The sequence below is a fragment of the Nocardia sp. NPDC003183 genome (assembly GCF_053590715.1).
Window position 1 is genome coordinate 111925 of sequence record NZ_JBSFTG010000010.1, and the last position, 57671, is coordinate 169595.

The following is a 57671-nucleotide window of genomic DNA, read 5'->3' on the forward strand; positions in this document are numbered from 1 at the left end:
ACCGCGGCCGCCGTCGTCACCCCGGCCGTCGTGGCCCGCATCGGCCGGTCGGCAGCGTTGATCACCGCCCACTTCACGATCGCGATCGGACTGTCGTTGCTGTTGCCGACCAGCACCGGCAGCGGGGTCGGCTGGTATATCGCCGCGACGGCGGTTGCCGGCATCGGCTACGGCATCTCGTTCAGCGTGGTCGCCGAGATCGCCGTCGCCGCGGTGCCGGCCGAACGGGCGGGCGCGGCGGCCGCGCTGGCCGAGACCGGCAACGAACTCGGCAACGCGCTCGGTATCGCCCTGTTCGGTTCGCTGGCCGCCGTCTTGTTCCGCGTCCACGGTCCGGACCTAGCCCCGACCCTCGGCGAGACTCTGCACCTGCCCGGCCTCGCCCCCGCCGTGCTCGACGACGCCCGCAGCGCCTTCGTCAGTGGACTGCACGTCGTCGCCGCCACCGCGGCCGTCCTGCACGGGGTCCTCGGCTCGGTGGCCCTCCGCGTTCTCCGTGGCGGGGCGCTCACCGCGGCGGATGCGGCGCCGACCGGATCGGCATCTCGTCGACGACGCCCGGCGGACAGCCGAAGCTGACGGATCTACGCTGTCGTCAGCCGAGGTGGGTCATGCCCGCCGCGACCACCTGGGCGACGTTCAGCAGGTCGTCGGCAGTCGGGACGGGTAGGTCGTCGAGGGCGTGGAGGCGGTCGGTGCTGGCGATCGCGAACATGGCGGACACCCAGGCAGCGGCGCAGGCGTGGAGGGTGCCGGGGCGGACGGGGACGGGGGTGCTGGCTTGCAGGACCCTGGTGGTGACATCGAGGAGCTGATCGCGCAGGGCGCGGAGTTTGCGGCGCACGTCGGGGTGGGTGTCGGCTTCGCGCCACATGATCACCCGCAGGACCGAGGAGTGATGGTCGCGCAGGTTGATCGCGGTGTCGAGATTGATCAGGCTGGCGGCCGGATCGCCGGGGGTCACCACGGCGGCGAGGTCGTCGATCGGGTGTTCGGGGACGCGTTCGCGCATGAGCGCGGACAGGATCGCGTTCTTGGTGGGGAAGTAGTAGAAGACCAGTCCTTTCGGCACATCGGCGGCCGCGGCGACGGCCGCGGTCGGCGTCGCGTCGAATCCCTGTGCGGCGAACAGGGTCTCGGCGGCATCCAGGATGAGTTGCCGGGCGTCGCCATCGCGTTTCGCGTTGCGGCGCCCGACTCGTCGGCCCGGCATCAGTGATGTGGAGCCATGTTGTGCAGGCGCTGGTTCATGGCAGGCAGCGCGGCGACCGCCACCACCGCCGTCACCACTCCGACCACCCATGCGGTCCAGGACGCGCCGCTGAACGCGGTGAAGTCCATGGCCCACGGCGAGATGAACAGCAGCACGCCGAACACGCCCATCGCGTAGTCCGCGACCGTCAGATCGTCCCTGACCATCTGGATCAGACCGGTCGCGGCGATGAGTACGCCGAGCACGATCAGGGTCCAGCGGGCGTTGTCGTTGGTGTCGAGCCACAGGGGCGACAGTGCGGTGAATGCGCCGAGCACAACGGCCAGAAAGTCCTGTGCGCGACTGTTGGTGAACATGGGAAATGCCTCCTCGTTGAGACGAAAATACCTCTGACCTCGGTCTACTCCTGATTGACCGCCCGGTCGACATCGGAAGCGGCACGGTTGTGTTGCGACGTGGGTGTCACAGGTGACCCGGCGCACTGGTACAAACATCTGGGGGCCGTAGTGGTCCGCGACACAGCAGAAACATGGCACGAGCGGTCAGCGACCGCGCATGCCGAGAGGACACAATATGAGCGCGCCCATCGTGATCGTCGGAGCGGGTCTGGCAGGCCTGCGCACGGCCGAGGAACTGCGCCGGGCCGGATACGAGGGCGGTGTGCTGCTGCTCGGCGACGAGACGCGCGCGCCGTACGACCGCCCGCCGCTGTCGAAGCAGTTCGTGCGCGGCGAGACCGACGACACCACCCTTCGCCCGCCGGAGTTCTTCGCGGACAAGAACATCGAGCTGCGCCTCGGTACCGCCGTCACCGGTGTCGACACCGCCGCGCGCGCCGTCACCCTGGCCGACGGCGCCACCATCGCCTACGACCAGCTGATCATCGCGACCGGTCTGCGCCCGCGCAGGCTCCCCGGTCTTCCCCAGGTCGGGGGCGTACATGTGCTGCGTGCCCATGAGGACGCCGAATCCCTGCGCGCCGAACTGGACGGTGCGAACCGGGCATTGATCATCGGCGCCGGTTTCATCGGCTGCGAACTCGCCGCCAGCTTCCGCGCCGCCGGAGTCGAGGTCAGCCTCGTCGAACCCCAGCCGACCCCGCTGGCCTCGGTCCTGGGCGAGCAGATCGGTGGCCTGGTGGCGCGCCTGCATCGCGACGAAGGCGTCGACCTGCGCTGCGGTGTCGGCGTCGACACCCTGCGCGCCGACGATTCCGGCCGGGTGTGTGGCGCGGTCCTCACCGACGGCACCGACCTCGACACCGACCTGGTCGTGGTCGGCGTGGGCTCGGTCCCCGTCACCGACTGGCTGGCCGACTCCGGTATCGAGCTGGCCGACAGGTCCGCGGGCGGTGGCGTGCTCGCCGACGAGGTCGGCCGTACCTCCGCCGACGCCGTCTGGGCGGTCGGTGATGTCGCCGCCTGGCAGCACGACTCCGGCGTCCGCAAGCGGGTCGAACACTGGACGAGCGCGGGTGAGCAGGCGAAATTGCTGGTCACCGCCCTCCTCGGCGGTACTCCGCCCACCATGGCCCGCGTCCCGTACTTCTGGAGCGACCAGTACGACATCAAGATCCAGGCCCTCGGCACCCCCTCGGCCGGCGACGACGTCACCGTGGTCACCGACGACGGCCGCAAGTTCCTCGCCTACTACTCCCGCGACGGCATCCTCACGGCCGTGCTCGGTGCGGGCCTGACCAGCCAGGTGATGAAACTGCGCGCCAAACTGGCCACCCCCACGCCGGTGGCGGACCTCCTCGCCGCCGCAGGCTGAGCCCGCCCGGGCCGGTGCGTATGGTCGCGATCGGCCGGGCTCGCCGCTGTAATACGGTGTAGCGGTGATCGTCGCGCTCATCGATTCCGGCCTCGGCCTGTTGCCTACGGCTTCGTGGTTGCGCAAGCTGCGGCCCGACGTCGACTTGCTGCTGCTGCTCGACCCCGATGGTGCGCCCTGGGGGCCCAAGCCGGAGCAGTGGGTGGTCGAGCGGGTCGTCGGCACGGCACGGCAGGCGATCGAGGCGGGGGCCGAGGTGATCGTGCTGCCGTGCAATACCGCCAGCGTCACCGCGTTGGCGCATGTGCGGGCGGAGGTGGGGGATTCGGTGCCGGTGATCGGCACGGTTCCCGCGATCAAACCTGCTGCCGCACAGTGCAATTCGGTGGCCGTGTGGGCGACGGCGGCGACCACTGCCAGCCGCTACCAGGCCGATCTGATCGCCAGGTTCGGCGGTGACGCGAAGGTCGTCGGAGTCGCCTGCCACGGCCTGGCCGATGCGATCGACCGCGGTGACATCGTGGCGATCCGTGAGTCGATCGCCGACTCGGCCGCGCGCACCCCGGCCGACGTCGAGGGCGTTGTCCTCGGCTGCACCCACTACCCGCTGGTCATCGACGCCATCATCGCCGCACTGCCCGACGGAGTGCGCCTGTTCGACAGCGCCCAAGCTGTCGCCGCCCAGACCGTGCGCAAGATGGACGAACTCGGCCGCCCCACCACCGGCTCCGGCACCGTCACCGTCCGCACGAGCGGTCGGCCGGGCGAGTTGCCCTCCGGTGCGGCGACATTCGAGTCGGGCCGCCTCCTCGGCGCACTACCGGCCTGATCGGACGGCGGGGAGCCTGCTCCGGCATGTCACCGCACCGGTGTTGAATGCGGAGGGAATCCGCCGACCCGGAGGTGCGTGTGTCCGAGCTTCCCACCGCTGCACAGGTGCGTAAGGCCCTCGCCGACCTGGCGAACCCCACTGACGCGCATCACCTGCAACGCTTCTTCAAGACCGGCCCCGGCGAATACGGCGAGGGCGACATCTTTCTCGGCATCCGAGTCCCCGTCACCAGAAAAGTGGCGAAACAGTTCCCCGCACTGCCGCTTTCGCAGATCGACGAACTCCTCGACAGTCCCCTCCACGAGGAACGCCTGGCTGCCCTGTTCATCCTCAACGCCCGCTTCGCGGCGGCATCGAAACCGCGTGCCCTCGACGACACGGCCCGCAAGGAGATGGTCGATCTCTACCTGGCGGCCGTCCGGCGCGGCCGGGTCAACAACTGGGATCTGGTCGACGCCTCCGCCGAGAACATCATCGGCCCCTGGCTACTCGACAAAGACCGCACGCTGCTGTTCGAACTGGCCGAACAGGATTCGCTGTGGGAGCGCCGGGTCGCGCTGTTGTCGACGTTCGCGTTCATCAAGGCGGGCGATCCGAGCACCACCTTGGAGCTCGCCGAAATCCTTCGGACGGACCGCCGAGATCTGATCCAGAAGGCGCTGGGGTGGATGTTGCGCGAAATCGGCAAGCGCGTCGACCAGACCGCACTCACCGATTTCCTGAACCGGAACGCACCCGAGCTGGGCCGCACCGCGTTGAGCTACGCGACCGAACACCTCGACCCCGAGCAACGCGCCGCCTACCGCGCCATGCGTTAGAACTGGATCCGCAGGCGATCGGTCACCGGCCGCGCCTGGCAGCCGAGGATGTACCCGTTCTCGATGTCCTCGGGATCGAGGATCTCCGAATTGGCCATCTCCACTTTGCCTTCCAGCACGGTGCAGGCACACGACCCGCACTCGCCCTCCTGGCAGGAGTAGGGCACGTCGAGGCCCTTGTCGAGCATGATGTCGACCAGCGTCTGCTTGCGGGGCCACGACATCTCGTGCACCTGGCCGTCGAGTTCCACCTCGACCGTCGCCGCGTCGGCCGCTTCGGCCTCGGACACCTCGGCGGGCGCGTGGTCGGCGAACGGATCTCCGGCGAGGGAGTTGAACACCTCGGCGTGGGTGCGGTTGCGCGGGACCTCGAGCGAGGCCAGCGCGTCGTGCACCAGGTCCATGAACGGCTTGGGCCCGCACATGAACGCCTCGTAGGCGGTGTAGGGCCGGACCAGGGTGGCCAGCATGTCGGCGGTCGGCAGACCGAGCAGCGGTTCGAGCCAGTGGATGACGGTGAGTCGCTGGGGATGCTTACCGACGAGATCGCGGAGTTCGTCCGCGAAGATCACCGAGGTCGCGTCGCGATTGGCGTAAACCAGCACGACCTTGCCCGAACCCTGCGACAGCGCCGACTTCAGGATCGACATCACCGGCGTGATTCCGCTGCCCGCGCCGAACAGCAGCATGTCCTCGTCGAGATCCTTGGGCGTGAACACACCTGACGGCGGCAGCACCTCGACCTCGTCGCCCGCGGCGATGTTGTCGCACAGCCAGTTCGAGCCGTATCCGTCCACGGTGCGCTTGACGGTCACCTTCGGCAGGTCATCGGTGAACGGCGAACTGGCCAGCGAATAGCAGCGGGCGACCGAACCGGTCTGCTCGCTCGGGATGCGCAGCGTCAGGAACTGGCCGGGGGAGTAGGCGAAGCGCTCGCGGAGTTCGGCGGGTACCTCGAAGACCACGGAGTGGGTGTCGGCCGTTTCGGCGATCACCGCGGCTACTCGCAGCACCACCGAGCGCGAGCCGTGCGGAACCTCGACTGTGGTCATGTCGTCCTCTCGGGCAAAACTAGAACGTGTTTCAGTTTCATGCTAGGCCGGGACGCGCCTGCAGGGCAAGCTGCGCCTCGAGTCCGGCGACCAGCACCTCCATCCCGAAGTCGTAGGAGTACTTGCCGCGCAGGTCGGACATGTACTTCGTGGCTCGGGCCACTGCCTCGGGCAGCAGCACGTCGGCGGGCGCGGAACGGTCGCGCGGGTTCACTCTGCTGCGGCCGAACAGGTAGGTGTGGATGGTCGCGTAGGCGGCCAGCACGTTGCGGTCGCTGAAGCCCGCGTCGAACAGGATCTCCATCACGGCGTCGATCAGGTCGAGCTGCTTGCCGAGCATCTGCTCGAGCAAGATGTCGCCCAGGCCGGGATGCGTGCGCAGTTTATCGTCTATCTGATCGATCAGATCGCGCAGGCGCACCTGCCACGGACCGGACTCGCGCGGCGGCTTGCGCACCCCGACCAGGGCCGCGCTGGCAACCAGATCGAGTAGCTCGCGCTTGTCGGCCACGTAGTAGTACGGCGCCATCGGTGACACCCCGAGCTCGCGCGAGAGCCGCCGCATCGACAGCTTCTCGACCCCGTCCTCGCGCACCACTTTCAGTGCCGCGTCGACGATCTCTGCCTCCGACAGTGTCGAACCAGCACCCGCCCCGCCATGGTTACGCAAGCCTCTGCCTCACCTCTGCTGCCACCGGGCCATCAGCCCTTTCCCGTCCCTGCCTCCGGAAGTCTAGAGGGGTTCGCAGCCGAGGGGGGCGGGGTGTGCTCAGAGAAAGATTTTCCGATTCCGCCCTTTATGGCAGTCACTGACGTTAAGGTGCGAGGTGACCGGCAACACAATGGAGGTAGTCATGCCTGAGAACACCACGCCTGCGACCGTCGAATCCGACGAGGACCTGGTCACCGAGACGCTGATCGAAGAGGTCAGCATCGACGGCATGTGCGGCGTGTACTGACCATGCTGGACCTCGACACCCGTTGGACGCTGCACCCTCGGGTCTCGTTGCGCCCGGAATCCTTCGGCGCGCTGCTGTACCACTTCGGCACCCGCAAGCTCTCGTTCCTCAAGAGCCGCGATCTCGTCGATGTGGTCCGGTCGCTGCCCGCGCACCCCTCCGTGCGCGACGCACTGCGTGCCAAGGGCATAGACGCCTCCGACGCGCACGTCAAAGCGCTCGCGCAGCTGGCCGACACCGACATGATCGTGGCATCGCCCGGACCGGTCACCGCCGCACCGACAGCCCTGGCGGCGGGTGACGCCACCCAGGGCGGCAGGTTGATCGACCGTTTCGAATCGGGCCTCGCCGCACCGATCTGCCTGACCTGGGAACTCACCTACGCCTGCAACCTGTCGTGCGTGCACTGCCTGTCCTCGTCGGGTCGCCGCGACCCGAACGAACTGAGCACCGAGCAGTGCAAGGCGCTGATCGACGAGTTCGAGCGCATGCAGATCTTCTACGTCAACATCGGCGGCGGTGAACCGACTGTGCGCCCCGACTTCTGGGAACTGGTCGACTACGCCACCGCGCACAATGTGGGGGTCAAGTTCTCCACCAACGGCGTTCGCATCAACGAAGAGGTCGCCGCGCGTTTGGCGGCCAGCGACTACGTCGACGTGCAGATCTCCCTCGACGGCGCCGATGCCGCGGTGAACGACGCCGTGCGCGGTCCCGGCTCCTACGACACCGCGATCAAGGCGCTGTCGAACCTCGCCGCGGCGGGTTTCAAGGACGCCAAGCTCTCGGTGGTCGCCACCCGGCACAACATCTCCCAGCTCGACGAGTTCAAGGCCATCGCCGACAAGTACGGCGCCACCTTGCGACTCACCCGCCTTCGTCCCTCGGGTCGAGGCGCGGACGTGTGGGACGAGCTGCACCCGCTGCCCGAACAGCAGCGCGAGCTCTACGACTGGCTCGTCCGCAACGGCGAGGGCGTTCTCACCGGCGACTCGTTCTTCCACCTGTCCGCATTCGGCTCGGCGCTACCGGGTTTGAACATGTGCGGTGCGGGCCGGGTGGTCTGTCTGGTCGATCCGGTCGGTGATGTCTACGCCTGTCCGTTCGCCATCCATGACCGCTTCAAGGCCGGAAACATCGTCGCCGACGGTGGTTTCGAGGCGGTCTGGACCGATTCGGAACTCTTCGCCGAACTGCGCGAGCCGGTCGACGGTGGCGCGTGCACGAAGTGCTCGCACTACGACTCGTGCCGTGGTGGTTGCATGGCCGCGAAGTTCTTCACCGGCCTGCCCGCCAACGGACCGGACCCGGAATGCGTTCAGGGCTACGGCGAAGCGGCGCTGTCGGCGCCGGGACGCACCATTCCGCGCCCCGCCGTCGACCACTCGCGCCCGGTTCGCAGCCGAACCAGGGTGTCGCTGCCACTGACCGTGAAGCGGCCACCGGCCAAGGCGTGCAACGAGAGTCCGCTCGGCTGAGCCCATCCCGGTTGCCGGAAGTGCGCTGCCGATCTTGTTGACGCGTCCGGCAACCGGTCACAGCCGTATTTCGGACAGACTTTGGTCCTTTTTTGTGGGGTGATGATGTCTGCGGGGCCAACTGCGAATAGCATGCGAGGAATGCGCCATGATCGTCTGCCCGACGGCTTCGGGGTACGGATCGATCCACGGGTACGCGCATTTTCCGGGGGTCGGATCCTGATCGGAGGATCGCCCGCACGGATGCTGCGCTTGGCCCCGGAGGCCGCCGAGTTGATCGGCGACGGATACCTGGAGGTGACCGACACCAAGTCCGCGATCGTCGCGCGCCGACTGCTCGATTCCGGCGTGGCCAACCCGCGCCCGCGGCTCGAACCATCCCTCGACGACGTCACCGTGGTCATCCCGCTCTACAACAACGCCGACGGGCTGTTACGGCTGCTGGCAGTGCTGCGTGGGCACAATGTGATCGTCGTCGACGACGGCTCCGACGAGCCGGTCCGCATCCCACCACGGCCGGGCCGCGGTCAGGTGACGGTGCTGCGGCACGAGAGCCCGCTCGGCCCCGCCGCCGCCCGTAATGCCGGATTGCAGGCGGCGACAACGGGCTTCGTGGCGTTCCTGGACTCCGATGTGGTGCCGCGCAGCGGATGGCTCGAGGTCATGCTCGGACATTTCAGCGATCCGCAGGTCGCGCTGGTCGCGCCGCGCATCGTGGCCCTGGATTCCGAATCCAACGCGCTCGCTCGCTACGAACACACTCGCTCCTCACTCGACCTCGGCCGGCGCGAATCGGCGGTGCACGCTCGCGGCATCGTGTCGTACGTGCCCAGCGCGGCGCTGCTGGCCAGGCGCGCGGCGCTGCTCGGCGAGGGTGGATTCGACGAATCGATGCAGGTGGCCGAAGACGTCGACCTGTGCTGGCGCCTCGAACGCGCGGGCTGGCGGTTGCGCTACGAGCCCGCCGCGCACGTCGCCCACGATCACCGGGTCGCCTTCCGCGCCTGGTTCGGGCGAAAGCTGTTCTACGGCACGGGCGCGGCACCGCTCGGGAAACGGCACTCGGGCTTGGTCTCGCCGCTGTCGGTGCCGACCTGGACCGTGCTGGCCAGTCTGCTGTTCGCGACACTGTCGAAATGGGGTCTGCTCGGCGGACTCGTCACTCTGGCGACGGCCCTGGTCCGCCTGCGCCGGGTCTTCACCGAACTGGACAACCCGACCCGGATCGCGGCGGTCTACCTCGCGCGCGGTTACTTCGCCGGGATGTGGCGACTGGCTTCGGCGATGTGCCGGGACTATTGGCCGGTGACGCTCCTGGCGGTGATCGCGTCGAGCCGGATCCGCAAGATCGCCATCACGATGGCACTCGCCGACGGTCTCGCCGACTGGTTCACCCATCGCGACTCGGGCGGGCTCGACCCGGTCCGCTATGTGGCCTACAAGCGTCTCGACGACGTGGCCTACGGCACGGGCCTGTGGCTCGGCGTCATCCGGGCGCGCAGTTTCGAAGCGCTCAAGCCGAGCGTGCCGCCCCGCTGAAGCCGACTGCGTGACGAGCACTCTCATCGTCGGAGCCGGGTCGGCGGGTTGCGTGCTCGCCGCGCGGCTCAGCGCCGATCCTGCGCGTTCGGTGCGCGTCATCGAAGCCGGACCGGTTTTCCCGGCGCTGGGGGAGCTGCCCGTCGAACTGCTCGACCCAGGTCATCTCCCGGTCGGCCCCGAGTCTCGACTGGTGTGGCGGTATCCGGGAAATCTGGTGCGAGGCAAGCTGATCGGTGGTTCCGGTGCGATCAACGGCAGCTACTTCATCCGCCCACCTGCCGACGACTTCGCCGCCTGGAGCGTGGTGGCGGGCCCGCGCTGGTCGTTCGAATCGGTCCTTCCGGTGTTCTGTGCTCTGGAAGACGATGCGGAATTCGGCGCTGTGCCCGGTCACGGAATCGGCGGCCCGATCCCGATTTCACGAACCAGCGACCCCACCGAGTTCAGCGTCGAATTCGCGCAACAGTGCGTGGCAGCGGGATTCACCGAAATCCCCGATCTCAACGCACCGTCCGCGGATACCGGTGCGGGATTCGGGCGCGTGCCGTTGGCGATATCGCGAGGCCGCCGCGCCGGGCCCGCGATCACCCATCTCTTTCCCGCACTCCACCGAAGCAATCTGATCCTCACCGGCGAAACAATGGTGACCCGGTTATTACTGCGTGGCACCCGGGTAATCGGTGTGGAGTGGGCCCGCGGGCGAGAACGTGGGACGACGTATGCCGACGAGGTGGTGTTGTGCGCGGGTGCGGTGGAGTCGGCCGCGCTGCTGATCAGATCCGGGATCGGCCCCGAACCGCTGCTGCGCTCGCTCGGTGTTCCGGTGCTGCGACCCGCTCCGGTGGGCGCGTGGTGCACCGATCATCCGGAGATCGGCATCGAATTCGCCGGTGCGCAACCCGCGTGGTCGACCGTCGCGCTCGAATACGTCCTCGAAATGGACGACCTGGAACTACGTCCGTACACCGCGATGTTCACGCCGGGTCTTCGCCGGGTGGGGGTCGCCCTGATGCGTCCCGAGTCGACCGGCGAGCTGACCCTGGTTTCGACTGATCCGGCTGTCGCAGCCCGCGTCGACCACCGTTATCTCCGCGCCGAGCGGGACCGAGCCCGGTTGCGCGAGGCAGTGGCACTCACGGCGGATCTCCTGGGTCGGCGAATCGGACCCGTCGACGACTCCTGGCTGCGCGCCAACCTCGGCACGTCTCAACATCTTTCCGGTACCTGTCGCATGGGCCCCGCGGGGGACGAGCGCGCGGTGGTCGACGAACAGGGGCGTGTGCACGGCATCGAGGCACTGACGGTGGCCGATCTGTCGGTCGTCCCGGTCCCGCTGCGGCGCGGTCCACAGGCCACCACAGTGATGCTCGCCGCGTCCATAGCGGACCACATGGTCGTGTGACGAAGTGACGATTGATACCACGATGTGACCTGCGGGACAAACCCTGACTTCTGGCGGTTGGCCTGATATCTGCCCGGTACAGTTTGTAGCGGGAAAGAAAGGCAAATGGTCAGCAATCTTGCAGGTGGGAGGCCCCCACGGCAGGCATCGGAGTCGGGCGCACAGCTCGGTGCTCTGGAAGCCTATGCCGCACAGGCCCATGGATTTCTCAGTGCCGGTGGTGAACAGCTTACCCAGCTGGCCGGTCTTCTACGTCCGCTCGTTCTCGAATCATGGCTGCGCAGTGTGCGCGGCGGTGTCGACCCGACGGACGTCCTCGACGGTCGCGGGCTGCGCGGCGCCGATCTGGAGCGTTATCGCGACGCCCACCCTATCGCCGCTCTCATGCCGCTGATCGACAAACTGCTGGTCCAGGACGCGTCGCACGCAGGATTGATCGTGACCGTGGCCGACCAGTTCGGTCGGGTGCTGTCGGTGCACGGTCATCCGGAGCAGGTCGCCGCCGCCGCCGAGATCGGCGTGCGCGAGGGCGACGATCTCAGCGAGCGCCGGATCGGCACCAATGCCGTCGGCCTCGTCGTGCGCACCGGCCGCGCCACCTGGATCCACGGACCCGAACATTTCCTGCATCGCATGCACCAGATCACCGGCGCCGCGGCGCCCGTGCACGAGCCGGACGGCCGACTGATCGGCGTTCTGATGATTGCCGGCGGGATGCGGGTGGCCAAGCCCGAAATTCTCGCGTTGGTCAAAGCCGCCGCGACCGCGGCCGAGATGGATCTGGTGCTGCGAGCCATGCGCGCGAGCCACGGGATCAAGGCGCCGGCTGCGGCGAACCGCGACGGCACCGGACAGGCCAGGCTCGGCCTGGACGTCTTGGGTCTGGGTCAACCTCAGTTGAGCATCGCGGGGGAGCGGGTGCCGCTCTCGCAGCGCCACGCCGAGATCCTGCTCTTGCTCACCGAACATCCCGAAGGTCTCGGCGCCGATCACCTGGCGCTGCTGCTGGACGACACCGATCTGGACAACGGCACGATCCGCGCGGCGATGTCGCGGCTGCGGTCGGTGATCGGCGCCTCGGTGGTCGGTTCGCGCCCATACCGTCTGCGCGTGCATGTCGCAACCGATGTGGAGGAGCTCCGGGCCGCACTCGACTCCGGTGATACCGCATCCGCATTGAACTTGTACGCGGGTCCGGTGCTGCCGCGCTCCTCGGCTCCCGGCATTTGCGATATCCGCGACGAGCTGCGAGTCCGGTTGCGGACCGCCGTGCTCGCCGCCCCCGACGCCGCCGTACTGCGCCGATGGACCTCGTGTCCGGAAGGCCGCGACGATGCTGCCGCGTGGGCCGCCTACCGGTCGACCGTCGATCGCGATTCGCCGCTGTATGCGCAGATAGAAGCCAAGATCCGGGTACTCGACCGGCGCATCGGCGCCGATGCAACGCAGATGCAACGTTTCGGCTCATAGTGTCCCGGTCTGAAGGTGTGGTGGCTCACATATGGATGGCCGATGTGTTGGAGCCCACACTCATGCCCTGGTCGTGGGTACCCGCCGGTACGGACTGGACGTCTGACCGATTTTTTTAGCGGAAAAAGTTTCTTTTTATTAACTGAGGGCCTACTGTCGGCACTGCATGGACAGGCGCCCATGTGATGTAACTGACAAAGCCGTTGGAGGAACGATCAACAGCTAGGCACCCGCGACGGACCCAGCGTCCGTTGCCTCGGCGACCCCTCGGTCGTCGATCTCGTCCACATGATCTGTCGGGGATCTTGCGCGAGTGTGGCGGCACGCCCACCGCGTTCATATCGAATCTTTCGCTGCGCGAGGTGTATTCGTGCTGCCCGAAAACATTCGATCTGCTGTTCTTTCGCGATACGAGGAGGCTCTGGTGCACGGTACGGAGTTGGGTGGGTTCAGTGCGCGACCACAGGAAGCGCGGGTCGTCGGTCTGCCGTTTCCGCTGACCCCGGCCCAGCTGGGTGTCTGGTACGCACAGCTGCTCGACCCCGATGTCCCGATCACCATCGCCCAGTACGTCGATATCGACGGCGAGCTCGATGCCGCTGTGCTGCAGCAGGTTACGGCCGAGGCCGCGCACGCCTACGGTTCACCGCTGGTGCGCATCGGCGAGTTCGACGGTGTCCCGCACCAGTACGTCGACCACACCATCGCGGTCGAGCAGGAGCTGCCGCTGATCGACCTGCGCCACCACGACGACCCCGTGGCCGCCGCGCACGAATGGATGCGCGCGGAATTCGGCGCCCCCATCGACCTGCTCACCGACCGGCTGGTGGCGGGCGCGGTGCTGCGCGTCGGCGAGACCCGCTGGTTCTGGTACCTGCGCGGCCACCACATCGTGCTCGACGGGTACGGCGCGTTCACCAACTCTCAGCGCATCGCCGAGCTGTACACCGCGCGGATGCTCGACACCCCGGCGCGCGAGGTGGTGCCGGGTGAGCTGTCGGCGCTGGTCGAGGGCGAACAGCGCTACCGCGAGAGCACCCGTTTCGTCGGCGATCGTGAGCACTGGGCTCAGCGGATCGCGGGCCTGGACAGCCCCACCGCGCTCGACGGCCGCACCGCGCCGCGTTCGGCGATCAACCTGGTGACCGGCGGGCGCCTGTCGGAAAAGCTGGTCGACCGCCTGGAAACCATTGCCGCCAGCGATGATTCGACCATCTCCGCGGTACTGCTGGCCGCCTTCGCCGCCTACCTGGGCCGCCTCACCGACCGGCCGGACGCGGTACTGAGCCTGCCCGTCACCGCTCGCACCACCGCGGTCATGCGCCGCTCGGCGGGGATGCTGTCCAACATCGTGCCGCTGCGACTGCCCACGGGTGCGGCGGGCTCACCCGCCACCTGGGGTGAACTGCTGCGCGCGGCCCGGGTCGAGGTGGCGGGTGCGCTGCGTCATCAGCGCTACCGGGCCGAGGACATCCGCCGCGACGCCGAGGACGACGGCCGCCCCGCCCGGCGCGCGTTGTTCGGCCCACTCGCCAACTTCATGCTCTTCCGCAGTGACCTCACCCTCGGCACCACCACCGGCCGCTACCGGGTGCTGTCCACCGGCCCGATCGAAGACTTGAGTCTCAACGTCTACTACGGCGACCGCGACCGGGTGCACGTCGATTTCGAGGCCAACCCGCATCTCTACGACGCCGACACCCTGGCCAGGCACCACGCCCGCTTCCTCGGCTTCCTCGAGCGGCTGGCCGCTACCGACCTCGACACCGCGCTCGGCGCGATCGAGGTCGCGACTGAGCTGGAGCTGCAGGTCAGCACCCGGATCTGGAACTCCACCCGATTCGACATCGACGCCGCGCTGGCCGAGCGTTCGGTGCCGGTCGCGACTCTGCCCGCCGTGTTCGAGGCCCAGGTCGCGCGCACCCCCGATGACGTGGCCGTGCGGATGGCGACGTCCTCGCGCACCGACGCTGGTCGGGACAACGCCGTCGTGTCTTCGGCGGACGCGACCCTCACCTATCGTGAGCTGGCGCAGCGGGCCAACCGGCTGGCCCGGCGGCTGCGCGCGGACGGCATCGGGCCGGAATCGCTGGTGGCGCTGAGTATTCGGCGCTCGCCCGAACTGGTGGTGGCGATGTACGCGGTGCTCGCCGCCGGCGCGGCCTACGTGCCGATCGACCCGGATCATCCGGCTGAGCGCATCGCCCACATCCTCGCCACCGCCGCACCGGCGGCCGTGCTCACGACCATCCGCGATAGTGCACCTGTCGACGGACGGCCGGTGCTGGCCGTCGACGCCCTCGATCTGAGCGACTACGACGACGCCCCGCTGACCGATGCCGATCGCACCGCGCCGCTGCGCCCCGGCCATCCCGCCTACGTCATCTTCACCTCCGGCTCCACCGGTCTGCCCAAGGGCGTCGCGGTCGAGCACGCCGCGATCGTGAACCGCCTCGTCTGGATGCAGCACACCTACCGCCTGCACGGGGTCGACGTGGTGTTGCAGAAGACGCCGATGACCTTCGACGTCTCGGTGTGGGAGTTCTTCTGGCCCTTGCAGATCGGTGCGACGCTGCTGCTCGCCGAGCCGGACGGCCACCGGGACCCCGGCTATCTGCGCCGCGTGATCAGCGAATACGGCGTCACTGTCGCACATTTCGTGCCCTCGATGCTCGAAGTGTTCCTGGCCCAACAGGAAATCGCCGAGCGCACCTCGCTGCGGCTGGTCTTCGCCTCCGGCGAGGCATTGCCCGCCGCGCCTGCCCAGCGGCTGCGGCTGCTGACGGGCGCTCGCCTGCACAATCTCTACGGCCCGACCGAGGCCGCCGTCGACGTCACCTTCCACGAGGTGAACGACAGCGACCGGGTCACGGTGCCGATCGGCGCGCCGGTGTTCAACACCCGGCTCCATGTTCTCGACTCACGGCTGCGGCCCGTTCCGGTCGGGGCTCCGGGTGAGCTGTATCTGTCGGGGGTACAGCTCGCCCGGGGTTATGTCGGACGTCCCGAGCTCACCGCCGGACGTTTCGTCGCCGCGCCCGCGGTGGTCGCCGCCGACTCCGGGCGTGTGCTGCCCGACGGTGGTTCCGGCAGCACTGCCACCCATCCACTGCCGGGTGAGCGGATGTACCGCACCGGTGACCTGGTCCGCTGGACCACCAACGGCGAGCTGGAATACCTGGGGCGCACCGACTTCCAGGTGAAGCTGCGCGGGCTGCGCATCGAGCTCGGCGAGATCGAGTCCGTGTTGGAGAGCGTGGACGCCGCGGCGCGCGCGGTAGTGCTGGTCCGGGACGACGCGGGCGTCGGCGAGCAGTTGGTCGCCTATGTCGTGGAGGCCGAGCCGGGCTCGGTGTCGATCGACGATCTGCGCGAGACCGCACTGCGCGCGCTGCCCGCCTACATGGTGCCCGCGGCGTTCGTGCTGCTCGAGGCCCTTCCGGTGAACGCGTCGGGCAAACTGGACCGCAAGGCCCTGCCCGCTCCCACCCGCGCGGTCGTCACCTACGCCGAACCGGTCGGCCCGGTGGAGCAGACGGTGGCCAGGGTGTTCGGCGAGGTCCTCGGCCTCGACCGCATCGGCCGCGACGACGACTTCTTCGCCCTCGGCGGCAACAGCCTGGTCGCCACCCAGGTCGCGGCCCGCCTCGGCGCCGACCTCGGCTGCCGCCTCGGCGTGCGCGATCTGTTCGGCGCGACCACCGTGGCCCGCCTCGCCGCCGCCATCGCCGATCGCGACGACACCGGCGTCTCGGCCCAGCTCCCGGTGCTCACCGCGGGCCCCCGCCCGGCGCTGATCCCGCTGTCGCCCGCACAGCAACGGATCTGGTTCCTCAACCGCTTCGATCCCTCGGCGCCCGGCTACAACATGCCGTTCGTCATCCGCCTGCGCGGCACCGCCGATCTCCCCGCCCTGGTCGCGGCCCTGCACGCGGTGGTCGACCGCCACGAGGCGCTGCGGACCGTGTTCCCCGCGGTCGGCACTCCCGGTGGTGAGGTGGCCGAGCAGGTCGTCCGCGATGCCGGGCTGGTCCGTCTCGGTGACCCCGTCGAAGTGCAAGCCGCCGACCTCGACGCGGAGCTGACCCGCTTCGCGCGTACCGGGTTCGACCTCGAACGTGAAGCACCGGTGCGTGCGGGCATCTTCGTTGTTCCGGCCCCCGACACAACTGTGGACAACTCGGCACCACGGCCACCGAGCGTCGCGGCGCAGGAGTGTGTCCTCGCTGTCGTGCTGCATCATATTGCGGCAGACGGTGTTTCGCTGCAGGTGCTCGTCCGCGATGTGCTCACCGCGTACCGCGCCGCCACCGACGGCGTCGCGCCCGGCTGGTCGCCGCTGAGTGTGCAGTACGCCGACTACGCCCTCTGGCAGCGCGAGCTCCTCGGTGCCGAAACCGATCCGCAGTCGCTGGCCTCCCGCGAAATCGCTTTCTGGGAACGGACTCTGGCTGGTCTGCCCGACCAGCTCGAGCTGCCCTCGCGTCGCCGGCGGCCGATCGAGCCGAGCATGCGCGGCGCCCGCACCGCCTTCACCATCGACGCCGATCTGCACCGTCAGCTCGCCGGGCTGGCCCAGCGGGCAGGCGCCTCGCTGTTCATGGTTGTGCACACCGCGTTGTCGGTGCTCCTCGCCCGTCTGTCCGGCACCACCGACATCGCCATCGGCACCGGCGTCGCGGGCCGCGGCGACCGGGCCATCGACGACCTGATCGGCATGTTCGTCAACACCCTGGTGTTGCGCACCGAGGTCGACCCCGCCGCGAGCTTCGTCGCCGCGCTCGAGCACACCCGCGAAACCGACCTGGCCGCCTTCGCGCATGCCACCGTTCCCTTCGATCGCCTGGTCGACGTGGTCAACCCGGCCCGCTCGCAGTCCCGGCACCCGCTGTTCCAGGTGGCGCTGAACTTCCAGGCCGTCCTCGACACCACCTTCGACCTGGCGGGCTCGCCGGTGACGGTGCGCGAGATCGAGCTCGACATCACCAAGTTCGACCTACAGCTCACCCTCGCCGAACGACGCGGTGCCGCAGGCGAACCCGCAGGCATCGACGCCGTCACCCTGTACGCCGCCGACCTGTTCGACGCGTCCGAGATGCACACCTTCGGTGCGCGTTTCGTGCGGCTACTCGCCGCGGCCGTCGCCGCGCCGGACACCGCGGTCGGCGACCTACCGCTGCTGTCGGCGCCCGAACACTCCCAGCTCACCGGCATGCGCGGCGCACCGGTCACCGCCACCGGTCTGCTACCCGACCTCCTGGCCGGCGCGGTCGCCGCCGACCCGGATCGCGATGCCGTCACCGACGGCGACCGCACCCTCACCTACCGCGAACTCGACCGGGCGTCGTCACGCCTGGCCAGGGTCCTCATCGACAGCGGCGCCGGCCCCGACGACGTGATCGCCGTCGGCATCCCCCGCTCCATCGAGTCGGTGCTCGCGGTGTGGGCGATCGCCAAGTCCGGTGCCGCCTGGTTGCCCGTCGACCCGAGCTACCCGCTCGATCGGATCACCCATATGGTGACCGATTCCGGGGCCCGACTAGGTCTTACAGTGTCCGAGTCGCTGTCCGCGCTGCCCGGCCCGCTCGATTGGCTGGTCCTCGACGAGCTGAAGCTGATGGCCGAATGCGCCGGGCGTTCCAGCGATCCCGTCACCGACTTCGACCGCGTGCGACCCCTGCGCGCCCAGCACCTCGCCTATGTCATCTACACCTCCGGCTCGACCGGCCTGCCCAAGGGCGTGCTCGTTACCCAGGCGGGTATCGCCGGTTTCGCCGCCGAGGAAACCGCGCGCATGTTCGGCACCGCCGACGCCCGCGTCCTCCAGGTCGGCTCCCCGTCCTTCGACATCTCGGTGATGGAATTGCTGCTCGCGGTGAATTCCGCCGCGACGCTGGTGATCGCCCCGCCCGGGCGGCACGTGGGAGCTGAACTGGCCCAGCTGCTTTCGGAACAGCGCGTCACGCACGCCCTGATGACCCCGTCCGGTCTGTCCGTGCTCGACCCCACCCCGCTCGACGCCCTTCGCATGGTGATGGTCGGCGGCGAAGCCTGCCCGCCCGACCTGATCGCCCGCTGGACCGCCGGACCCGTTCCCCGCGCGTTCGTGAACGCCTACGGCCCGTCCGAGACCACGGTCGCCACCAACATCAGCGCCCCGCTCACCGCCGATTCCCCGCTGACCCTCGGCACGCCGCTGCGCGGCATCACCCAGTGGGTCCTCGACTCCCGGCTGCGGCCGGTCCCTGTCGGCGTCGCGGGCGAGCTGTACGTCGCGGGTGCCCAGCTCGCGCGCGGCTATCGCTCCCGCGCCGCACTCACCGCGACCCGCTTCGTCGCCTGCCCGTGGGCGTCGTCGGAGCGCATGTACCGCACCGGAGACCTGGTCCGCTGGACTCCGGAGGGCACCCTCGACTACCTGGGCCGCAACGACGACCAGGTCAAACTCCGGGGTTTCCGCATCGAACTCGGGGAAGTCGAATCCGCCCTGCTCGCCCAGCCCTCGGTTCGCCAGGCCGCGGTGCTGGTGCGCGCCGACCCGCACCGAGGCGATCAGCTCATCGCTTATGTCGTGCCCGCCGTCGAGACCGACGAGCTGATCGATGCGCTCGCCGCCGCCCTGCGCGGCGCCCTCGCCGCGCATATGGTGCCGTCCGCGTTCGTGGTGATCGATGCCCTGCCGCTCACCCCCAACGGCAAGCTCGACCGCAAGGCCCTGCCGGAGCCGGTGTTCGCCGCGCGTTCGTTCCGCGCGCCCGCCGCAGGCACCGAGTCCGTGGTGGCCCAGGTCTTCGCCGAGGTGCTCGGTGCCGCGCCGATCGGCGCCGACGACGACTTCTTCGCCCTCGGCGGCAACTCGCTCGTCGCCACCCAGGTGGTGTCGCGGCTGGGCACCGCGCTCGGCCGCACGGTCTCGCTGAAGTCGCTGTTCGAGGCGCCGACCGTCACCGCGCTCGCCGCCCTGCTCGGCACCGCGGACGCGGTCGCGCCGAGGCCCGCGCTGGTGGCAGGCGAACGGCCGCAACGGATTCCGCTGTCCTACGCGCAGCAGCGCATGTGGTTCCTGAACCAGTTCGACGCCGAATCGGTCGCCGACAATATCGCCGCCGCCATCCGCCTCACCGGCGTCATCGACTACGCCGCGATGAACGCGGCCGTCGCCGCGGTCTTCGCCAGACACGAGGCGCTGCGGACCCGCTACCCCGCCGTCGACGGCATCCCGTTCCAGCAGGTGCTCGACGCCGACCAGCTGACGATCACCCTCGAACCGCGCGCGATCGCCCCGGTCGACCTCGGCAACCGGATCCGCGCGCTGGCCGCCGTCCCGTTCGCGGTGGACTCCGAACCCCCGGTCCGCCTGCACCTGCTGCACACCGGCACCGACGAGCACGTCCTCGTCCTCGTGCTGCACCACATCGCCGCCGACGGCTGGTCGGTCGCGCCGCTGACCCGCGATGTGATGGTCGCCTACGCCGCCCACCTGGCCGCCGCAGCACCCCAGTGGACGCCGCTTCCGGTGCAGTACGCCGACTTCGCCCTCTGGCAGCGCGATGCGCTCGGCGCCGAGGACGACGCCGAATCCGCACTGTCACAACAGCTCACGTTCTGGACGACGGAACTGGCCGACCTGCCCGACCTGCTCTCGCTGCCGAGTGATCGACCGCGCCCGGCCGTGGCCTCGGGACGCGGTGCGCGCCAAGCGTTCACGGTGCCCGCCGAGATCGTCGACCGACTGCGCGGCATCGGTGCGCGAGCCAATGCCTCGCTGTTCATGGTGCTGCACACCGCCTTCGCCACCACCCTCGCCGAACTGTCGGGTCAGCAGGACATCTCGATCGGCACCCCGGTCGCCGGTCGCGGCGACCAGGCGCTCGACGACCTGGTCGGCATGTTCGTCAACACGCTCGTGCTGCGCACCCGGATCCGCCCCGACGCCACCTTCGCCGAACTGCTCGGCACCGTCCGCGACAGCGACCTGCGCGCCCTCGCCAACGCCGACGTCACCTTCGACCGGCTCGTGGAGATGCTCAACCCCGAGCGATCGACCGCCCGGCACCCGCTGTTCCAGGTGATGCTCGACTTCCAGAACAACTCCCGAACCGAACTCGAACTCGCGGGCCTGACCGCCACGGAGCTCGAGATCGATACCCACACAGCCAAATTCGACCTGCACCTCACGCTGCGCGAGACCACCGACGGCCTGCTCGCCCGCTTCGAGTACGCGACCGACCTCTTCGACGCGCAGACCATCACAGATTTCGGCACCCGCTTCCTGCGGACGCTGGATACGGTGACCGCCGATCCCGACGTGGTGATCGGCGACATCGACCTCCTCGACGCCGACGAGCGTATTAGCGTGCTCGGCGCCTGGAACGCCACCGAGTACCCGGTCGACGAACGCATGACGCTGGCCTCGCTGTTCGCGGCGCAGGCCGAGCGCACCCCGAACGCGACCGCGGTGACCCTCGAGGACGAGTCGCTGAGCTATTCCGGGTTCGCGGACGCGGTGAATCGCCTGGCCCGCCTGCTGATCTCGATCGGCGTCCGCCCCGACCGCACCGTGGCAATCGGCATGCGCCGTTCGATCGACTCGGTCGTCGCCATGTACGCCGTCATCACCGCCGGTGGCGCCTACGTGCCCCTCGATCCGGATCACCCCGCCGAGCGCATCGCCCAGGTGATCGCTGCCGCCGACCCGGTCTGTGTACTGACCCGCCGCAGCGACGACCTCGACCTCACCGGGGTGGAGGCGGCGGGCGATCACTGCGCGGTTCTCGATCTCGAGCAGGTCGACACCACCGACTACTCGGCCGAGCCGATCACCGACGCCGACCGCCTGGCCACGCTTACCCGGGACAACGCCGCCTACCTGATCTTCACCTCGGGCTCCACCGGCACGCCCAAGGGCGTCGTCGTCTCCCATGCCGCGATCGTCAACCGTCTGGTGTGGATGCAGGACGCCTACCGGCTCACCCCCGACGACGCCGTGCTGCAGAAGACCCCGGCCACCTTCGACGTGTCGGTCTGGGAGTTCTTCTGGCCCTTGCAGATCGGCGCCCGGCTCGTGCTCGCCCGCCCGGACGGTCACCGCGACCCCGCCTATCTGATCCGGCTGATCACTGACGAGCGGATCACCGTCGCCCACTTCGTCCCGTCGATGCTGTCGGTCTTCGTCGCGGTGCTCGACAGTGCGCACGCCGACGAGGCGACCACGCGGACCGCCGGGGACTGCGCATCGCTGCGTCTGGTGTTCGCCTCCGGCGAGGCGCTGGCGCCCGCGCCCGCCCAGCTGTTGCGCGGGCTCACGGGGACGGCTGTGCACAACCTGTACGGCCCCACCGAGGCGGCGGTGGACGTGACCTTCCACGAGGTGATCGACGCCGATACCGTCACCGTGCCGATCGGTGCGCCGGTGCACAACACCCAGGTCTACGTCCTCGACGGCCGCCTGCGCCCGGTCCCCGTCGGCGTGCCCGGCGAGCTGTATCTGGCGGGCGCCCAGCTCGCTCGCGGCTACGCGGGCCGCGCCGACCTCACCGCCGACCGCTTCGTCGCCAACCCGTTCACCACCGCCGAGCGCATGTATCGCACCGGTGACCTCGTCACCTGGACGTCGGCCGGCGAGCTGGAGTATCTGGGCCGCACCGACTTCCAGGTGAAGCTGCGTGGTCTGCGCATCGAACTCGGCGAGATCGAAGCCGTGCTCTCCGGGGTTCCCGAGATCACCCAGGCCGCGGTGATCGTGCGCGACGAGACTCTGATCGCGTATCTCGTTGCCGCACAGCATGTCGACGTGGATGCGGTGAAGTCCACGCTCAGCCGCACCCTGCCCGCCTACATGGTCCCCGCGGCCTTCGTCGTTCTCGACGAGTTCCCGCTCAACTCGTCGGGCAAGCTCGATCGAAAGGCGCTGCCCGCACCGAGTTTCGAGGCGGCCGTCTTCCGCGCGCCGTCCACCGAGGTCGCGCGCATCGTCGCGGCCACCTTCGCCACGGTGCTCGGCTTCCCCGCCGACCGCGAAGTCGGTCTCGACGACGACTTCTTCGCCCTCGGCGGCAACTCCCTCAACGCCACCCAGGTCGCGGCCCGCCTCGGCGCCGCCCTCGACACCCAGATCCCGGTCCGGCTGCTGTTCGACGCACCGACGGTGGCCGATCTGGCCGACCGGTGCACGGTCCTGCGCGGCACCGGCGGGCGGCTCGAACTCACCACTCGGGAACGGCCCCGGCGGATTCCGCTGTCCGCGGCGCAGCGCCGGATGTGGTTTCTCAACCGCTACCTCGCCGACGTCGACGGCATCGGCGACGCTGTCGACAACATCCCCGTCGCGCTGCGGCTCACCGGCGACCTCGACCTCGCTGCCCTCGAAGCGGCTCTCGCCGATGTGGTCGCCCGGCACGAAACCTTGCGAACCAGCTACCCGGAGGGGCCGGAGGGCGCCGAACAGGTGATCTCGGACGCCACCGCAATCACTCTGCGGCCCGAGGCGATCACCGAGACGGAACTGCCCGAACGCCTGCTGTCGTGCGCCGCGGTCCGATTCGACCTCACCGCCGAGATCCCGCTGCGCGCGGCCTTGTTCGCGCTGAACACCGACCACGTGCTGGTCCTGGTGGTCCACCACATCGCCGCCGACGGTTTCTCGCTCGGCCCGCTGGCCGCGGATCTGATGGCCGCCTACGCCGCGCGCCGCGCGGGCGCCACCCCCACCTGGACGCCGCTGCCCGTCCAGTACGCCGACTACGCCCTCTGGCAGCACGAAAACCTGGGCGAGACAGCCGATCCCGCGTCGCTCGCGCACACCCAACTGGCGTTCTGGCGCCATGGTCTCGCCGGTCTCCCCGAGCAGCTCGACCTGCCCACCGACCGTCCCCGCCCGGCCGAGTCCACCTTCCGTGGCGCCGTCCACCGCTTCCAGATCGACTCCGATCTGCACAGTGAACTGCGCGAACTCGCGCGCAAGCACGAGGCCACCCTGTTCAGCACGGTGCACGCAGCGCTCGCGGTCCTGCTGGCCCGCCTGTCCGGGGGCAGCGACATCGCCATCGGCACACCGGTCGCGGGCCGCGGCGAGGCCGCCCTCGACGGGCTGATCGGCATGTTCGTCAACACCCTGGTACTGCGCACCCAGATCGACCCGCGCGCCGAATTCGAAACGACCCTCGACGCCGTCCGGGCCGGCGACCTCGACGCCCTCTCGCACGCCGACGTCCCGTTCGAGCAGGTCGTCGATGCCATCGACCCGGCGCGAGCCCGCAACCGGCACCCGCTGTTCCAGGTGGCGCTGGCGCTACAGAACTTCACCGTCCCCGCGCTGGAAGCCGCGGACCTGCGCGTGGAACCCCTCGATTTCGACGCCGCCGTGGCGAAGTTCGACCTGCAGTTCACCCTCGGCGAATCCGACGACATCGACGGCCGCGCGAACGGCATGTCCATCGAGATCGCCTACGCCACCGATCTGTTCGACGAGGGCAGCGTCGCCGTGCTGGCCCGGCGCTTCACTCAGGTGCTGGCCGCCGTCGTCGCCGACCCGACCGTCGTGGTGGGCGACATCCAGTTGCTCAGCGCCGAAGAACAGCAGCGCACCCTGCACGATTGGTCGTCCACCGGCGAATCGGTGGCCGCCGCCGACACCATGGTGGACCGGTTCGCCCGCGTCGCCGCCCTCGACCCCACCGCCATCGCCGTGAAAGCGGGCGAGCGCGCGCTGACCTACGGCGAGCTCGACGCCTGGTCCAACCGTCTCGCCCGCCGACTCGTCGCCGCGGGCGTCGGCCCGGAATCGCTGGTAGCGGTGACCCTGCCGCGGTCGGTGGAGCTGCCGGTCGCTCTGCTCGCCGTGCTGAAGGCAGGCGGGGGCTACCTGCCGATCGACCCCAACTACCCCGCCGATCGCATCGAATACGTCCTCGACGATGCCCGCCCGCAGTGTGCGATCACCAACGACGACACCGGCCTGGCGCACGACTGGTTCGGTGGTCCGGTCATCGATCCCGGCGCGGACAACCTGTCCGACTTCGGCACCGACGCCCTGACCGACGCGGACCGGCGTAGCCCGCTGGCTCCCGCCAACGCCGCCTACGTCATCTACACCTCCGGCTCGACCGGCCGCCCCAAGGGCGTCGTCGTCCCGCACACGAATGTCATCGCGCTGCTGGACAACACCGCGCAGCGCTTCGGCTTCGGACCGTCCGACGTGTGGACGATGTTCCACTCCTACGCCTTCGACTTCTCGGTGTGGGAACTGTGGGGCGCGCTGCTCCACGGTGGCTCGATCGTTCTCGTCGACTACTTCACCTCCCGTTCGCCCGAACAGTTCCGCGAACTGCTCCGTACCGAACGCGTCACCGTTCTCAACCAGACGCCGTCCGCGTTCTACCAGCTCATCGCCGCCGACCTGGCCGCGCCCGCACCCACCGAATACGCCCTGCGCACAGTGATCTTCGGTGGCGAGGCGCTCGAACCGCAACGCCTCGCCGGCTGGTTCGCCCGCTACCCGGACTCGCCCCGCATGGTGAACATGTACGGCATCACCGAGACCACCGTCCACGCCTCCTACCGGGAGATCACCCCGCACACCGGCTCGGCCAGTGTGATCGGCGGTGCGCTCGCGGGACTCACAGTGCGCGTGCTGGATTCGCGCCTGCGTCCCGTCCCGCTCGGCGTTCCCGGCGAAATCTACGTCTCCGGACCGCAATTGGCGCGCGGCTACCTGGGTCGACCCGACCTGACCGCGAGCCGCTTCGTCGCCGACCCCTACGGTCCTGCCGGATCCGTCGCCTACCGGTCCGGTGACCTCGCCCGCTGGACGGTCGTGGCCGACGACGCCACGGGGGCGCTCGCGTCGTCGCGCGCCACGCACGTCGACCTCGAATACCTCGGCCGCGCCGACCAGCAGGTCAACCTCCGTGGCTTCCGCGTCGAGCTCGGCGAGATCGAAGCGGCGCTGCTGCACAGCTCGATCGCACCTCGCGAAGTCGCCGTGCTGGTGCGGACCGACCTCGTCGACGAGCCGCGCATCGTGGCCTACGTGGTCGGGGAGTCCGACCACCTCGACACCGCCGCCCTGCGCAAGGAGCTGGCACACACCCTGCCCGAGCACATGCTCCCGGCAGCTGTCGTGCCGGTCGCGCGCATTCCGCTCACGGTCAACGGCAAGCTCGATCGCGCGGCCCTGCCCGCCCCCGTCTTCGAGACCACCACCTACCGCAGGCCGACCACTGTCACCGAGCAGATCATCGCCGCCGTGTACACCGAGGTGCTCGGCCGTGCCGACGATCAGCCGATCGGCGCCGACGACGACTTCTTCGCCCTCGGCGGCAGCTCGCTGCTGGCAGCAAAGGCCGTGGCCCGTATCGGCGCCGCGCTCGACCGGCGCGTGGGTGTCCGGCTGCTGTTCGAGGCGCCGAGCGTCGCCGAACTGGCCGCCGCGATCGACGCCCAGTCGAAGGTCGATCGCCCCGCGCTGGTCGGCCGGGCTCGCCCCGAGTTGCTCCCGCTGTCCCCGGCCCAGCAGCGGATGTGGTTCCTCAACCGCTTCGACCGCGCCTCGGTGGCCTACAACATCCCGTTCGCGCTGCGCCTGAGTGGGGCGCTCGACGTCACCGCGCTGCGCGCCGCGATGGCCGACGTGGTCGCCCGCCACGAATCGCTGCGCACCGTGTACCCGGAGGTCGACGGCACACCCGCGCAGTCGATCGTCGCTGCCGCCGAAGCGATGCCGACGCTGGCTCCACCGGTGAACACCGAAGCGGCCGTGGGCGACACGCTCACGCCGGTGGCGACCAGCGAGGCAGCGCTTCCGGCCGCGATTCGCGAACTGGCCGAGACCACCTTCGACGTCACCACCGAGATCCCGGTGCGCATGCGGCTGTTCCGGGTGGACGACACCGAATTCGTGCTGGCCGGCGTCCTGCACCACATCGCCGCCGACGGCTCCTCCATCGCCCCGTTCGTCGCCGACCTCATGCGGGCCTATACCGCCCGGCTCGCCGACACCGCCCCCGGCTGGGCGCCGCCCGCCGTGCAATTCGCCGATTACGCGCTGTGGCAGCGTGACCTGCTCGGCGACGAAGCCGACCCGGAATCCCTCGCCGCCCAGCAGGTCGGCTACTGGCAGACCCAGCTGGCCGGACTTCCCGACCAGCTGGCCCTGCCGACCGACCGTCCCCGCCCCGCCCGCCAGACCCTGCGCGGCGACAAGGTGAGTTTCACCGTCGACGCCGACCTGCACGCCGCGCTGTCCGCGCTCGGGCGCGACAACGGCGCCACCCTGTTCATGGTGGTGCACGCGGCGTTCGCGGCCCTGTTGGCCCGCATCTCCGGTACCGCCGACATCGCCGTCGGCACCCCGAACGCGGGCCGTGGCGAAGCCGAGCTCGACGAGGTCATCGGCATGTTCGTCAACACCCTGGTCTTGCGGACCCAGGTCGTGAGCGACGCCCCGTTCACCGAACTGCTCGCCACCGCGCGGGCCGCCGACATCGCCGCGTTCTCGCACGCCGATGTGCCGTTCGAGCGGTTGGTCGAGGTGCTCAACCCCGCCCGCTCCACCGCGCGACACCCGCTGTTCCAGGTCGGCTACTCGTTCCAGAACCACGACCGCGCTCAGCTCGAACTTCCCGGCCTGTCCGTCTCCGCTGTCGAATTCGATGCCGGTGTCGCGCAGTTCGACCTGCATCTGTTCGCCCTGGACAACTACACCGCGGACGGCACCCCGGCGGGAATCGAGATGGCCCTCGGCTACGCCACCGAGCTGTTCGACGCCGCAACAGCCGAACGCTTCGCCGGTCAGCTGTGCCGGATCCTCGCATCCGTCAGCGGCGCGGCGGAGACCGCCATCGGTGACCTCGACATGCTCGGTGCCGACCGCGAGCTGCTGCTCGAAACATGGAACGACACCGCCCGTCCCGTCGAGTCCACCACCCTCGCCGAACTGGTTGCGCGCCAGAGCGACCTGACCCCCGGCGCGCTCGCGCTGGTAGACGATGAAACCGGCGAGTCCCTGGATTACGCCACCTTCGACGCACAGGTCAACCAGGTCGCCAGGCTCCTGATCGCCGAGGGAGTCGGCCCGGAGCGCACCGTCGTACTGGCCATGCGCCGCGGCATCGACCTCGTCATCGCCATGCACGCCGTCGTCCGGGCGGGCGGCGCGTACGTGCCGATCGACCCCGACCACCCGGCCGACCGTATCGCCTACATCGTCACCACCGCGGCGCCCCTGTGCGTGCTCACCACCGCCGCCGACGGACTGCCGATCGCCGTGGACGTTCCGGTCTTCGAGCTGGACCACCGCGCGCTGCGCGAACTCTCGACGGAGCCGGTGACCGATGCCGAGCGCATCGCCCCGCTGCGCCCCGAGCATCCCGCGTACATCATCTTCACCTCCGGCTCCACCGGCGTGCCCAAGGGCGTCACCGTTCCGCACGCCGCGATCGTCAACCAGCTCGGCTGGCTGCGCGAGCGCTTCACCATGACCACCGCCGACCGGGTGCTGCTGAAGACACCCGCCACCTTCGACCTCTCGGTCTGGGAGTTCTGGTCGCCCCTCACCTCCGGCGGTGCCCTGATCGTCACCCGCCCCGGCGACGAACGCGACCCGGATCGCCTGCGCGCCACCATGACCCGGCACGGCGTCACGATCTTGCATGCCGTTCCCTCGCTCGTCGGCATGCTCCTGGCCACCGAAGCGACACCCGCCCTGCCTGTTTCGTTGCGCGCCGTCCTCGCGATCGGTGAAGCCCTGCCCGCGGCGACGGCCACCGAGTTCCGTGCCGTCGGCGCCACCGTGGCCCTGCACAACCTGTACGGGCCGACCGAGGCAGCCGTCTCGATCACCGAATACGAAGTGGCGCAAGATCTGTCGCACGTCGTGCCGATCGGTACTCCCGTCTGGAACAGCGCGCTCTACGTTCTCGACGTCCGGTTGCATCCCGTCCCGATCGGCGTCGCGGGCGAGCTCTATCTGTCCGGTGATCAGCTCGCCCGCGGCTACCACGGGCGCCACGCCCTCACCGCCGACCGGTTCGTCGCGAACCCCTTCGCCGACACCGGCTCGCGCATGTATCGCACCGGCGACATCGTCCGTCGGCGCGCCGACGGCACGGTCGAATACCTCGAACGCGCCGACTTCCAGGTCAAGATCGGTGGCTTCCGCATCGAGCTCGGCGAGGTCGAAACAGCCCTGCTGCGCTGCGCCGAAGTCCGGGCGGCAGTCGCGATCGCCACGACCGACGAGCGGGCGGGTGCCCGCCTGATCGCCTACGCGGCGGTCGCGGACCTGGCCCCGGGCGACGAGCCCGCCATCGCCGCCCGGCTGCGCGGAGAGCTCGCCGCCGACCTGCCCGCCTACATGGTTCCGGCGGCGCTGGTGGTGCTCGACGCGCTGCCCCTCAACGCCAACGGCAAAGTCGACCGGAAGGCGCTGCCCGAACCGCAGTTCGCCGAAGCGGCCTTCCGCGCTCCGGTCACCGCGGTCGAACAGCTTGTCGCCCAGACGTTCACCGAGGTGATCGGCTGCGCCGCCGCCGGACTCGACGACGACTTCTTCGCCCTCGGCGGCAACTCGCTGATGGCAACCCGCCTGGCTGCCCGCCTCGGCGCCGCGCTCGGCGTCCACGTCGCCGTGGCCGCGGTCTTCGACGCACCGACAGTCGGCGCGCTGGCCGCGCACCTCGCCACCGCTGATCGCACCATCGCCCGCCCCCCGCTGACCAAGCGCACCGGCGAAGGGCCCGCGGTCCTCTCGCCCGCGCAGCAGCGCATGTGGGTGCTGCACCAGCTCTCGCCACAGTCCTCGGCCTACCACATCCCGGCCGCCATCCGACTGACCGGCGAGCTCGACCTACCCGCCCTGCAGGCGGCCGTCGCCGACCTGCTGGCCCGCCACGACACCCTGCGCACCCGCTACCCGGACACCACCGACGGCCCGATCCAGCAGGTGATGCCCGCCTGGTCCGCCGCCGTCGACCTCACCCCCCTCCCGGTGGCGCTCGCCGATGTCGAAACCCGGATCGCGGCGCTCGTCGCGCAGCCCTTCGACATCACCGCCGCGCCCCCGATCCGGGTCGCCCTCTACCGCCTCGGCGACAACGATCACGTCCTCGTCGTCGTGGTGCACCACATCAGCGCGGATGGATACTCGATCGACCCGCTCACCCGGGACCTGGTGCGCGCCTATGTGGATCGCGGCCAGGGGCGCGAACCGGGCTGGGCCCCACTGACGATCCAGTACGGCGATTTCAGTGCCTGGCAGCGCGACCTGCTCGGCTCCGAGTCCGACCCCGGCAGTGTGCTCACCCAGCAGCTCGCCTACTGGACCCGCGAGCTCGCCGGCGCACCCGAACTACTGGCGTTGCCGACAGACCGCCCGCGCGCGGCCCGTCGTGAAATGCGCGGCGCGACGATCGAATTCGACATCGATTCCGCGCTCACCACCCGCCTCGACGACGTGGCACGCGCCAACGGAACCACCCTGTTCACACTGATCCACAGCGCGCTGGCAGTGCTGCTGGCCAAGCAATCCGGCAGCGCGGACATCACCATCGGCGCACCGGTCTCCGGTCGTGGCGCCCGCGAACTCGACGACCTCGTCGGCATGTTCGTCAACACCGTCGCCCTGCGCACCGAGGTCGACGCCCGCGCACCGTTCACCGACCTGCTCACCCAGGCGAAGCGCCGCGATCTGGCCGCGCTGTCCCATGCCGATGTTCCGTTCGAGCAGGTGGTCGACGCCGTGGGTCGCACCCGTACCGGCGCCTACACCCCGCTGTTCCAGGTGATGCTGACCTTCCAGAACATGCCGCCCGGCGGTATCGAGCTCCCCGGCCTCCACGTCCAGACCTTGGACCCCGGGCTCACCGAGGCCAAATTCGACCTGCATCTCACCGCCCTGCAGCGCTATCGCGACGACGGCGCGCTGGACGGCCTCGACATCCACTTCGGCTACGCCACAGACCTGTTCGACGCGTCGACGGTCCAGACCATGGCCGAGCGATTCCGCAAGGTACTCACCACCGTCGCCGCCGACCCCACCGTGGCGGTGCGCGCGATCGACCTGCGCACCGATGCCCAAAAGACCCCGACCACCTACACCATCGCCGATCTTCCGGGCCTCGTCGGCTCGGCAGCTCGGCTCGCGCCGGCGACCGTGGCATTCACCCACGGCGAGCACGCCATCTCTTACGGAGCACTCGACGCCAAGCTCGCCGCGGTGAGCAGGGCGATGGGCGCGAAGATGAAACCTGAAGCGTTGGTGAACGTCGCGCTGGCCGGCCTCGTGCCCGGCGTGCTCGCCGCACTCGGCGCGGCCGGTCTCACTTCGACTCTGCAAACACTGGTGACCGATGCTGCCGCGGTAATCGCCGGGACAGCGTCGGTTGACGACTCGGAAGGACAACTCTGATGTCGCACACGGATTCGGTCACGACCGCTGCCACCCTCGCCGCGCTCCTGCGTGACCTGGACGGCGATCGACCACGTGACCCGGCGACCCTGCTCGCCGCCTTCTCCACCTACGCCGACCGCGAACCCGACATCCTCGCGGTGCGCGACGGCGAAATCGGTCTCACCTACGGCGAACTGGCCGAGCGAGTCGATGCGTTGGCCGCCGCGCTCCTCGAGCACGGTGTCGGCCCCGAAACCACTGTCGCGGTGTCGCTTCCGCGTTCGGTGGAATTGGTGGTCGCTGTGCACGCGGTGCTCGCCGCCGGCGGTGCGTTCGTGCTGCTCGACCCCACCGGCCCCGGTGACGTGCAACGTCGCACTGCCGCGCTGGCCGCGCCCGCCTTGATCCTCACCAGCGACGGAACACCGCACCCCGCCGGGTTCCCGGTCGTGCACACCGACGCCACGGTCGACGTCACCCCCGATGAGCTACCGGGGCCGGGCGCGGACAACCCCGCCTACCTGGTCGTCGATGTCGTTGCCGCGACCGCCGTCGTCGTCGGGCATCGCGCGGCGCAGGCCAATTCGAGCTGGCGCCAGCGACTCTGCGGTATCGGTATCGGCGATTCGGTGCTCTGGCACGCACCGCTGGCCGGCCAGGCCGCGGTGGGGGAGATGCTGCTCGCGCTGCAAACCGGTGCCACGCTGGTGGTCTCGCCGTCGGCGGTGCTCGCCGACGCGATTGCCGAAACGCAGGTGACCGCAGCATGTTTCGATCATGCCGAGCTCGCCGAGCTGGCAGCACTGCCCGATGCCGAGCAGCGTCTGGACTCGCTGCGCGTGGTGCTCGGCTCGGGTGGGCCACTGCTCGCGGAAACCGCCGCCGCCCTGCGCGCGGTGAGCGGTGCGACGCTGTGGCACGTCTACGGCAGGCCCGAGACGGCGGGCGAGTTCGTCGCGCACGAGGTGACCGGCGCCGACCTGGAGGTGGTCCCGTTCGGATCGGCCGCTGACGATGTCGAACTGCTGATCCTCGACGAGCACCTGTGCCCGGTAGCCGACGGCGAAATCGGTGAACTCTATGTCTCCGGTGTGCAATTGGCGCGCGGATACGTCGGCAGACAGGCCACCGCGGCGACCTTCCTCGCGAACCCCATCGGCCCGGTGGACGACCGCATGTTCGCCACCGGCGACCTCGTGCGCCGCAGGCCGCCGGGCGACGCCTGGACGGCCGAGATCGAATTCGTCGGCCGCATCGATGACGGGCCCTACGCCCGCGCGACCGGTCTCGCCGACGAACTACTGCTCGACGAGTTCGAAGCCCAAGCCGCCGCAACCCCTTTCGACCCGGCCGTCGTCCATGCGCCGACCGACGGCCCGACCTCGATCATCACCTACGGTGACCTCGACCGGCGCACCAATCAGCTGGCCCGGCATCTGACCGCGCTCGGCATCGGCCCGGAATCGGCTGTGCTCGTGGATGTCCCAGGTTCCATCGAGTTCGTGGTCGCGGCGTACGCGGTCCTCAAAGCCGGTGGGACCGTGGTACCGATCGACACCGCGAACCCCCGGCTCCCACCGATCGTCAACCCGGCACTGGCCCTGACCATCGCCGCCCGCGAGCACCTCGGCACCTACGACATCCCGACGGTGACGGTCGATCGGGCATCTCTGTCCACCTATTCGAGCGAACCCATCGCCCGCGGCGAACATCGCGCCCCGATCCTGCCGCAGCACCCCGCCTTCGTGCTGTTCCCCCCTGGCGCAACGCACAGCGTCACCATCAGCCATGCCGCCGCCGTGCACCGGGTCACCGCCATGCAGGCCCGCCACCACCTCACCACTCGCGATGTCTATCTGCACCAATCCCATACCGGCGACGCCACCGCTTGGCACGGCTACCTGCTTCCCCTGCGAGTCGGCGCGACCGTCGTCCTCACCGAACCGCCCGACCCCACCCGGTTAGCCGCCCTCATCGCCGCCTACGGCGTCACCGTCACCGACTTCACCCCCCACTTCCCGCCCGCCCGCACCGGCCACAGCGACCGCCTGTTCCGCACGAGCGAGCTCGCCCACCACGAAATCGAAGGCACCCCGGCAGCATTAGCCCACCTCGGCACCCTCCTCGGAAAGGCCACCCCATGACCAACCCGTTCGACGACGACAACGCCCAGTTCTACGTCCTGGTCAACACCGAAGGCGAACACTCCCTCTGGCCCACCTTCGCCGCCGTCCCCGGCGGCTGGTCGGTAGCCTTCGGCGCCGCCCCCCGAACCTCCTGTCTCCACTACGTGGAATCCCACTGGCTCGACATGCGCCCCAACTCCCTCATCGCCGCCATGTCCAACAAACCCTGACCTGCGCCGTCCGGGTATCTGTCGGATGGTCGAGCTAGCTTCGCGGCTATGGGACTTTCAGTGGGAACCGGGGGGCTGGCCTTTGCCGTGGCAGACGGTAGTGACCCGGAGTATCTCGATGCGTTGACCGAGCAACTGCGTGCGCTCAGCGAGCTACTGGTGCGGGAGGGGCTTGCTCCGCACGACGAGCCGAGGGTTGCGGGACCGGCGGTGGACCGCGCTCGGATAGGGAGCGTGCCCTACTCTTTCGTGCATTATCTGCGGCGCGCGTATGCCCGAGCGCGTGAGTATCCTGAGCAGCCGCTGACACCCGTCGCCGACGGAGACAGCGCTTCGGATGATCCCGCCATCAACCTGGTCGGATCCACCTTCGACTCCCACCTGATCTGCCATTCGGATTGCGAAGGGTTCTACGTTCCGGTCGATTTCGACGACGTGCTTTTCGTCGGCGAGGATGTCGACATCGCTGGTGGCATGGTCGGGTCGAGCACTGCGCTGATGCGCGAACTCGTCTATGTCGCATCGTATTTGGGTGTCGAGCTGATCGATGGTGTGCTCTCCGACGCCGAGATCGGCAGGATCCGGACGATGCTGGACAGCGATTCGTCGCACCCGTTCGACCGGGAGTTGATCACCTGGCTGCTGCTGTTCGAGGCCGCGAGGGTGTCGATCGAGAACGGCACCGTTGTCGAGTTCGGGTGATCGGACAATCCGTGCCCGACTCAGTCGACCAGGGTCATCGGCGGCGGCTCCCACTTTCCGTCGAGGGCGTTCTCGCGCGGTGCGTAGAGGCGGAGGGTGAGGGAGAAGTCGCCGGTGGCGGGGATGGGGAGCCAGTTGCCGGTGGGGACGGCGGGCCGTGGGTCCTGGTGCTGGACGGCTAGTTCCACAGATCCGTCGGGGGCGGGGACAACGGCGGGGAAGTGACCTACCGAGTAGATCGTGTCGGGGTTGGGGACCAGGAAACCTTGTGTGTCGTAGGCGGTGATCGAGGTGAAGGCGTGGACAGGCGGCCATCGGCCCGGTTCGAAGCGGATGCGGTAGCGCAGTGGGTTGCCCCGGTCGTCGGTGGTGGGGGCGTCGCGGTTCGCGTAGAGCACGTCACGAATGGGGGCAAGGGCGGGGGAGCGCTTGGTGGTGGCCGCGCGGCGGAGGTAGTCGGTACCGAAGGTGCCGAGGTCGACGGGGATCTCCCAGCCGTTGACGGAGCGGGCGGTGGGGTCTGTCCAGTCGGCGATGCGGCGGTGGGCCTGGCGCACCGCCTCGTCGAGGATTTCGGCGGGCTGGTCGTCGAGAACCCCGCCGGGCTGGACACCGATCGTGGCCAGTTGCGTCATCAGGGGCGCGTCGGCCGCAGCGGGGGGATCGGTGAGCATCAGCCGGCACAGGCGGTTGAGATAGGTGCGGCCGTCCAACGCGGCGATCCGCTTCGTCGGTGGCTCCGGTCCACGGTCTATCGCGTGGACGCGGCTGACCGTCCCGGCGAGTTCACCGCGATCCCACGCGCTGAGCGGGATCAGCTTCATCTTCTCCTGCCACTGGTTGACCGTCGGCGCGTCCCCGGTGCCGTTGATCTGGACCCGCGCGACGATCGTGCACATCGACGACGGCATGTGCAGCCGGGTCACGTTCGCGGGCAGCACACCGGACCACTGCGGCCCGGTGAGGACGTAGGTGAAGGGTGGACCGTCGGCGTCCACGGTGGTTCGCGGGGTTTTGCTGGTCAGGTCGTGCACGGTGTTCGCCCACCCGTCGACCAGCTGGAACAGCCAGAACCGGTCGGGTTCCATCCCCGGGATCTGGAGCACGATCGGCTCTTCGGTGATATCGAGCCACGCCTGCGAATACACCATGTCGTGGCTGAGCCTGGCCACCCCGCGATCGTCGGGATCGGGCAGCACGCTGTGATCGAAGCCGTTGATCGGCCCGCTCGCCGCGCGCATCATGTCCAGCAGGATCATCGGATAGCCGTAGATGTAGGCGTCGATCGCCCGGGCGAGCAGATCCGGGCGACCGGTGGTGCGGATCGGCTCGGGAACCGATGCGTCACCGCATCCGGGCAACGCCGCCGCGGCGGTGGCCGCGGCGGCGAGCCCGAGCAACGATCGCCTGGTCAGCGCGCTCGCGCGAGAATCCATGCACGCTCCGTTCGAAGGCTTGATCGCCGAGCCTATGACGAGTCAGCAACGCACCGCCTCATACACAACGGGTGAATTGCCTCAACCGAGCAGCACCCGCCGCATCAGGAATGCGACCCTGGCCCGGCCGGCGATCGGGTCGTCGCCGAAGCGCTGACCGAGGTCGATGACCATCGCGAACGCCGCGTGCACCAGGAAACGCGCCTCCGCGGCGGAGAGCTCCGGCCGCATATCGCGCACCAGCCGCGCCCACTCCTGCACGCTCAACCGCTGGATATTGCGCAGGACTGCACGTTCCTCGGCGGGCACGTGCCCGAATTCGGCGTAGTAGACGACGGCCAGCGCTCGCTCGTCGAAGGTGTCGGCGACGAACTGCTCGACCAGCACGTCCAGCGCGGCCCCGCTGTCGGGCGTGCTCGCCACCGCGGGGCCGATCGCCCCCGACACCCGGTCGGCCGCGCGCCGAAACGCCGCGGCGAGGATGTCGCTCTTGCCGCGATAGAACCGGTACACCGCCGACGCCGCCGACAATCCCGCCGCCGAGGCGATGTCCTCCACGCTCACATTCGGATAGCCGCGTTTGTGGAACAGCTCCACCGCTTTGCGCAGCAGCAGTTCATGTTTGAACGAGTCGGGAATCTGGGCGCGGGCACCCTGCTCCGAAACGATTGCGGCAGGCGGCAACGCGGTGTCGGTGAGCGCCATACACGCCGAGCCGAGCAACTTGTTCAGCGTGCGAAGGGGCAGCGCGGCGTGATGATCGGCGATGCTGGTGACCACGCCGAGAATCGCCGTGGAGACCATACGCCGCTCGGCCGTGGTCAATTCGGGGCGCAGGATCGCCAGCTGTTCGTCGAGCGCGACCAGCACCGAACCCTGCTGCTCGTCGAGCACCACCCGATCCGCCGGCTCGAGGTAGCGGCCCTCCCATCGCACCAGCCGCACCGTCGCCCGATTCTCGACGGTCGCGCCGATCAGCCCGGTCAGCATGTGCCGCAACCGTTGCGCCGCGGGCAGGGTGTCTTCGGCCGACACCACGATCGACGCCGTGAACGCCTGCCCGACCCGAAGTAACTCCTCCCGGAACAACGCGTACTTACTGGGGTAGTGCCGATACAGCGCGGCCGAACTGATTCCCAGCCCGGACGCGATGTCCTCCATACTCACCCCGTGATATCCGGCTGCGCCGAACGCCACCGCCGACGACGCCGCGATCTGCGCCCGGCGATTCTTCGGCCGCCGCCGAACTTCAGTCCCAGCTACCCCACGCGCCCCACGAGACTCGCTGACATTCATAGTTCAAGTGTATTAGCCCTTGTCGGGTGGGCTTATCCGGGCATACCAGTCGAGGAGTGCGGGGTCGTCGACGGCGCTGCGTTCGACGACGCGAGCGGGATCGGCGCCCTGGAAGAGCTTTTTGATGGGGACTTCCAGCTTCTTGCCGGTTCGGGTGTGGGGGATGCCGGGGGCTTCGCGGATCTCGTCGGGAACGTGGCGCGGGGAGACCTCGGTGCGGATCGCGGTGGCGAGACGGGTTTTCAGGTCTTCGGTGAGTGCCGCGCCGGGGGCGAGCACGACGAACAGGGGCATCCAGTAGCCGCCGTCGGGTTGTTCGGCGCCGATCACCAGGGCCTCGGCGATCTCCGGAAACTGTTCGACGACCTGGTAGATGTCGGCGCTGCCCATGCGGATGCCGTGGCGGTTGAGCGTCGAATCGGAGCGACCGTGCACGACGATGCTGCCGTGTTCGGTGAGGGTGATCCAGTCGCCGTGGCGCCATACGCCGGGGTAGGTGTCGAAATAGGCCGCGTGGTAGCGCTTTCCGTCGTCGTCGCGCCAGAAGCTCACCGGCATCGACGGCATCGGCGCGGTGACCACCAGCTCGCCGACCTCGCCGCGCACGGGGTTGCCCTGCTCGTCGAAGGCATCGAGGGCGACGCCGAGATACGGCGCCGACAGCTCACCCGGCCATACCGGCACGGTCGGGGCGCCACCGACGAACGCCGACACCACATCGGTGCCGCCGCTGATCGAGTTCACCTGAACATGCTCTCCGGCATTCTCGTTCAGCCACAGCGCGCTCGACACCGGTAGCGACGAACCGGTGATACCCACGGAGCGCAGGGCCGAGAGGTCGTGCTCGGCGCGTGGCACCGATCCCGCCTTGACACAGCCGAGAACATAGCCGGGGCTGGTCCCGAAAACGGTGGCGCCCACCTGGGCGGCGATGCGCCACAGCGCATCCGGCCCGCCCGCGGTCGGGCTGCCGTCGTAGGTGACGACGGTGGTGCCGGTGAGCAGACCCGCTACCTGGAAGTTCCACATCATCCAGCTCGGGCTGGTGTACCAGAAGAACGTGTCCTCGGGGCCCATGTTCGATTGCAGCGCTACGGCTTTCAGATGCTCGAGCAGCACGCCGCCGTGGCCGTGGACGATGCCCTTGGGCAGCCCGGTGGTGCCGGAGGAGAACACGATCCACAGCGGATGATCGAAATCGACGGGGACGGTTTCGATGACACCGAGTCCGGCATCGGCGACCGAGTCCGTCCAGGACAGCGTGTCGGGTACCTCGCGTCCGAGTTGCGAGACGACGACGGTGGCGCGCAGGCCGGGCAGCCCGTCGCGCAGTGCCGCGATGTCGGCCCGTTTGTCGTGTTCCTTGCCGCCGAACCGGTAGCCGTCGGCGGTGACCAGCACCGTCGGGTCGAGCTGTCCGAGCCGGTCCAGCGCGGCCTTGGCCGAGTAGTCCTGACCGCAGGCGCTCCACACCGCGCCGATACTGGCGGTGGCGAGGAAGGCGACGATCGCTTCCGGAATATTGGGCAGGTAGCCCACCACCCGGTCGCCCGCCTCGACGCCCTGCTCACGCAAGGTGCGCGCGAAAACCGTGACCTGTTCGATCAATTCGGCCCACGACACCTCCCGCGGCTCGGCTTCTTCGTGCAGGGCGATCACCGCGGGGCGGCCGAACTGGGCCATCCGGATGATCTGGTCGACATAGTTCAGCCGGGTGCCGGGAAACCATTGCGCGCCCGGCATCTCCCGCGAGCCGAGCACCTCACCGGCGGTCTCGCCGAGCTCGAAGTAGTCCCACACGGCCTGCCAGAAGCCGGCGACGTCGTCCACCGACCACTGCCACAGGGCCTGGTAGTCGGGGTACGGGTCGCCGGTTCGCGTGGTGACGAAGGCGGCGAAGTCGGTGATTCGGGCCGACGCGATGTCCTGCGCGCTCGGTACCCATTGCGGTTGCACTCCGATGTCCTCCTCGAACTGGACTACTTCGTGTATCGGGGGGTGGATTACCCGATGATCAGCTGGGCACGCCTGCGCGCCGGACGATCTGTTCGGCATGCCGGAGCACCGGTGCGTCGACCATACGGCCCTCGAACGCGAAGACGCCGCGATGGTTGGGCACCTCCGCCAGCACTCGATGCGCCCAGTCGAGCTCGGCGGGGTCGGGTGCGTAGCCATCGCGGATCACGGCGACCTGACTCGGGTGGATGGCGACCTTGGCGTCGAATCCGACGGCGACCGCATCGCTCGTCTCCGCGGCGAGGCCGTCGAGATCCTTGATGTCGAGGTACACCGAGTCCAGCGCGAAGCGCCCGAAGGCCTTGGCCGCCAGCAGCGTCGATGAACGCACCTGACGGGCGACATCGCGGTAGCTGCCGTCGGCGTGCCTGCTCGAGTTGCCACCGAGTCCGGCGACCAGATCCTCGGCACCCCACATCACGCCGATGGCATTGCCTGCCTGCACCGACTCGGTGATCCGCACCGCGCCGAGCGGCGATTCGACCAGCACGATCACTTCGTAGCCGTCGAGGCTGCGAACCTGGTCGGCCGACTCGCATTTGGGCAGCATGACCCGGCGGTAGGCGGTCTGCGCGAGCGCGGCCAGATCGGCCGCGTAGTCGTCGGTGCCGGCCGCGTTGACCCGAATCACGGTGTGCTGCGGGTCGAGCGGGGTGTCGATGAGCGCCTGCCTGGCCGCGGTCTTGTCACCCGCCGCGACACCGTCCTCGAGATCGAGGATCACCACATCGGCCACCGCGGCGGCCTTGGCGAAGCGTTCGGGGCGATCGGCCGGGCAGAACAGCCACGCGGGACCACTCGGCTGCCAGCTCATACTGCGTCCTTTCGGCGGGTGGCCGCTCATGCCTGCGGCGCCTTGCGGACCAGTGTCTTGCGTATCGCGGTCGCCACGATCACGCCGTGCTGGTTGCGTGCGGTGTGGGCCAGGCTGACGATGCCCTCGCCGGGACGGCTCTTGGATTCGCGCTTGTCGGTGACCAGCGTTTCCGCGTACATGGTGTCGCCGTGGAACAGCGGCGCGGGCGTGGTCATCTCGGAGAAACCGAGATTGCCGACCAGCGTGCCCTGGGTGAGCTGGGCGACGGAGAGCCCGACCAGGGTCGACAGCGTGAACATCGAATTCACCAGGCGCTGGTTGAACGGCGGCTGCGCGTCGGCGAAGGCCGCGTCCAGGTGCAGGGCCTGCGTGTTCATGGTCAGCGTGGTGAACAGGACATTGTCGGCCTCGGTGATGGTGCGGCCGGGCCGGTGCTCGTAGATCGTGCCGATCTCGAACTCCTCGAACCACAGCCCGCGCTGGACCACCCGCCTGACTTCGCTCACAGACCCAGCTCCCTTGCGATCAGCATCAGCTGTACCTCCGTGGTGCCCTCGCCGATTTCCAGGATCTTGCTGTCACGGTAGTGCCTCGACACCGGGTATTCGTTCATGAAGCCGTTGCCGCCGAAGATCTGGGTGGCGTCGCGGGCGTTGTCCATCGCGGCCTCGCTGGCGACCATCTTCGCGATCGAAGCGGCCTTCTTGAACGGCTTGCCCGCCAGCATCAGCGCGGCGGCGTCGTAGTAGGCGGTGCGCGCGACATGGGCCCGCGCCTCCATCCGGGCGATCTTGAACGCGATGGCCTGATTGCGGCCGATCGCCTGTCCGAAGGCCTGGCGTTCACCCGCGTAGCGCACGCTCTCGTCCACACAGCCCTGCGCGGCGCCGACGGCCAGCGCGGCGATGGCGATGCGGCCCTCGTCGAGGATGCGCAGGAAGTTGGCGTAGCCGCGACCGCGCTCGCCGAGCAGGTTCTCCTGCGGCACCCGCACGTCGGTGAAGCTCAGCGGGTGGGTGTCGGAGGCGTTCCAGCCGACCTTGTTGTAGGCGGGCTCGGCCACGAAACCCGGGGTGGAGGTCGGCACCAGAATGGTGGAGATCTCCTTCTTGCCGCCTGCCTGTCCGGTGACCGCGGTGACGGTCACCAGGCGGGTGATGTCGGTGCCGGAGTTGGTGATGAACTGCTTGCTGCCGTTGATCACCCAGCTCTCGCCGTCCTGCACGGCGGTGGTCCTGGTGCCGCCCGCGTCGCTGCCCGCGTCGGGTTCGGTGAGTCCGAAGCCCGCCAGCGCCTGCCCGCTGGTGAGCTGGGGCAGCCATTCGGTGCGCTGCTTGTCGTTGCCGAAGCGGTAGATCGGCATGGCGCCCAGCGACACCCCCGCCTCGAGGGTGATGGCCACGCTCTGGTCGATCTTGCCGAGTTCCTCGAGCGCCAGGCACAGGGCGAAGTAGTCGCCGCCCATGCCGCCGAACTCCTCGGGGAACGGCAGGCCGAACAGGCCCATCTCGGCCATGCCCGCCACGACCTCGTACGGAAAGCTGTGTTCGGCATCGTGTTTCGCCGACACCGGCGCGACGACCTGGTTGGCGAAATCGCGCACGGTGAGGGCGAGCTGGCGGTATTCCTCCGGCAGCGAACCGGTGGACAGGTAGTCGGTCATGCGGGGGTTCCTTCGGGCTCGGTCGGTGCCGCGGCGGTCTCGGCGACGGCGGGTTCGGTCGCGACTGCCGCGACGACGGTTTCTGCGGGGTGGGCGATGACGCGCACCAGCACCTGGTCCAGTTTCACCTGGGCGCCGGGGAGGGCGAGCACCTCCACCGTGCCTGCCACCGGCGCGGTGAGCGCGTGCTCCATCTTCATGGCCTCGATCACGATCACCGGATCGCCGACGGCGACGGTCGCGCCGTTCTCGACCGGCGTGGCGATCACCGAACCCGGCATGGGACTGCGGATTTCGGCGTCACCGATGTGGGCGGCGTCGCCACGCACGCTCGCCTCGGCGACCTCGCGGAGCACGGCGAGCCCGCCGTCGTGGCTCACCCACAGCTGGCCGTCGGCCTCGGCGATGCGGTAGGTGCGTCGCAGCCCGTCGAGCGTCGACGCGAGACCGTCGGCCGAGACGGTGGCGGTGAGCGTGCGCGGTTCGGGGTGACTCGCCGGTTCGCCGGACTCCGGCTCGTCGAGCCACACGGTCGCCGAAGCCGGTGTGCCGGTGATGAACACGTGGCGCGCCTGGTCGCCCGCGGACAGTCTGATCGATGTCGGGGCGGGTTCGCCGAGGCGCCATCCCGACGGGGTCGACCAGGGGTCGCCGCCGGTGGCGGGCCAGCGTCGCAACCAGTGATGTGTCGCGGCGGCGATGAATTCGTCGTCGGTCACCTCGGCGGGTACGAAGTCGGCGACGCGGCGATCCAGCAGCGCGGTGTCGAGACGGCCGGCCTGTACATCGTCGTCGGCGAGCAGGAAACGCAAGAATTCGATATTGCTTGTCACGCCAAGCAGCACGGTCTGTTCCAACGCGCGGTCCAGCGCGGCGAGCGCGTCGGCGCGAGTATTGCCGCGCGCGATCACCTTCGACAGCATCGGGTCGTAGTCGCTACCGACCACGGTGCCCACCGAGAGCCCCGAATCCACCCGCACGCCGGCGCCTTCCGGCTCCGACAGCGCCAGCACGGCACCTCCGGTCGGCAGGAACCCGCGACCCGGATCCTCCGCGTAGACCCGTGCTTCGATCGCGTGCCCGACGAGGTGGATCTCGTCCTGGGTGCGCGCCAGCTTCTGGCCCGCGGCGACCCGCACCTGGCATTCCACCAGGTCGACACCGGTGACCATCTCGGTCACCGGATGCTCCACCTGCAGACGGGTGTTCATTTCCATGAAGAAGAACTCGTCGGGCTGGTCGGCCGAGACGATGAACTCCACGGTGCCCGCGCCCACATAGTCCACGCTGCGGGCGGTATTGCAGGCGGCGGTGCCGATCCGGGCCCTGGTCTGCGCGTCCAGCAGCGGCGAGGGAGCCTCCTCGATCACCTTCTGATGCCTGCGCTGCAAGCTGCATTCGCGCTCACCCAGGTGCACCACGTTGCCGAACTTGTCGGCCAGGATCTGCACCTCGATATGGCGGGGCCGGTTGACGAACCGCTCCAGGAACAGGGTGTCGTCGCCGAACGCGGCAGCGGCTTCGCGCCGGGCACTCACCAGCGCGGCGGGCAGATCGGCGGGGTCGGTGACCCGGCGCATGCCCTTGCCGCCACCGCCTGCCGACGGCTTCACCAGCACCGGGTAACCGATGTCCGTTGCGGCGGCGATCAATTGGTCATCGGTCAGGCCGGGTTCGGCGATGCCGGGCACCACCGGAACCCCGAACGCCGTCACCGTCTTCTTCGCGGTGATCTTGTCGCCCATCACCTCGATGGCCTTGGCCGGCGGGCCGAGGAACACGATGCCCGCATCGGCCAGTGCCGCCGCGAAGGCCGAATTCTCCGACAGGAAGCCATAACCCGGGTGTACCGCCTGCGCGCCCGAACGTACGGCGGCATCGACGACCTTCTCGATCGACAGGTAGCTCTCGCGCGCCGGCGCCGGTCCGAGCCGCACCGCGACATCGGCCTCACGCACGTGGCGCGCGTCGGCATCGGCGTCGCTGTACACCGCGACCGAGCGAATGCCCATGTCGCGCAGGGTCTTGATCACACGCACCGCGATCTCGCCGCGGTTGGCGACCAGGACGGTGTCGAATTCGACGAGATGGTTCTTGTTCAGCATGTCGCTCACATCCGGAAGACGCCGTAGGAAACGGGTTCGAGCGGCGCTTGCGCGCACACCGAAAGGGCAAGACCGAGCACGGTTCTGGTATCGGTCGGCGCGATCACGCCGTCGTCCCAGAGGCGCGCGGTCGCGTAGTAGGGGTTGCCCTGGGTCTCGTACTGTTCGCGGATCGGGGCCTTGAACGCCTCCTGATCCGCCTCGGACCACGGCTTGCCCGCGCTGTCGAGCTGATCACCGCGCACCGTCGACAGCACCGACGCGGCCTGTTCGCCACCCATCACCGAGATGCGCGCGTTGGGCCACATCCACAGGAAGCGCGGCGAATACGCGCGCCCGCACATGGAGTAGTTGCCCGCGCCGTAGGAACCGCCGATCACGACCGTGAGCTTCGGCACCCGCGCGCACGCGACCGCGGTGACCATCTTCGCGCCGTGCTTGGCGATGCCGCCGGCCTCGTAGTCACGGCCGACCATGAAGCCGGTGATGTTCTGCAGGAACAGCAGTGGGATCTTGCGCTTGTCGCACAACTCGATGAAATGCGCGCCCTTCATGGCAGATTCGGCGAACAGCACGCCGTTGTTGGCGACGATGCCCACCGGATGGCCGTGAATGCGGGCGAACCCGGTGATCAGGGTCTTGCCGTATTCGGCCTTGAACTCCTGGAAGCCGCTCTCGCCGTCGATGATCCGGTCGATCACCTCGTGCACGTCGTAGGGCGTGCGCGGGTCGACGGGCACCACGTCGTAGAGCTCGTCCTCGGCTTTGGCGGGCGGGGTACTCGGCAGGACCTCCCACGGTGCTTCGGGGCGCGGGCCCAGCGTGGCGACGATATTGCGGACGATCCGCAGTGCGTCGCGGTCGTCGTCGGCCAGGTGATCGGTGACCCCCGAGGTGCGTGAGTGCAGCAGGCCGCCGCCGAGGTCCTCGGCGGTGACGATCTCGCCGGTCGCCGCCTTCACCAGGGGCGGGCCGCCCAGGAAGATGGTGCCCTGGTCGCGCACGATCACGGCCTCGTCGGCCATCGCGGGCACGTACGCGCCACCGGCGGTGCACGAACCCATCACCGCCGCGATCTGGGCGATGCCCTTGGCGCTCATGTTCGCCTGGTTGAAGAAGATGCGGCCGAAGTGCTCGCGGTCGGGGAACACCTCGTCCTGGTGCGGCAGGAAGGCGCCGCCGGAGTCCACGAGGTACACGCACGGCAGGTTGTTCTGCGCGGCCACCTCCTGCGCGCGCAGGTGCTTCTTCACCGAGATCGGGTAGTAGGTGCCGCCCTTGACCGTCGCGTCGTTGGCCAGGATCAGGCACTCGCGGCCCGCGATGCGGCCGATGCCGGCGATCACGCCGGCGCCGGGGCACTCGTCGCCGTAGATGCCGTTGGCCGCCAGCGGGGACAGTTCGAGGAACGGACTGCCGGGGTCGAGTAATTGGTCGACGCGCTCGCGGGGGAGCAGCTTGCCCCTGGCCACGTGCCGTTCGCGGGACTTCTGCGGACCACCGAGGGCGGCCGTGGCCAGCCGCTGCCGCAGATCCGCGACCAGGGCGCCGTGCGCGTCCCGGTTGCTCGTCGCGGCCACGGTGCCGTCGTCGGTCTCGTGCGTAACCGTCATCACGCCACTCTTCCCATTCGGTTAATCGCTAATAACTGAAATTCAGGTTAATCTTGACTAACCAAGTTGTCCAGAGGGGGCGGCCACGATGTCGACTACCGAGCCTGTCCAGGCGACCCGCCGCGAGCAGCTCAAGGCCCAGCGGCGCGAGCAGTTGCTGGCCGCGGGCGCCCGGCTCATCGCCGACCGCGGCTTCTTCGGCGTGCGGCTCGACGACCTCGGCGCGGCGGTCGGCATCAGCGGCCCCGCCGTCTACCGGCACTTCGCGAACAAAGAGGCGCTGCTGGTCGAACTCCTGGTCGGCATCAGTGAGCGCCTGCTGTCGGGCGGTCGCGCCGTCGTCGACGAATCGCCGTCGGCCGTTGCGGCGCTGACCGCGCTGGTCGACTTCCACCTCGACTTCGCCTTCGGCAACCCCGAGCTCATCCGCATCCAGGACCGCGACCTCGACAATGTCCCCGCCAACGACCGCCGTGTCCTGCGTCGCACCCAGCGTCAGTACGTCGAGATCTGGGTTGGTGTCCTGCGCGAACTGACCCCCGGGCTCCCCGAGGAAACCGCCCGCATCCAAGCCCACGCCGCCTTCGGCCTGATCAACTCGACCCCGCACAGCGCCTCCGCGGCGAGTGCGTCGAGGGCCCGGCCGGTGCTGCGGCAGATGGCCCTGGCGGCGTTGACGGCCGGCTAGTTCGCTTCGGCGCCGGGTCGGTCGAGCTGGTTCCAGAGCCAGCCGGGGCCGACGGATCCGGCGCCGTGGGCTTCGACACGGGTGCGGAGCTCGCGGTCGGCGGTGACGACCGTGATCCGTTCGACGGAGTCGGCCCCGGCGACCACGTCCACGATCTTGTCGTCGCCCGAGCGCTCGGCGAGGACCACCTCCATCCGCGGCGCGGCGGGCGCGGCACCGTCGGCAGCGGCCTTGGCCGCCCCTTCGAGGACGACCGCGACTTCGGTGTTGTCAGGAAGCCGGGTAGTCAGGTCCGCCACGTCGGCGAGAAATCGCCGAGCAGCACCCGCCCTGTCCTTCCACCATCCGTTGGCGCGCGACCCGATCACATTGGCCGCATCCACCACGACGAGATGCCTCGGATCGCTCATCGACCCAGTCTGCCCGCCGTCGTCGGCTGTGCCGAACGGGCGCGCTGGACTCTCGCCCGGCGGATGACGGGGCCGAGAGTCCAGCGGCAGCACGGTCAGGCGTCAGGCAGGCGCGGGGACGGAGACCGTGGTGAGGCGGCCGTCGGTCATGCGGTAGACCGCGTCCATGGTGTGCAGGTGGGTCGGGTCGTGGGTGACCAGGATGGTGGCGGCTCGGTGTTCGCGGGCGATGGTGGTGATCAGGGCGATGATCGCGGCGCCGCGTTCGGAATCGAGCGCGCTGGTGGGTTCATCGACCACGAGCAGGGCCGGGTCGTTCATCAGGGCGCGGGCGATGTTGACGCGCTGGCGCTGGCCGCCGGAGAGCTGGGCGGGGCGTTTGTGAGCGTGGTCGGTCAGGCCGACCGCGTCGAGAAGTTCTCTCGCGCGGGTACTGGTCGCGTGGCGTGATGCGCGTTTCGGGCCGCCGAGGTGGGCGGTGACTTCCAGTTGCTCGATCGCGGTCAGCGAGGGGATGAGGTTCGGCTGCTGGAAGACGATGCCCATCGACTTGCGGCGGGCGGTCGCCGCGGCTCGTCGGCTCAGCGTGGCGAGATCTGTGGTGCCGGACTCGGTGTCGAGCACGACCGTGCCCGAATCGGGTCGGATCAGGGTCGCGGCGACGGCGAGCAGGCTCGACTTTCCTGAACCGGACGCGCCGGTCACCGCGGCGATCGTGCCGCCGGGCACGTGCAGATTCACCCGATCGAGAGCGGTGAGACGGTCGGTGCCGTCGGGGTAGGTGAGGGTCACGTCGGTGAGAGTGAGAGCCACAGTGGATCCTTCGTTCGGTCGCGCGGTGCGGTGGATCGGCAGCGCGACTGCGGCATCGGTGCGGGCGACGGTCGTCATGGGATCGTCAGCGGGTCGCGCCGAGCGCGGTCAGTGGGTCGGTGGTGAACAGGAAGCGCAGGGCGACAGCGGCGCCGACCAGGCCGAGGACGATCAGGGCCAGCGCGGGGACCAAGGTTGTCGCGGGGCTGAGCACGAAAGGCATCGCCTCGCCCAGGAACAGTGAGGCGAGGGCGGTGATCGCCAGGCCCGCCGTGACGCCCGCGGTCAGGACGATCGCGGCCTGGGCGAGGGCATCACGGACCAGGGAGCCGGTGGTCGCGCCGAGTGCCTTCAAGGTGGCGATATCGGGTTGGCGCTGCACGGTCCAGACCGTGAAGAAGGCGCCGATCACCAGGGCCGAGATGGCGAACAGCAGCACGGTCATCAGGGTGAGTGAGCTGTTCTCGGCCTGGTAGGAGCCGATCGCCTGGACGGCGTCCTTCGCGGGCAGCGAGTGCGTGCCTGCTTCGGCGTCGAGGCCGCCGGGGGCCTCACCGGTCACCGCGAGCACGGTCGCGGCACCGGCGCGCGGGCTGGCCGCTTGCCAGTCCTGCAGGCTCGTCCAGATCACGGGGGTGTGGCTGTACCACTCGTCGCCGGCGACGTCGGCGACGGTGAACTCGTGCCCTGCCAGCAGCACGACGTCGCCGGTGCCTGCCGACAGCTCGCGAGCCGCCGCCGAACTCAGCACCACGGCGCCGGGGGCGGTAGCAGGGCGATTGCTGAATGCCGATGGGTCGCCGCCGAACAACGCGACCTGCGTCGGACTCGCACCCGCGTGCTCGGCTCTGGTGCGCGAGATGCCGATCGGGGTCGCGTCCGCCGATTCCCACTGCGCGATCTGCTGCTCGGTGAGCACCGAGGAGTCGAACGACGGGTCGGCCCCGGTTTCGGCGAAAACGACCCGGTCGGCGTCGATGCCCTGGACAGCGGAGATGTTCTGGTGCGCCAGCCCCGCGGTGAGGCCACTGAGGAAGCTCACCAGCACCGCCACCAAGAACACGACGGTGGTGATGAGCAGGAAGCGGCCACGGGCGGCCCGCAGATCTCGGAGTGCGACGAACATGACTCCACTCTGTCGTTCTCGTCCGTCGACGCCATCGCACCGGCGCACGAATCGCCGTCCATCCAAGGTCTGGCGGCGTTTACATCTTTCGATGGATGCCCGCGTGGTTGCCGCACATAAGCTGGTCGACGTGCACTCGTCCCCCCTGACCCCGGTGGTCACCACCCTGCGCTTCGGCCTGCATGTGCTGGTGACGGTGCTGGCGGTGGTGGTCGCGGTGCGCGCGTTGCTGCCCGGCGGCGGCGGTCACGGTATCGCGGTGGTCGCGCTGACGGTGGTGTGGTTGCTGGTGTATTTCGCGGGGACCGAGTTCCCGCGCTCACGTTCGCCTGCGTATCCCGATGCGGCGGTGTGGGTGTGGCTGGCGGCTCTGACCGTGTTGTGGCTGGTCATGCTCACGCTCACCGCTGATGCGGTCTACCTGGCGTTCGGGCTGTTCTTCGTCTACCTGCACCTGTTGCCACGGCCGTGGAATCTGGTCGCGGTGGTGTCGGCGACGGCGGTCGGTGTGATCGGGTTCGCGGCGCATCGTGGTTGGTCCGCGGGTGCGGTGGTGGGGCCTGTTCTCGGCGCGCTGGTGGCGATCGGGATCGGGCTCGGCTACCAGGCCCTGCGTCGTGAGGCAGTCGAGCGCGAGCGGCTGATCGACGAATTGATCGGCACCAGAGCGATTCTCGCGGAACAGGAGCGCACGGCGGGCAAGCTCGCCGAGCGCGAACGCTTGGCGAAGGAGATCCACGACACCGTCGCCCAGGGCCTGAGCAGCATCCAACTGCTCCTGCACAGTGCTGAGCAGGCCGCACCGGATCATCCTGCGCTGGACCGTATTCGGCTCGCGCGCGAGACCGCCGCCGAAGACCTGGCCGAAACCCGAAGGCTCATCGACGAATTGTCGCCCGCCGCGCTGGACGGCCAATCACTGGCCGAAGCGCTGGAACGCATTTGTCTGCGCGCGCAGTCGCCGACACTGACCACGCAGCTGCTCGTCGAGGGTGAGCCGGAGCGCCTGCCGATGCCGGTCGAGGCGGCGCTGGTGCGGATCGCGCAGAGCGCGGTGGCCAATGTGGTGCAGCACGCGCAGGCTGAGCGCATGCGGGTCACCCTGACCTACGACGACACCGACGCGCACTTGGACATCGTCGACGACGGCATCGGCATCGAGCCGGATATGTTGCGCCACCGCCGATCCGGCGCGTTCGGCCTCGCCGCCATGCGCAGCCGCGTCGAGCAACAGGGCGGTGCGATGACTGTCGAATCCGAACCGGGCCACACCGCCGTGTCGGTGACCTTCCCGCTCGGCGCGGCCTCATGATCCGCCTTCTCCTCGCCGACGATCACGCCATCGTCCGTGCGGGCCTGCGCGCGCTCCTCGACTCCGCCGCCGACATCACCGTTGTCGGCGATGTCGCGAATGCCGATGCGGCAGTGGCCTTTTGCGCCGCCACCCCCGTCGATCTGGTCTTGATGGACCTGCGCTTCGGCGACGGTCGCTCCGGCGCCGCCGCCACCGCCGACCTGCGCGCCCTGCCCACCCCGCCGAACGTCCTCGTCGTCACCAACTACGACACCGACGCCGACATCCTCGGCGCCATCGAAGCGGGCGCCGTCGGCTACCTCCTCAAAGACACCCCACCCACCGAACTCCTGACCGCGGTCCGCGCCGCCTCGGCAGGCGAAAGCGTCCTCTCCCCAACCGTCGCCTCCCGCCTGATGACCCGAGTCCGCCGAGCCGACACCACCCTCAGCCCCCGCGAAGTAGAAGTCCTCCGCCTGGTAGCCGCCGGCCTTTCCAACCGCGACATAGCCAAACAACTGTTCCTCAGCGAAACCACCGTGAAGTCCCACCTCGTCCACATCTACGCCAAACTCGGCGTGAAGTCCCGCACCTCCGCCGTCGCCACGGCCCGCGAAAGCGGCGCGATCTGAACCCATCGCCGGGCCGACTCGCGTCGCCGCCGAACTCGGCTGTGCAACTTATACAATTATTTGTATACTGGGGCTGGTGAAGCGACTCGAGTTCGTTGGCACAGCACTTGATGACCTGCGCGAGTTCCCGCTCGGCGCCCGCCGCGAGTGCGGCTATCAACTCGATCGCGTTCAACGTGGCCTCGACCCAACGGACTGGCGGACCATGCGTTCCGTCGGGCTCGGGGTGTGCGAGATTCGAGTTCGCGAGGACTCCGGCGCATTTCGCGTCATATACGTCGCGAAACTCGCTGACCGCATCCTTGTGCTGCACTGCTTTCAGAAGAAGACTCAGAAGACATCGGATTCTGATCTGGCGCTGGCGACGAAGCGATACGCAAGGGCCGGTGTTGCAAGCGAGAAGGGAGAGCGCTGATGGCGGACGAGACATTCGACAGCGTGTGGGATGCGATCGAGGACACCCCACAGGAAGCAGAGAACATGCGGCTGCGGTCGCGGCTGATGATCGCGTTGACCGAGCACATCGAGAATTCCGGCTGGACGCAGGCGTCGGCTGCTGAGCGGCTCGGCGTGACCCAGCCTCGAGTTTCGGATCTGATGCGAGGAAAGATCAGTTTGTTCAGTTTGGACGCGCTGGTGAATATGGTTGTCGCGGCGGGGATGCATGTAGAGATGAGCGTTCGTGCGGCATGAACGGGTTCGTGCGCAGCGCCGCTGACAGGCCGCCCGCAGGTACCGGGGGAGGCCGTTGTGGTGATTTACCCTGGGCGTATGGCCTCTCTGTCTGATCCCAAGGTGCGCGAATTTCTTTCCCATGGAACGCGAACGGGCAAGGTGGCGTTCGCCGCGGCGGACGGGCGTCCGCTGGTGACGCCGGTGTGGTTCGTCGTCGAAGGTGACGAGCTGGTTTTCAATACGGGTAAGAACACGGCCAAGGGGCGGGCTTTCGCGCGTGATCCGCGGGTCGCGGTGTGCGTCGACCTCGAGGAGCCGCCGTACGCGCTGGTCGAGGTGCAGGGGACGGTCACCCTGTCCGAAGATCTCGATGAGCTCGTGCGGACCGCGACCGCGATCGCCGCCCGGTACATGGGTCCGGACAAGGCGGAGGAATTCGGTCAGCGCAACGGGGTAGCGGGAGAACTCGTGGTGCGGGTGCGGCCGACGAAGATCATCGCGCAGTTCGATATGACGGGCTAGCGGGCGCCGGTCATCGGGACCGCGTCGGGGCCGGGCGGGGTGGGGTCGTACGGCGGGGGATCGGTGCGGTCGAAGAGCGGAGACGAGCAGGTCGCGCCGACTTCCGGGGTGGTGTACGGGTTTTCGCGGAGGGCGACGACGAACTGGTCGATGCGTTCGTCGGTGGCGGAGTCGACGGTGAGCTGGTGACCCCACGACTGCAGTGAGATCGGGTGGTTCATGTCGGGGATGGGGGACATCAGGGTGTACTGGCGGTCGGTGACTCGGGCGCTCAGTGCCGCCTGATCCTGCGCGCTCACCTTCGCGGGGTCGTAGGCGATCCACACCGCGCCGTGTTCGAGCGAGTGGACCGCGTTCTCGGTGCGCAGGGCCTTCGAATAGACGACGCCGGTGCAGGCCGCCCACTGGGCGTCGTGTGGTCCGCCCACCGGGGGGATCGACGGGTAGGCGACTCGCTGGTTCGGCCGCACGTGCTGCTGCCCGGGCGCGATCTCGGTGACGACGACGCCGCGAATCTGTAGCGAGGGGTCACGGTTGTCCGAGGACGGGGCGAAGCTGTCCGCGGTGGCGGTCGCCTGACCGGCGACCTTCTCACCCGAGCACCCGGTCGCCAGCGTGGCGGCCACGACCACGACCGCGCAAGCGCCTGCGCCGCGCACCCCACCGGACCTACTCGAAACCCGCATCGCGGACCCCCGTCTCCTCGTCGCCGACACCTGCCGTCCGACACAGAACCTACTTGTCTCCCCGCGCCGGGGGCACTCCTAGACTCCCGACTATGACTGTGCACTTCATCGGGGCAGGCCCCGGCGCCGCCGACCTGCTCACAGTGCGAGCGGTCAACCTGCTGCGCGACAGCCCCGTCTGCCTCTACGCGGGCACCTACCTCGACCCCGAGGTCCTCGCCCACTGCGCGCCCGGCGCCGAACTGATCGACACCCAGCACCTGAACCTGGACCAGATCATCGACCACCTCGTGCGCGCCACCGAGGCGGGCAAGGACGTGGCCCGGCTGTGTTCGGGTGATCCCTCGCTCTATTCGGCCCTCACCGAACAGACCCGCAGGCTCGACGCCCGCAACGTGGCGTGGGACATCACCCCCGGCGTTCCCGCCTACGCGGCCGCGGCGGCGGCCCTCGGCACCGAACTGACCGTCCCCGAGGTCGTCCAGTCGGTCGTCCTCACCCGGACCCAGGCGCGCTCCACCGCGATGCCGCACGGCGAGGCGCTGGCGAACTTCGCCGCCACCGGTGCCACGCTCGTCCTGCATCTCGCGATCACCCGGATCAGCGTGCTCGCGCAGGAGCTGGTCGCCGAGTACGGCACCGACTGCCCCGTCGCCGTCGTCTATCGCGCCAGCCAACCCGAACAGCTCGTGCTGCGCGGCACCCTGTCCGACATCGCCGACCAGGTGGCGGCGGCCGGGCTGCGTCAAGCCGCGGTGATCCTGGTCGGCCGCGCGCTGGCCACGTCCATCGACTGCGCCCAGTCGCACCTCTACGACCCGGCCAGGGCCCGGTAACACCCACTCCAGCACACCAGACCAATCGGTGTGATCCATCACTCAGTTGCCGCGGTGCACAGGTCATCCAGCGGGGATGTGAGAACGCAGACAAGCGTCAGCAAACGTGGGTCGCAGGCTTTACCTGGGACGATGCTCGGCGGCTATGGAGGTGGTTGGTTGCGGGGCGAGCGCACCGGTAGATTGGTGCGATGGTTTGCGACGAGTAGACCGGCGCTGGCGGCCGGACGGTCAGGTGCATGGTCTCGGCCGTGTAACGAGACCAGCCTGGGTGACAGATAGTGCCAATGGACATTTTTGCCTGATTGATTCGAGAACTGAACCCGAGACGCGGGCGCCACGCTTATTCAGGTGGGCGCTCGCGTTCCGGTGTCGTCGGGGAGCGCCTGACCGGGTGTTCCGGAAGCGAGGTTTGGGTTGGACCGGCTGGATTTCGGCGGAAACGGCGAAACTGGTGACGGACGTGGAGGCTCCTCGGAGTACTTCCCGCTTTCGCCCGCACAGCTGGGTATCTGGTACGCGCAGCACGTCGACCCACAGGTGCCGATCAACATCGCCCAGTACGTCGACCTGCGTGGACGCCTCGATGTCGCCGTGCTCGAGCGCGCGAGCGCCGACGCGGCCACCGACCTCGAATCGGGCTGGCTGCGCATCGTCGAGATCGACGGTGAGCCGATGCAGACCATCGACCCCACTCAGGACGCGACGCTGATCTATGTCGATCTGCGTGGCGAGGCCGACCCCGAAGCGGCCGCCGCCGCGTGGATGCGGGCCGAGTACAGCCGCCCGCTCGACATCGTCAACGACCGTCTCGTCCAGGCCGCCGCGCTGCAGCTCAGCGATGACCGCTGGTACTGGTATGCCCGCGTCCACCACATCGTGCTCGACGGTTTCGGCGCCAACAACTTCGTCAACCGCACGGCACAGCTCTATACCGCCGAGGTCACCGGCACCCCGGCCCCGCCGAACAAAGCCACCGATCTGCGTGCGCTCTACGAGTCCGAGCTCGTCTACCGCGACAGCACCCGCTTCCAGTCCGACAAAGAGCATTGGGCTCAGCGGGTAGCGGGCCTGGAGGAAGGCAGCAGCCTCACCGGCCGCTCGGCCCCGCCCTCGCCGGTCAACGACGTCACCAGCGCGGCGCTGAGCACCGCCCAGGACGAGCTGCTCACCGCGGCGATCGCCCGGCACGACAGCACCGCCGCACCGCTGCTGATCGCCGGTTTCGCGGCGTACCTGGCCCAGATCACCGGCACCTCCGACGTCATCCTCAGCCTCCCGGTCACCGCCCGGACCACCGCGGTGATGCGCCGCTCGGGCGGTGTGACCTCGAACATCGTCCCGTTGCGCCTGCGCGTGGGCCACGACACCACGGTCGCGCAGTTGCTGCGCTCGGTGACCACCGAGGTCTCCGGCGCCCTGCGCCACCAGCGCTACCGCCACGAGGACATCCGCCGTGATTCGGCGGGCGAGGGCATGGTCTCCACGGAGTTCTTCGGCCCGTGGGTCAACATCATGCTGTTCGACAACCACCTGAGCTTCGGTGACATGGAGGGCACGCTCAACGTGCTGTCCACGGGCAGCATCGAAGACCTGGGCGTCAACTTCTATCAGTCGCACGGTGGCACCCGCTCCCACATCGACTTCGAGACCAACCCGAACCTGTACTCGGCCGCCGACGCGCAGACCCATCACGGCCGGTTCCTGGAGTTCTTCGACCGGTTCCTGGCCGCCGACGCCGAACTGCCGGTGTGGAACCTGCCGGTCACCGGCACGGCCGAGCTGGAACGCTCGCTCACCGAGTGGAACGACGCGGCACACGAGGTCCCCGCGACCACCCTGCCCGCGCTGCTCGACGCGCAGATCCCGCTGACCCCGGACAACATCGCCCTGGACTTCGAAGGCGAAACCCTCACCTACGCCGAATTCGGCGCGAAGGTGAACCGGCTGGCCCGCTTCCTGATCGCCGACGGCGTCGGCCCGGAATCGCTCGTGGCGCTCGGCATGCGCCGCTCGCTCGACCTCGTCATCGGCATGCACGCCGTGCTGCGGGCCGGTGGCGCGTACGTGCCGATCGACCCGGATCATCCGGCCGACCGCACCGCCTACATCCTCGAGTCCGCGGCACCGGTCTGCGTCCTGACCACCACCGGCGACGACCTCGACCTGCCCGGCACCGTCGCCCGCGTCGAGATCGATCGACTCGACACGACCGGTTTCGACGCCACAGCTCTCACCGACGCCGACCGCCTGTCCCCGCTGCGCCCGGACAACACCGCCTACGTCATCTACACCTCGGGTTCGACCGGTCGCCCCAAGGGCGTCGCGGTCACCCACCACGCGATCGTCAACCAAGAGCTGTGGATGCTCGACGAATACCGGTTGACCGCCGACGACGTCTACTTACAGAAGACCGCCACCACCTTCGACGTGTCGCTGTGGGGCTACTTCCTGCCGCTGATGGTCGGCGCGAAACTGGTCATCGCCAGCCCCGACGGCCACCGCGACCCGCTGTACGTCGCGGACATGATCGAACGCCACGGCGTGACCGTGACCGACTTCGTCCCGTCGATGCTCACCGTCTTCGTCTCGCATGCCACGCAGGTTCAATGCGCCTCGCTGCGTGCGGTTTTCGTCATCGGTGAGGCGCTGCCCCCGGAGACCGCCGCGGGTCTGCGCGCGATCTCCGACGCCGGCCTGCACAACCTGTACGGACCCACGGAGGCCGCGGTCTCGGTCACCTACTGGGAGGCCACCGAAGCCGACACCACGCAGGTGCCGATCGGTATCCCCGAGTGGAATGTCGAAGTCTACGTACTGGATTCACGGCTGCGCCCGGCCGCGATCGGCGCCCCGGGTGAGCTGTATCTGGCCGGTCGACAGCTGGCCCGCTGCTACCGCGGCCGCCCCGACCTGACCTCGGACCGCTTCGTCGCCAACCCCGTCGGCGCCCCCGGCGAGCGCATGTACCGCACCGGCGACCTCGTGCGCTGGAATGCCGAGGGCGTGCTGGAGTACATCGGCCGCACCGACTTCCAGGTGAAGTTCCGCGGTCAGCGCATCGAGCTCGGCGAGATCGAGACCGACCTGCTCGCGCACCCGACCGTGAGCCAGGCCGCGGTGCTCGTGGTCGACACCGCGACCGGCCAGCAGCTCGTGGCCTACATCGTGCCCGCGCCGGGCCAGTCCGCCGACCCGGCGACGCTGACTCGTTTCGTGTCCGAGAAGCTGCCCGCCTACATGGTGCCCGCGTCGATCATGGTGCTCGACGCGTTCCCGCTCAACACCTCGGGCAAGCTGGATCGCAAGGCGCTGCCCGAACCCGTCTTCACCGCTGCCGCAGGCGATTTCCGCGCACCGCGCACCCCGGCCGAGCAGATCGTGGCCGGCATCTTCGGCGATGTGCTGAGCCAGGAACGCGTCGGCGCCGACGACAACTTCTTCGAACTGGGCGGCAACTCCCTGGTCGCCACGCAGGTCGTCGCCCGCATCGGCGCCGCCTTCGGTATCCAGCTGGGTGTGCGCGCGCTGTTCGAGACCCCGACCGTGGCCGGACTCGCCGCGCGGGCCGAATCCGTCACCCCCGCCGATGTTTCCGCCGCGCGTCCGCCGCTGGTCGCGCAGCCGCGTCCCGAGCAGGTGCCGTTGTCGCTGGCCCAGCAGCGGATGTGGTTCATCAACCAGTTCGACCCCACCGCACCCACCTACAACCTGCCGTTCGTGGTGCAGATGAAGGGCAGCGTCGACGTCGACGCCCTGATCGCCGCGCTCAATGATGTTGTGGTGCGCCAGGAATCGCTGCGCACGATCTTCCCCGACGCCGACGGCGGTTTCCAGCACGTACTCGGCGCCGACCAGTTCGATCTCGGCATCGCGGTGACCCCGATCGACCAGTCGCGGCTGCGCGACGAGCTGATCGACTTCGCCTCCACCGGCTTCGATGTCACCCTGGAACTGCCGATCCGCGTGCAGATCTTCAAGGTGGCCGGTGGAACCGCCGAGTCCAACGGTCACGGTGCGGGCACCCCGGAATACGCGGTCGCCTTCGTCGTGCACCACATCGCGGCCGACGGTTTCTCTTTCGGCCCGCTGGCCCGCGATGTCGCCACCGCCTACCTGGCTCGCGCCGCGGGCCAGGCTCCGGCCTGGCTGCCGCTGCCGGTTCAGTACCGCGACTACACCCTGTGGCAGCACGAACTGCTCGGCGCCGAATCCGACCCGGCTTCGATGGCCGCGCGTCAGCTCGACTACTGGAAGAGCGCCCTCGAGGGCCTGCCCGACCAGCTCGACCTGCCCAGCGACCGCCCGCGCCCGCAGCAGCAGAGCTTCCGTGGCGCGCGCGTCGGTTTCGAGATCGACGCCGACACCCACGAACAGCTCGCCGCCGTGGCCCGTGCCAACGGCGTCACCCTGTTCATGGTGGTGCACGCCTCCCTCGCGGTGCTGCTCGCGCGCCTGTCGGGCACCACCGACATCGCAGTCGGTACCCCCATCGCCGGTCGCGGTGAGCAGGCCCTCGATGACCTGATCGGCATGTTCGTCAACACCCTGGTGTTGCGTTCCGACGTCGATCCCACCCAGCCGTTCACCGAATTCCTCACCCGCACCCGCGAAACCGACCTCAGTGCGTTCGCCAACGCGGATGTGCCGTTCGAGCGGCTCGTCGACGTGCTCAACCCGTCGCGCTCGCAGGCCCGCCATCCGCTGTTCCAGGTGGTGCTGTCGTTCCAGGAGATGTCGCACGGCACCCTGGAGCTGCCCGGTCTCACGGTCACGGCCGACGAGGTCGAGGTCGACATGGCCAAGTTCGACCTGCAGTGGACCCTCACCGAGGAACACACCGGTACCGGCTCGCTGTCGGGCATGACCGGCGTGCTCACCTACGCCATCGACCTGTTCGATCAGTCGACCGTCGAAGAACTGCTGCTGCGCTGGCGTCGCGTGCTCGACGCGATCCTGGCCGACCCGGCCGTCACCGTCGGCGCGATCGACGTGCTCGACGACGCCGAACGCGCCGACCTGGTCACCCGCTTCGGCGCCCCTGCCGCGGTGGCGCGC

At 69.0% G+C, this 57671-nt stretch carries 37 protein-coding genes (2 of these 37 only partly in view); 21 read left to right on the forward strand and 16 right to left on the reverse strand.

The features are described 5' to 3' along the window. On the forward strand, positions 1–579 hold the 3' end of the coding sequence (locus ACWDXS_RS25470) for an MFS transporter (RefSeq protein ID WP_387445744.1). Its footprint begins 939 nt before the window's first position; only the last 579 of its 1518 coding nucleotides appear in the window; the start codon falls outside the window, past its left edge; the stop codon is at positions 577–579. A gap of 16 nt (positions 580–595) precedes the next feature. On the opposite strand, the gene ACWDXS_RS25475 is transcribed toward ACWDXS_RS25470, so the two are convergent. Continuing rightward, on the reverse strand, positions 596–1213 hold the full coding sequence (locus ACWDXS_RS25475; RefSeq protein ID WP_378990890.1) for a TetR/AcrR family transcriptional regulator: 618 nt from the start codon (positions 1211–1213) through the stop codon (positions 596–598). Next, the gene (locus ACWDXS_RS25480) at positions 1213–1569 is read right to left on the reverse strand and encodes an SPW repeat domain-containing protein (RefSeq protein WP_387445745.1); all 357 of its coding nucleotides are present in this window, start codon (positions 1567–1569) and stop codon (positions 1213–1215) included. Before ACWDXS_RS25480 ends, ACWDXS_RS25475 begins: the two co-directional genes overlap by 1 nt. Before the next feature lie 217 nt (positions 1570–1786). Here ACWDXS_RS25480 and ACWDXS_RS25485 point away from each other — a divergent pair, with 217 nt between their 5' ends. From ACWDXS_RS25485 to ACWDXS_RS25495, 3 genes are all read left to right on the forward strand, one after another. Next, positions 1787–2986, forward strand: a complete 1200-nt coding sequence (locus tag ACWDXS_RS25485) for an NAD(P)/FAD-dependent oxidoreductase (RefSeq protein WP_387445746.1) — start codon at positions 1787–1789, stop codon at positions 2984–2986. Positions 2987–3050: 64 nt separating this feature from the next. Next, positions 3051–3815: a glutamate racemase gene (locus ACWDXS_RS25490; protein ID WP_378990886.1), complete on the forward strand. Its 765-nt coding sequence runs from the start codon at positions 3051–3053 to the stop codon at positions 3813–3815. 47 nt (positions 3816–3862) lie between these two features. Then, positions 3863–4636 (forward strand): DNA alkylation repair protein, encoded by a 774-nt coding sequence (locus ACWDXS_RS25495; protein ID WP_387445747.1) that lies wholly within the window; start codon positions 3863–3865, stop codon positions 4634–4636. On the opposite strand, the gene ACWDXS_RS25500 is transcribed toward ACWDXS_RS25495, so the two are convergent. Then, positions 4633–5688 carry a 2Fe-2S iron-sulfur cluster-binding protein gene (locus ACWDXS_RS25500; protein ID WP_449969311.1) on the reverse strand — a complete coding sequence of 352 codons (1056 nt, stop codon included), beginning with the start codon at positions 5686–5688 and terminating at the stop codon, positions 4633–4635. The genes ACWDXS_RS25495 and ACWDXS_RS25500 overlap by 4 nt on opposite strands. A 37-nt stretch (positions 5689–5725) precedes the next feature. Then, positions 5726–6358: a mycofactocin system transcriptional regulator MftR2 gene (gene mftR2 / locus ACWDXS_RS25505; protein WP_378990881.1), complete on the reverse strand. Its 633-nt coding sequence runs from the start codon at positions 6356–6358 to the stop codon at positions 5726–5728. A 184-nt stretch (positions 6359–6542) separates the two neighbouring features. Between mftR2 and mftA the strand changes: the two genes are divergently transcribed. From mftA to ACWDXS_RS25550, 9 genes are all read left to right on the forward strand, one after another. After that, positions 6543–6647: a mycofactocin precursor MftA gene (gene mftA / locus ACWDXS_RS25510; RefSeq protein ID WP_101468422.1), complete on the forward strand. Its 105-nt coding sequence runs from the start codon at positions 6543–6545 to the stop codon at positions 6645–6647. A 2-nt stretch (positions 6648–6649) separates the two neighbouring features. Then, a complete protein-coding gene (gene mftC / locus ACWDXS_RS25515) occupies positions 6650–8125 on the forward strand; it encodes a mycofactocin radical SAM maturase (protein ID WP_378991230.1) in 1476 nt (491 codons plus the stop codon). A 141-nt stretch (positions 8126–8266) separates the two neighbouring features. Continuing rightward, the gene (gene mftF / locus ACWDXS_RS25520) at positions 8267–9664 is read left to right on the forward strand and encodes a mycofactocin biosynthesis glycosyltransferase MftF (protein ID WP_358060798.1); all 1398 of its coding nucleotides are present in this window, start codon (positions 8267–8269) and stop codon (positions 9662–9664) included. Between the two features lie 10 nt (positions 9665–9674). Continuing rightward, positions 9675–11069: a mycofactocin dehydrogenase MftG gene (gene mftG / locus ACWDXS_RS25525; RefSeq protein ID WP_387445749.1), complete on the forward strand. Its 1395-nt coding sequence runs from the start codon at positions 9675–9677 to the stop codon at positions 11067–11069. Between the two features lie 105 nt (positions 11070–11174). Then, positions 11175–12539, forward strand: coding sequence for a GAF domain-containing protein (locus ACWDXS_RS25530; protein ID WP_378990877.1), 1365 nt, complete (start codon positions 11175–11177; stop codon positions 12537–12539). A 424-nt stretch (positions 12540–12963) separates the two neighbouring features. Next, positions 12964–30945, forward strand: a complete 17982-nt coding sequence (locus ACWDXS_RS25535) for a non-ribosomal peptide synthase/polyketide synthase (protein ID WP_449969318.1) — start codon at positions 12964–12966, stop codon at positions 30943–30945. Next, the gene (locus ACWDXS_RS25540) at positions 30945–33071 is read left to right on the forward strand and encodes an AMP-binding protein (protein WP_449969321.1); all 2127 of its coding nucleotides are present in this window, start codon (positions 30945–30947) and stop codon (positions 33069–33071) included. Before ACWDXS_RS25535 ends, ACWDXS_RS25540 begins: the two co-directional genes overlap by 1 nt. Beyond that, entirely contained in the window at positions 33068–33283 is a 216-nt protein-coding gene (locus ACWDXS_RS25545) for an MbtH family protein (protein ID WP_056814159.1), read from the forward strand. Before ACWDXS_RS25540 ends, ACWDXS_RS25545 begins: the two co-directional genes overlap by 4 nt. Positions 33284–33331: 48 nt before the next feature. Further along, positions 33332–33985 (forward strand): hypothetical protein, encoded by a 654-nt coding sequence (locus ACWDXS_RS25550; protein WP_449969325.1) that lies wholly within the window; start codon positions 33332–33334, stop codon positions 33983–33985. Positions 33986–34005: 20 nt separating this feature from the next. On the opposite strand, the gene ACWDXS_RS25555 is transcribed toward ACWDXS_RS25550, so the two are convergent. From ACWDXS_RS25555 to ACWDXS_RS25590, 8 genes are all read right to left on the reverse strand, one after another. After that, positions 34006–35421: a DUF1254 domain-containing protein gene (locus ACWDXS_RS25555; RefSeq protein WP_378990868.1), complete on the reverse strand. Its 1416-nt coding sequence runs from the start codon at positions 35419–35421 to the stop codon at positions 34006–34008. Between the two features lie 81 nt (positions 35422–35502). After that, positions 35503–36717: a TetR/AcrR family transcriptional regulator gene (locus tag ACWDXS_RS25560; RefSeq protein WP_378990867.1), complete on the reverse strand. Its 1215-nt coding sequence runs from the start codon at positions 36715–36717 to the stop codon at positions 35503–35505. Positions 36718–36729: 12 nt separating this feature from the next. Beyond that, positions 36730–38673, reverse strand: a complete 1944-nt coding sequence (locus ACWDXS_RS25565) for an acetoacetate--CoA ligase (protein WP_449969329.1) — start codon at positions 38671–38673, stop codon at positions 36730–36732. Positions 38674–38731: 58 nt separating this feature from the next. After that, entirely contained in the window at positions 38732–39547 is an 816-nt protein-coding gene (locus ACWDXS_RS25570; protein WP_449969332.1) for an HpcH/HpaI aldolase/citrate lyase family protein, read from the reverse strand. 26 nt (positions 39548–39573) lie between these two features. Next, positions 39574–40056, reverse strand: coding sequence for a MaoC family dehydratase (locus tag ACWDXS_RS25575; RefSeq protein WP_449969335.1), 483 nt, complete (start codon positions 40054–40056; stop codon positions 39574–39576). Continuing rightward, the gene (locus tag ACWDXS_RS25580; protein ID WP_266293533.1) at positions 40053–41213 is read right to left on the reverse strand and encodes an acyl-CoA dehydrogenase family protein; all 1161 of its coding nucleotides are present in this window, start codon (positions 41211–41213) and stop codon (positions 40053–40055) included. Before ACWDXS_RS25580 ends, ACWDXS_RS25575 begins: the two co-directional genes overlap by 4 nt. Then, positions 41210–43318, reverse strand: coding sequence for an ATP-binding protein (locus ACWDXS_RS25585; protein ID WP_387445760.1), 2109 nt, complete (start codon positions 43316–43318; stop codon positions 41210–41212). Before ACWDXS_RS25585 ends, ACWDXS_RS25580 begins: the two co-directional genes overlap by 4 nt. A 5-nt stretch (positions 43319–43323) precedes the next feature. Continuing rightward, positions 43324–44931, reverse strand: coding sequence for a carboxyl transferase domain-containing protein (locus ACWDXS_RS25590; protein ID WP_378990857.1), 1608 nt, complete (start codon positions 44929–44931; stop codon positions 43324–43326). An 88-nt stretch (positions 44932–45019) separates the two neighbouring features. Here ACWDXS_RS25590 and ACWDXS_RS25595 point away from each other — a divergent pair, with 88 nt between their 5' ends. Then, positions 45020–45619 carry an SACE_7040 family transcriptional regulator gene (locus tag ACWDXS_RS25595; protein WP_378990855.1) on the forward strand — a complete coding sequence of 200 codons (600 nt, stop codon included), beginning with the start codon at positions 45020–45022 and terminating at the stop codon, positions 45617–45619. On the opposite strand, the gene ACWDXS_RS25600 is transcribed toward ACWDXS_RS25595, so the two are convergent. The 3 genes from ACWDXS_RS25600 to ACWDXS_RS25610 all read right to left on the reverse strand — a co-directional run bounded on the left by ACWDXS_RS25600 (position 45616) and on the right by ACWDXS_RS25610 (position 47968). After that, positions 45616–46029 (reverse strand): NYN domain-containing protein, encoded by a 414-nt coding sequence (locus tag ACWDXS_RS25600; protein ID WP_449969341.1) that lies wholly within the window; start codon positions 46027–46029, stop codon positions 45616–45618. The genes ACWDXS_RS25595 and ACWDXS_RS25600 overlap by 4 nt on opposite strands. A gap of 102 nt (positions 46030–46131) precedes the next feature. Beyond that, positions 46132–46920 (reverse strand): ABC transporter ATP-binding protein, encoded by a 789-nt coding sequence (locus ACWDXS_RS25605; protein WP_449969344.1) that lies wholly within the window; start codon positions 46918–46920, stop codon positions 46132–46134. 7 nt (positions 46921–46927) lie between these two features. Further along, entirely contained in the window at positions 46928–47968 is a 1041-nt protein-coding gene (locus ACWDXS_RS25610; RefSeq protein ID WP_378990853.1) for an ABC transporter permease, read from the reverse strand. A gap of 130 nt (positions 47969–48098) precedes the next feature. Here ACWDXS_RS25610 and ACWDXS_RS25615 point away from each other — a divergent pair, with 130 nt between their 5' ends. The 5 genes from ACWDXS_RS25615 to ACWDXS_RS25635 all read left to right on the forward strand — a co-directional run bounded on the left by ACWDXS_RS25615 (position 48099) and on the right by ACWDXS_RS25635 (position 51091). Then, the gene (locus ACWDXS_RS25615; RefSeq protein ID WP_378991228.1) at positions 48099–49280 is read left to right on the forward strand and encodes a sensor histidine kinase; all 1182 of its coding nucleotides are present in this window, start codon (positions 48099–48101) and stop codon (positions 49278–49280) included. Beyond that, entirely contained in the window at positions 49277–49894 is a 618-nt protein-coding gene (locus tag ACWDXS_RS25620) for a LuxR C-terminal-related transcriptional regulator (RefSeq protein ID WP_449969348.1), read from the forward strand. Before ACWDXS_RS25615 ends, ACWDXS_RS25620 begins: the two co-directional genes overlap by 4 nt. 76 nt (positions 49895–49970) lie before the next feature. Next, the gene (locus ACWDXS_RS25625) at positions 49971–50309 is read left to right on the forward strand and encodes a type II toxin-antitoxin system RelE/ParE family toxin (RefSeq protein ID WP_449969351.1); all 339 of its coding nucleotides are present in this window, start codon (positions 49971–49973) and stop codon (positions 50307–50309) included. Then, the gene (locus ACWDXS_RS25630; RefSeq protein ID WP_449969354.1) at positions 50309–50587 is read left to right on the forward strand and encodes a helix-turn-helix domain-containing protein; all 279 of its coding nucleotides are present in this window, start codon (positions 50309–50311) and stop codon (positions 50585–50587) included. The genes ACWDXS_RS25625 and ACWDXS_RS25630 overlap by 1 nt, the downstream gene beginning before the upstream one ends. Positions 50588–50665: 78 nt before the next feature. Beyond that, complete coding sequence (locus ACWDXS_RS25635) at positions 50666–51091, forward strand: PPOX class F420-dependent oxidoreductase (protein ID WP_379312415.1); 426 nt, start codon at positions 50666–50668, stop codon at positions 51089–51091. Here ACWDXS_RS25635 and ACWDXS_RS25640 read toward each other — a convergent pair. Beyond that, on the reverse strand, positions 51088–51777 hold the full coding sequence (locus tag ACWDXS_RS25640; protein WP_378990848.1) for a DUF3105 domain-containing protein: 690 nt from the start codon (positions 51775–51777) through the stop codon (positions 51088–51090). The genes ACWDXS_RS25635 and ACWDXS_RS25640 overlap by 4 nt on opposite strands. Before the next feature lie 92 nt (positions 51778–51869). Here ACWDXS_RS25640 and cobM point away from each other — a divergent pair, with 92 nt between their 5' ends. Next, positions 51870–52613 (forward strand): precorrin-4 C(11)-methyltransferase, encoded by a 744-nt coding sequence (gene cobM / locus ACWDXS_RS25645; RefSeq protein ID WP_378990847.1) that lies wholly within the window; start codon positions 51870–51872, stop codon positions 52611–52613. 417 nt (positions 52614–53030) lie between these two features. Beyond that, positions 53031–57671 carry the 5' end (the start) of a non-ribosomal peptide synthase/polyketide synthase gene (locus ACWDXS_RS25650; protein WP_449969359.1) on the forward strand. Its footprint extends 39360 nt past the window's final position, so 4641 of the gene's 44001 nt are visible here — the first part of the coding sequence; it begins with the start codon at positions 53031–53033; its stop codon lies beyond the right edge, outside the window.

Bases quoted from the DNA above. Each gene is read 5' to 3' on its own strand.
- ACWDXS_RS25475 (WP_378990890.1), bottom strand. From the start codon at position 1,213: ATGCCGGGCCGACGAGTCGGGCGCCGCAACGCGAAACGCGATGGCGAC.
- ACWDXS_RS25480 (WP_387445745.1), bottom strand. From the start codon at position 1,569: ATGTTCACCAACAGTCGCGCACAGGACTTTCTGGCCGTTGTGCTCGGC.
- ACWDXS_RS25485 (WP_387445746.1), top strand. From the start codon at position 1,787: ATGAGCGCGCCCATCGTGATCGTCGGAGCGGGTCTGGCAGGCCTGCGC.
- ACWDXS_RS25495 (WP_387445747.1), top strand. From the start codon at position 3,863: ATGCGGAGGGAATCCGCCGACCCGGAGGTGCGTGTGTCCGAGCTTCCC.
- ACWDXS_RS25500 (WP_449969311.1), bottom strand. From the start codon at position 5,688: ATGACCACAGTCGAGGTTCCGCACGGCTCGCGCTCGGTGGTGCTGCGA.
- mftA (WP_101468422.1), top strand. From the start codon at position 6,543: ATGCCTGAGAACACCACGCCTGCGACCGTCGAATCCGACGAGGACCTG.
- mftC (WP_378991230.1), top strand. From the start codon at position 6,650: ATGCTGGACCTCGACACCCGTTGGACGCTGCACCCTCGGGTCTCGTTG.
- mftF (WP_358060798.1), top strand. From the start codon at position 8,267: ATGCGCCATGATCGTCTGCCCGACGGCTTCGGGGTACGGATCGATCCA.
- ACWDXS_RS25530 (WP_378990877.1), top strand. From the start codon at position 11,175: ATGGTCAGCAATCTTGCAGGTGGGAGGCCCCCACGGCAGGCATCGGAG.
- ACWDXS_RS25540 (WP_449969321.1), top strand. From the start codon at position 30,945: ATGTCGCACACGGATTCGGTCACGACCGCTGCCACCCTCGCCGCGCTC.
- ACWDXS_RS25545 (WP_056814159.1), top strand. From the start codon at position 33,068: ATGACCAACCCGTTCGACGACGACAACGCCCAGTTCTACGTCCTGGTC.
- ACWDXS_RS25550 (WP_449969325.1), top strand. From the start codon at position 33,332: ATGGGACTTTCAGTGGGAACCGGGGGGCTGGCCTTTGCCGTGGCAGAC.
- ACWDXS_RS25555 (WP_378990868.1), bottom strand. From the start codon at position 35,421: ATGGATTCTCGCGCGAGCGCGCTGACCAGGCGATCGTTGCTCGGGCTC.
- ACWDXS_RS25560 (WP_378990867.1), bottom strand. From the start codon at position 36,717: ATGAATGTCAGCGAGTCTCGTGGGGCGCGTGGGGTAGCTGGGACTGAA.
- ACWDXS_RS25570 (WP_449969332.1), bottom strand. From the start codon at position 39,547: ATGAGCTGGCAGCCGAGTGGTCCCGCGTGGCTGTTCTGCCCGGCCGAT.
- ACWDXS_RS25580 (WP_266293533.1), bottom strand. From the start codon at position 41,213: ATGACCGACTACCTGTCCACCGGTTCGCTGCCGGAGGAATACCGCCAG.
- ACWDXS_RS25585 (WP_387445760.1), bottom strand. From the start codon at position 43,318: ATGCTGAACAAGAACCATCTCGTCGAATTCGACACCGTCCTGGTCGCC.
- ACWDXS_RS25590 (WP_378990857.1), bottom strand. From the start codon at position 44,931: ATGACGGTTACGCACGAGACCGACGACGGCACCGTGGCCGCGACGAGC.
- ACWDXS_RS25595 (WP_378990855.1), top strand. From the start codon at position 45,020: ATGTCGACTACCGAGCCTGTCCAGGCGACCCGCCGCGAGCAGCTCAAG.
- ACWDXS_RS25600 (WP_449969341.1), bottom strand. From the start codon at position 46,029: ATGAGCGATCCGAGGCATCTCGTCGTGGTGGATGCGGCCAATGTGATC.
- ACWDXS_RS25605 (WP_449969344.1), bottom strand. From the start codon at position 46,920: ATGACGACCGTCGCCCGCACCGATGCCGCAGTCGCGCTGCCGATCCAC.
- ACWDXS_RS25610 (WP_378990853.1), bottom strand. From the start codon at position 47,968: ATGTTCGTCGCACTCCGAGATCTGCGGGCCGCCCGTGGCCGCTTCCTG.
- ACWDXS_RS25620 (WP_449969348.1), top strand. From the start codon at position 49,277: ATGATCCGCCTTCTCCTCGCCGACGATCACGCCATCGTCCGTGCGGGC.
- ACWDXS_RS25630 (WP_449969354.1), top strand. From the start codon at position 50,309: ATGGCGGACGAGACATTCGACAGCGTGTGGGATGCGATCGAGGACACC.
- ACWDXS_RS25635 (WP_379312415.1), top strand. From the start codon at position 50,666: ATGGCCTCTCTGTCTGATCCCAAGGTGCGCGAATTTCTTTCCCATGGA.
- ACWDXS_RS25640 (WP_378990848.1), bottom strand. From the start codon at position 51,777: ATGCGGGTTTCGAGTAGGTCCGGTGGGGTGCGCGGCGCAGGCGCTTGC.
- cobM (WP_378990847.1), top strand. From the start codon at position 51,870: ATGACTGTGCACTTCATCGGGGCAGGCCCCGGCGCCGCCGACCTGCTC.